This window comes from Bacteroides congonensis, assembly GCF_900130125.1.
Lineage (GTDB): Bacteria > Bacteroidota > Bacteroidia > Bacteroidales > Bacteroidaceae > Bacteroides > Bacteroides congonensis.
Map to the genome: position 1 here is coordinate 230686 of NZ_FQXY01000011.1, position 57671 is coordinate 288356.

Genomic DNA, 57671 nt, shown 5'->3' on the forward strand with positions numbered 1-57671 from the left:
CCCACCATACATGAGTAGACATTTTGTCTGCTCCCTTTAGATATTCCAATGCTTTCGGCATGTTATCTCCATTGTTTCTATATTCATCCTGTGGATAAGACAGACGACGTGCAAACTTCCCTTTGGTTATATCAGTCCCTAGGTTTTTGTCTACTTCCATTAACTTTGGATATCCTGTACGACGAAACTCAGCCCATGATTCCATGCCTAACGGGAAATTGGCAATCCATTTTTGAGTAATAATACGTTCTAGATTTTCTTCATCAAATCCACCTATTTCTTTCCATTTTACTGTAATGTCTGAAATAGAACCGGTATAGCTGAACGTTCCGGCAGGATCTTTATATATCTGCGGTACTTTTTGTGAAGTGAGATAACTATCTGTAATATTAGCTCCCCATTGTTCAAAAGACAATGTGATGCCTTTCTGATAGTATGACTTAGCATCTCCGCCTTTCATGTCCCAACCTCTCAAAGCTCCTTCTGCTTCTAGAAATGCAACTTCGGCAGCATTCATCCACATTAGTTTAGAGTTCAGAGTTGTTAGCATATTAGAATACGAGTGACTCATTTCTGAATCAGTTAAGACACCAGTACCAATACGAATACCATGATAATCTTTATCAGCAAAAGTGGATTTAGTGAAATATTTCTCCATACGAGGATCTTGATAGCCTTTCATATAAGACATTATATCGGCAGCAACCCGATAATCACTGTATTCATAATTTGTTTTATAAAAAGGATTCTCGTTAGGAGTAAACATTGCATTGTCATCGTTTGAAGTCATGACCCCAATTTCATGTTTTACGGCTTCTTCAGCTATTGTTTGGGGCGTTTTTCCATCCATGTTATAATTGGTATATACCATACGCATTGCCAAACGTAATTTTAGAGAATTTGCAAACTTTACCCATTTCACCACATTACCGCCATATACTTTATCCGCATCAGGATTAAAAGTATTTGTTTGTTTGGCTGTAAGAATGTTAATAGCATTATCCAAATCTTTAATCATATTGGTGTAAACATCTTGCTGCGAATCAAACGGAGCAGCTAATTTACCATCAGCACCCAATTGAGAATAAGGAATGGGACCGTATGTATCAGTGATCCTATGCAAAGCTGCAACTTTTACAACCTGTGCTACCGCTAGAGGGACTTCATCTGTTGTATTGACTTCTATTTGACTCAGGCTAGGCAATACTTTGGGAACTATATCATTATAAAGCACTCCGATCCATGCTTGCGAAGGGTTGTATGTGGAAAAACGATTATTCCAGTCGTTTGCTTTCGATTCCCCCAAATAACCACCATATGTACCACCTAATAAACAGTCAGTATATTGAAGGGTGTTAGGCTCTGCCGGAACGACATAACCTTGCATATTTACTAAAGCCGACCGCCAAATATAGCCATCTGCATTCATTTGGTCCTTGGTCGCTTCGTATGGATTAGTATTATAATCTATATAATTATTTGTACATGCGGAAACACCTATTGCGCCGCCGACAAGAATTAGTTTTATGGTTGATTTCTTTATCATAGCTGCTACTATTAAAATTTAAGTCTAACATTGAATCCTAAGTTACGTGAACTTGGCATCATGAAATTATCAATACCTTGATAATAGTTACCGGTTGTAGCCACCGCTTCCGGATCAAATGGAGCCTTACAGTAGATCATCCATAAGTTACGTCCTACCAGTGAGACTGTAATATCTGCTACACCCCATAATTTGTTTTTAGGTATTGTATAACCGATGCTGGCTTCCTGTAAACGTAAGTTTGTTGCACTATAAGTATAATATTGGGGAATACCACTTTCCGAACCTATCACAGAATACCATTTTTGTGCATCGATTATATCACCGCCATTAACAGATACACCTCCACGGTCACGTGCAGCCGCACTGACTTCCGATACTCCATAAAGGTCAAGAGCTGCTTGTGTAGCAGAATAGACGATACCACCAATACGCGCAGATAACATAAAGCCGAAATTCAGATTCTTCCAACGAAAATCATTTCTCCAAGCCATATTGCATTTCGGGAATACACTGCCTAATTTAATATCTTCAGATTTGAAGTTGGCTTTTACATTTCCTTCTGCGTCAACATAAATATTACCTTGGTTGTCACGTAGTAAGTCTGCGGTAGAATACATATCTCCTAATGTTCCACCTTTCTTTAGTACAAATCTAGCTTGTGCAAGACCACCGACATCCAATCGTTCTTTTGTGATTAGCTCACCTGTTTCGGGGTGAATATAGTTCTCTAACAAATTAAGTATTTCATTCTTGTTGGCACTAAAAGTAAAGTTAGATGACCAACTGAACTTCTTGTTCCATTCATTCTGATATCCAAGTGATAACTCTATACCTTTATTCCGTACACTACCTGTTTGTACGTACATCGTTGAGTATTTTGAAGATACAGAAACCTGAGGATTGAATGTTTGATTATAAGTCTTTGTTGTATATAATCCTAAGTCAAAATTAAAATGATCCAAGAATTTTGCTGTGATACCAATTTCCCAAGAGTTAGTTTTTTCCGGCTTCAATTCATACAATGGATAATGAGTCTTGGTAATCCATTGTTTTGTTGCATTATCCCATTCATAAGTAGGACTTGCCAGGAAACGGGGAAAAGGTAAACCTACTGACGCAAATGAACCTCTTAGTTTCAAATATTGAATCTGCTTCGGCATCGGCAATAATTCTGAAAGAATGACAGAACCACCTATTGAGGGATAAAAGAATGCACTTTTTGCAGAATTAGGTCCTGCTAATTGAGAAGGCCAATCGCTACGTCCAGTTAAAGTTAAATAATATGTACTCTTATAGCCTAGTTCAACACTTGCAAAAAGAGATTTGGTTTGTTCTCTGTAACCACTTTGATTACGCTTTGTCTTAACATCATCCAGTTGAATGATATTGAACATATTAGCAATTCCATCACTACGGATCGGGCCTTCATTAGACATAACATCTTGTTTCATATCAGAGTAAGACGCACCAATGTTAGCTTGCAAAGAAATAATTTCTTTAAATGTCTTGTTGATGTTCACCATTACGTCTGCGTATGTCTGTTTGTCGATAGTTCTGGCTAAACCAAAGAAGCCGTTTTTCGAACCTTCTGTCAATACATTATGGCTGGTTGCATATAATTTCTTTGTATAATCTGTATTTGCATTATCTATACGCACACGACCAGAAACGCTTAACCAGTCAAGAATTTGATAACTCAGGTTGGTACTTAACATATAACGTTCTTTATCGTTCTCACGTAAATTACGATATGCAATCCAATACGGGTTTTGTCCTGTATAGCTGGAAAGCATTTCATTGGGCCAATATTGAGTATAAATTTTGCGATTCGTGTCGTAGCGTTCATACATTTTATATTCTTCCCAATCGTTTCCACGCGGAAATAAATAAGCAGTCACCAATGGGTTTGAATAAGTACCTTGGTTAACCATATTCTTATCATTTTGCTTGATATAACTGGCACTTACATCCAATATCATTTTGTCCTTCAAGAAAGAAGTCGTATTGCGGAATGTAAAATTATAGCGATTATAGTCATTGTTGGGAACCATACCTTTGGAATTCACAACGCTGGAAGAAAAATAAGTCTGATTTTTATCCGTACCAGCTGATAGTGCGACGCTTTCGGTAGTAACAACACCTGTTCTGAGGAAGTCACTTGCCGGATCATATCCCATGTAATTGCTGTTGTTTAACAGATGTCCCCAACTAAGGTCACCAGTTGTTGCACCTGTTGACAGATTGCCTGTACCATAACGATTTTGAAATTCCGGCATTCTGAACGGACGAATAAATTCTGTATTTTGTGTAACAGTCAAACTGACACGTCCTTCTTTACCTTTCTTTGTAGTAATAACAATTGCGCCATTAGCTGCCTGACTACCATACAAAGCTGCCGCTGCAGCACCAGTCAATACGGACATGGACTCAATATCTTCCGGATTTATATCAGCAATAGCTTCTGTGGATCCCTTTGAATCGAATACTTGTCCGCCTTCTCCGCTCAAATTGTACATTGGAATACCATCTATTACATAAAGTGCGTTACTGGATTGCTCTATACTTTTTGCACCACGCATCACCACTTTGCTGGCACCACCTACACCTGATGAACTGGAATTGATTGTAACTCCAGCAACCTTACCGGAAAGAGCGTTGATGAAGTTGGCATCCTTGTTAGTTAAAAGGTCATCACTTTTTACTTCCTGAACATTATAACTCAGAGCTTTTGTCGCTCGTTTGATACCCAAAGCAGTGACAACTACTTCATCAATAACTTGTGTATCATCCATTAATGTTATATTTACAGTGGATTGACCTTTTAGAGGGATTTCCTGTGTCTTATATCCAATGTATGAATACACAATAACCGGATTAGTGCTTTTGGTAACTATCTTATAGTTACCATCTAAATCGGTTATAGCTCCATCAGTTGTTCCTTTTACTAGAATACTGACTCCGATTAGTGGTTCACCTTTGGAATCTATAACTTGTCCTGTTACAGTTTGTTCTTTACCAACTTGCTGTTGGTTACCACTTGATACTTCTTTCTCTGATAGATAGATGATATTATCTTCTATCTTGTAGGAAATATCTTTGTTCTTAAGAAGCGTATTCAGTACTTGTTCCAATGGAGCATCTTTTACATTTAAAGGATCAACAGTTATTGTTGATAGCTTGTCGTTATAAAAGAATTGATACTTTGATTGGGACTGAATTTGCTTAATTACACTTCCTAAAGTTGTACGGTGAGTTGATAATGTCAACTGGGCTGTAGCCCACTGCAATGGAACTACCATGAACAAAAGAATCAGTAAAGCTCGAAATAGATTCGACTTTCGAAGCGAATGTTTGCTTTCCATACTTTTAATTTAACGGTTATACTTTTATTAAACTCTAAAAAGGAGAGTGTCGACTTTCTTCTCCCTTTTGCTAATAAAACAACGCTAATATAATAAACACTTAGTCCAATTTCTCTTTTTTTCTGAGAAAAATGAAAATAATATAATACCCTCTTGATTACCTTACAATTAGGATATACCAAGTACTTGGAGAACTTACGTCAATATAAAGCAGAACCGGAACACAAAAAAGTGTATGCATGGTTTGATAATAGCGAAAAGAATCTGTTCAGTCGTGCGCAACATCTTACTGATTTACCCGATAGTCTCGACGCTGTGGTATTAATACACCCGGAAAATCTAGTAGAACGTGAGTTGCAGGAGATTGAGAGTATAAGGAGCAATAAGAATACAAAGGTTATTTACTCCATTAGTTTTGATGAAATCAAAGCGGCTTATAATCAATCTATGGAAAGCGAAGCGGAAGCAGAACCAATAGCGCAGGATTTTCTCTCTTATATGGTAGATACATTGCAACATGCTCTTTCAATAGCAGATAAATATGACTATGATGGAATCTCTATCGGATATGTAGGGAAAAGCATATTGCATATGACAGAAGCAGAGAAGGATGAATATAAACAGAATGAAAAAGCATTTATTGGAATAATGAATGACTGGTTTCAAAGACATCAAGATCATGTGATTGTTTTTGAAGGCAATCCGCAGAATCTGATAAATAAGGAGCTGTTAACTAATTGTTCCGTGATATTTGTGTCGTGTCTTGATGTAAATAGTGTAGAGAAACTTACATTTAATTTGCAACTGGCAGCTGTGGAAAATGTTCCGTTGGATAAGTTGGCTATTGTAATTCCAACAGCGTCACCTGATGAAAGCGATAAAGAAACGGGATATTTTGCTGATGGGACAAAAATATTGGCCGGAGTAGCAGAATGGGCGCTTGGTGTCGGAAATATAGATGTTGCCGGGCTTGGAATTTATAATATATCCAATGACTATTATAATCCTTCGATGATATTTAAAGATACGAGAAATGCAATCAATACACTAAATCCATCAATTAAAAACTGATAGTCATGAAAAAGTATAAACTATTTTCAATTATGATATCGTTGGCTGCCGTATGCATTATTTCAGGTTGCCAAGATGATATGGAAACTTTTAATAACAAAGTATACGTTGACGGTAATTCAAAAGTTGGGACTATCTTGTTGAAGAAAAACGTAGAAAGTCTGGAAAGAATGATTCAAGTCTCGGTTTCCAAACCTGCTGAGACAGACTTTGTAATCACATATAAAGCTGATCCATTATTAGTAGGTATGTATAATGCAGCTTATTATGATAATGCAATCATGTTGCCTGAAGAGAATTATGAAATACCGGAAACACAGGCGACAATATTCAAAGGAAGTACAAAGTCGACAGAGGTTACTGTTCGTTTCAAGAACTTGACCAGTCTTGACCGTGAATTAATATATGTGCTTCCTGTTACAATAGCTGATGCCAATGTTCCTATTCTTGAAAGTGCACGAACGAACTATTATATTTTTAAAGGAGCAGCCTTAATCAATACGGTGGCTAACATTAACGAAAACAATGTGTATGTTTCCTGGAAGAACCCAAGTGTAGTAAGCCGTCTGTACAGACTGACAGCAGAGGCACTTGTGCGTGCAGACAAGTTGGATAATAAAATTAGCACATTGATGGGAATTGAAGGAAAGTTTCTCATTCGTATCGGAGATTCCGAGCCTTCCAATCAAATTCAGATAGCTACGGAAGCAGATAATGCGACATCTGCGGATTGGACTCTTCCTGTTAAAACATGGGTTCATGTTGCTGTTACTTATAATTATCTTACCGGACTTGTTGAAGTATATATTGATGGAAAGAGAAAAACTGCACAAACTCTTGAATTCAGGAGTGCTATAAACTGGGGAGTTGCACATTCAGATGAGTCGAATGGTAAGCCTCGTTGTTTCTGGATTGGTTATTCTTACAATAAGGAACGGTATTTCAATGGTGATATTTGCGAATGTCGTATCTGGAACCGGGTACTTAGCGAAGAAGAAATAAATGTAAAGGATCATTTCTATTATGTGGATCCTGATTCTGAAGGACTGGTCGCTTATTGGAAATTTGATGATGAAAGCGGCAATACGATCAAGGATCATACCGTTAATGGCAATGATGCGACAGCATCTAATACCTTACTGTGGAAGCCGGTAGAGTTACCTCAAAAAAAATAAATAGTTCTTGTCTAAATTATAAAAAGTATATAACTATGAAATATAATAGATTTATAAATATACCCATATTCACAGTGATATTATTTCTTGTGAGTTGCTTTACGGCTTGTGAAGAAGAAGTTGAAATATCACCGATAAACGAAGATGATTATATCGTGAGCAACGGCTTATTAGGATATGTGACAAATCAGGAAGGTAAACGTGTTGTTGGTCATGTTGAGTTCCGTAATGAAGGAAGTACGTTTTTTTATCTCAATGTATCTAAGAAAACGTCACAAGACTGTACTGCTGCTCTGATGTATGACGAAACTGCATTAGAAGCGTACAATATTAAAAATCAGACAAGTTATAGACCTTTTCCTGAAAATCTTGTAACTATAGAGAACAATGGTAATTTGACAGTAAATGCAGGTAACAAGAAGTCGGAAGGAATAAGAATTTCATATCGTAGTGATAATACACTCGATTCGGAGGACACATATGTAATACCTCTTTCTGTTCGTGCAAAGTCAGGTGATATGACAATTTCCCGGGAGGAACAGACCTTTCTGGTTTTTGTTAAAGATTTGTCATCCATTATCGACTGTCATAAGACAAATGGAGTGAAAATCATAAGCTGTATGGAAGTAAATGATACGAATCCGTTGAATAATCTCTGCTTCACACTGAAGAACAACAATAAATTGTTGATCGATATGGTTATTCTGTTTTCTGCCAATATAAAATACGATATAGAACGGCAGAAAGTGTACATTTACAACAATCCTAATGTACAACATATACTTTCCAATCGTGAAAAATATCTCAAACCTCTGCAAGATAGAGGAATGAAGGTGCTTTTAGGAATTTTGGGAGATCATGATCGTGCTGCGGTTGGAAACCTTGCCGATGAAACTGCCAGAGCATTTGCACAGGAAGTCAAGGCGATGTGTGATGCTTATCAACTGGATGGCGTTTTTATGGATGATGAACATTCGGATGTTATGTATCCGGCACCTCCCGGATTCGTTAATAGTTCATCTGCTGCGGCAGGAAGGCTTTGCTATGAAATCAAACAAGCGATGCCCGACCGTATAATGGCAGTTTATGTATACACGACGACATATAATCTGCCGACCATAGACGGACATCGTTCCGGTGAGTATGTAGACTATGGTATTCATGATTATGGAAGAAATTCGGATCTTAGCTATAATTATCCGGGAATGCCTAAAGCAAATATGGCATTATGGTCACAGGAATTAAATGAAAGAAGAGGCACGGAAGTTACAGAAGACCAGCTGAGAACCGCACGTAACAATGGGTATTTGTCACATATGATTTTCGCGATGGATCCAACAAGATACGGTTTCCAACAGACTCAACTTCAAGATCTGGAAAAAATAGCCGGAGGATATTTTGATGATGAATTGCTGTATGATGAAAAACCATATAAAAAGGATTGGTAATTGCATATACATAAGTTTAATTAATCTGTAAAATATAGACGCATGAAAACTATCTATAAATTAATATTCTCATCCTGCATATTGGCGTTAATGCTGAATAGTTGTAGTAATGATGATGACGAGAAAAATGATATTCTGGTTGTAAAAGAAACTCCAGAACTTAATATTGGTGAGGAATCTATAAGTGTGATTGTTAATAAAGAAACGAATGTTGAAATAACTCAGGGAGGGAGTGAATATAATACATTCTCGTTGAATCCGGAGATTGTTACAGCTAAGGTTGAGGATAGTCAGATTGTAATATCAGGAAAATCCGGAGGAAATACATTTATAATTGTTTCGGATCAGAGTGGACAGTATAAAAAATTTCCGGTTATTGCTTATTATGATAAGTTGACTTTAGATCAGGAGCATGTTGATATTGAAATTCCTAATGGTGCGCCGGGGGAAGCTACTGTTCGGGTGATTTTAGGAAATGGTGGATATTCTGCAACATCTGATAATAATGAAATTTTGTCCGCAAGTATATCTGGTGATTATATTATAATTACTGCAACAAAAGAGGGTGATGCAACAGTTACGGTTAAAGATGGAATGGGAATGGAGGGCAGCTTTACAGTACATACTACAATCTCAACAAGTCCTTATACTAAGCAGGAGCTTGAGAGTATAAAAAATAATTCTCAAGTAAGATATGAGTTTGAAGGGTATAAGCCCTATCTGTCTCGTGCTACGCTTTATAATACGATGGAGAATGGAATGCATAAGTATGGATGGAGTACTTATAGTGAACATTTGTTGATTTGGTTCTCAGGAGATAAATCTGTAGGAAAAAAAGAAAAAGCTTTCTTGAGCCAATACACTTATGAAGACTATACGACAGAATATACTAATGAACCTATTATTTTTGAGATAATAAAGAATGATGGAAAGAAAATATGGGCTGTATATACTGTGCAAAGTAACGGGAAATCCTATGGCTATTTCTGTGCTGAGATATAAGTATTCTGTTTTCTGGATTATAAGTTATTGTTATTTTGTTTGGAAATGGATTGAGATATAACCTCTCAGCGTACACCACTAGGGAATTGAAAAGTGAAAATTTGCTGTCATCTGTCACATATTTATATTTAAATGCTTGATTGTGAGTGAGTAATGGTGTGACAGCAGCGTGTGATAGCATGGTGACAGCAGAAATGCTGTCACCTCTTCTTTTTTATAGAAGCAAGTGTCAGCTTAGTTTCCTCAACGCGGTTTATATAACACACTACTGCCTTGACTAACGTTTGTGCCAACGGCTTGGCACAACTGTGCCACCAAGGTGTCATTACTGTGCCAAGCCGTTGGCACAGTCGTTTCATCCCTATGTGACACTTGTGTCGATAGGATGTGACAATCGTTTCCTTCGGATGTAACGGTTATGTCGTCCGGATGTGACGGTTATGTCAATCAGGAGATACTGTTACCAGTCGTAGTCTTCGACATATGCATCAAACTGTTGCGGGGTGGAGACGCCGCAGTTCTTGAGGATATTCAATACGTGTTGTTGTTCGGAAAGGGAGAGAAGGCGTTCGCCTTTGCGTGAGCGGTAATAGGTTCTACGGCCGAAGTAGCTCATTAGATGTAGGATGACGGTTTGCATCTGTTTGTAGGGAAGATTCTCCAGCATTCCGATGAATCCTTTGGCATATTGTATTTTTTTGTTGGAACGATAGTAAGGGCAATTCCCTTCTATGCTTGCCAAATGTTTGGGACTGACGATAATCCAATGTTTGATATTTTCCGGTACGCTTTGTTCGGTGATTTGTCTCAGACAGGTGCTTGCTTTGAGGCATTGTCGGTTGAGACACATCGGATACTGGTAAGGGACTTTTTCGAAGTCTATTTTTTCTTCCATGATTATAGGTTGTTTAATCAAATATGTTAATCTTCCGCCAGCCACTTCTCAATATTTCTTGTTTTGCTGGAGAAGTTTACTCCTATCCGAAGTAACTTTCGAGAATCAGTTTCGAATGGGAGGGCATAATGTTTTTCTTTAATTTGTTGCAGAGCCTCTTCCGCAGTGCCGTTCAGCTTGAATTCCATAATGTAGATATATTGGTCTGTTTGCAATACGAGGTCGATACGTCCTTCGTTCGTATGATATTCCACTTTTGTGTAGAATCCCATCAGTTTGAAGACGATGAAAAGTACATTCTGATAGTGCAGTTCTAGTTCACGTTCTTTATTCTTGGTGTGACCGGTAATTGTTTCATAAGGAGTATCGGCAAAGAAACTTTGCAAACGGCGGAAGAAACAGTTGTAGTCTCCCTGCTCTATTTCTTTCACGAACTTTCCTATTTCGAATGCGGACTTGCTTGTGCTTACATTCGCGTAGAATGGGAGAAGGAACCTGACGAACCCTTCCTCTACTTCACGGTTAGGAAAACCAAGGCGGTAAGTCCCGAAACGGGCATCGTAACCCTTTATGGTCAGATAACCGCTTTGATAAATTACTGGGATGGGATCGGTATCCGCACTGTCTATTCCGTCCAATACATCGACCGATGTTTCTTCGTGAGTGATATGGGTAAGGTCGTAGTTGTGATTTTGCAGCAGGGTGACGAGATACGTGGGCGTACCCGTAGCAAACCAGTAGCTGCCGAACTCTTTCCGCTTGAATGTATGGAGCAGGCTGAAAGGGTTGTACATGCCGATGGAGTTGTGCGTGAAGTGATAACCGTCATAATATTGTTTTACTTTCTCGCGGGTAGCTTCGTAGGTCATTCCGTTTGCATCCGCCAGTTCGTGCAGGTCATCCTTGAAGTTTATCTCCAGTTCCCGATCACTGATGCCGCAGATTTCGATATATTCGTTCCACATTGATATGTCGTCCAGATTGTTCAGGTCACTGAATACGCTGACCTTGCTGAATTTGGTCACTCCCGTCAATATCCCGAAACGGATGCAGCCGTCTTTGCTTTTCAGTGCTCCGTAGAACCCTTTCAGCGTATTGCGGTAAGCCGTTTGCAACGCCTCGTCGCCGATAGCCTGAAGCATGGGCTTGTCATATTCGTCAACGAGGATAACTACACGTTGGCCCGTTTTTTCGTATGCCCGTTGAATGATTCCTTCAAATCGTGACGCTAATGATTTTTCGGCGGGGTCGCTTCCATAGAGCTGTTCCCAAGCGGATAGGGCACGTTCTAACTTCAGTTCCAGGTTTTGGGGGATACTGTAGTTTTCGGTGTTTAAATCTAAGTGCAGGATGGGATAGGTAATCCAGTCTTTTTCCAGTTTTTCCATTGCCAGTCCGGTAAAGAGTTCCTTTTTCCCTTGAAAGTAAGCTTCGAGGGTGGAAATTAACAAGCTTTTGCCAAAACGACGGGGACGGCTGAGGAAGTAATAACGTCCGGTTTTTGCTAGATTGTAGATTATCTCCGTTTTGTCTACATAGTAGTAGCCATCTTTTCGGAGGCTTTCAAAGTTTTGGATACCGATAGGATAAAGTTTGCTCATAATCTCTGCTTTTATAATAGAAACTAAAACAAAGATACGAAGAATATTCTGTCACAGAAGATAATTGAGGAATTTTTATGTAGATGATGTCCGCAATAAACAGGAGGTAGACTGAAATTGCCGGAAACCACCTCAGCGAGAAATGAGATGGATTCCGGCAATGTTTTAGCTATGTATTTATGGAGAAAGGATTATTGCTCTTTGGAAAAAGAATAAGGCATATCCTCTTCTTTCGTTCCTCTGTCCTTATTCGGTCGGTTACCCATATCTACCTTGATAGTGCCACCTTTGAATAAGTCTTCGTGGCGAAGATAATTCTTGGTGTAATCAGTTCCGTTGACATTCAACGAGTTGACATAGAAGTTCTTTTTGCTGTTGTTCGGAGCATCAATCACTAAACTGTTGCCGTTCTCAAAATGAAGAGTTGCTTTCTTGAATAATGGGGCGCCTACTATATATTCGTCTGTTCCCGGGCAGACAGGGTAGAAGCCTAATGCCGAGAATACATACCAGGCGGAAGTCTGCCCGTTGTCTTCGTCACCGCAATAACCGTCCGGGCCCGGAGTGTACATTCTGTCCATAACTTGACGCAGCCAGTATTGGGCTTTCCAAGGTTGACCGGCATAGTCATACAGGTAAATCATGTGTTGGATAGGCTGGTTGCCATGTGCATAGTTACCCATGTTCATGACAGTCATTTCACGGATTTCGTGAATCACCTGTCCGTAGTAGCTGTCGTCAAAAACTGGTGGTACGGCAAATACGGAGTCCATCATTGTGATAAACATGTCTTTCCCACCCATCAGGTCGATAAGTCCCTGAGGGTCGTGGAATACAGACCAGGTGTAGTGCCAGCTGTTTCCTTCGGTGAAAGCATCCCCCCATTTCAGAGGAGAGAATGGTGACTGGAAAGTACCGTCCTCGTTGCGGCCGCGCATCAGTTTGGATTCTTTGTCGAAAAGGTTCTTGTAGTTCATGGCACGTTTGGCAAAGAGGTTGATTTCCTTTTTCGGACGTTTCAGTTCTTTGGCGAGTTTGTAGATACACCAGTCGTTGTATGCATATTCCAATGTACGGGCGGCGTTCTCGTTGATTTTTACATCATAGGGGACATAGCCCAGTTTGTTGTAATATTCATGTCCCAAGCGTCCTGTTGAAGAGACTTCGGGGTGTACATTCTCCGTGCCGTGAATCAATCCTTCATACAAAGTCTTTACATCGTCCACTTTCACGCCTTTCATATAAGCGTCTACCAGGATAGAAGCGGAGTTATTGCCGACCATGCAACCTCTGTGTCCCGGACTTGCCCATTCAGGGAAGAATCCGCTTTCTTTATATGTATTGATAAGTCCTTCCTGCATTTCCTTGTTGACCGACGGGTACATCAGGTTCAACAACGGAAACAGACAACGGAAAGTATCCCAGAAACCTGTATCGGTGTACATATATCCCGGCAGAACCTGACCGTTGTACGGGCTGTAATGAACCGGTTGCCCGGCAGCGTCCAGTTCGTAGAACTTGCGCGGGAAAAGCAACGAACGATACAGACAGGAATAGAATGTACGGTATTGGTCGAGATTGCCACCTTCTACTTCTATCTTTCCTAATACCTGATTCCAGGCTTCTTTCCCCTTCTTAGCCAGTTGCTCGATATTGTCTTTACCCAGTTCTTTCATATTGACAGCCGCTTGTTCAAAGCTGATGAAAGAAGAAGCGATTCGGGCATGTACCTGTTCGCCTTTGCGTGTCTGGAAACCGATAATGGCTCCGGCATGGTCGGTAGTCTGTTCGGCAACGTTCTCTTGCAGGTTGCCGTTGGCTACCGTAGCTTTGTAAGTGAAGGGCTTGTCAAATTCAATGATGAAGTAGTTCTTGAAGTTTTCGGGAACTCCGCCACTATTGCGGGTGGTATAACCGATAATCTTATTTTCTTCGGGAATCACTTTGACATATGAACCTTTGTCGAAAGCATCCACCACGACATAAGAATGAACGTTTTCGGGGAAAGTGAAACGGAAAAGGACGGCACGTTCCGTCGGAACCATTTCTGTCACTACATCATGCTCTGCAAGATATACTTTATAGTAGTAAGGAGTGGCAGTCTCGCCTTTATGAGCAAACCAACTGGCACGTTTTTCTTCATCAAACACAGGTGTGCCGACTATCGGCATGATAGAAAACTGTCCGTAATCATTAATCCACGGACTGGGTTGGTGAGTCTGCTTGAAACCACGAATCTTGTTGGCTGTATAAGTATATTGCCATCCGTCTCCCATTTTCCCTGTTTGGGGAGTCCAGAAGTTCATTCCCCAAGGGCGGGCGATGGCCGGATACGTATTACCTGTTGATAACTCGAAGGTAGACTGCGAGCCCATTAGCGGGTTGACATACTGTGTCCAGTCTTTGGCCTTGGCAAAGAGTGTGCAACCAAGCACACATGCTATTAATACTATTCTTTTCATGGTATATGTGTTTTGTAATTAGGTTTGTCGGTCATTCTGATTTCCATTGTTCCGCCGTTCGCCAGATCCTGATGGCTGAAGAATGGGGTATCCAAAGACTTCCCGTTCAGTGATATGCTTTCGATGTATTTATTCTTTTTAGAGTTATTCTTTACTACAATACTGAATGTTTTTCCGGCAGGCAGATTGATGACCGCTTTATCGAAAGCGGGACGTCCGATAGAATATACCGGTTTGCCCGGACATACCTGATAGAATCCCATAGAGTTGAGTATATACCATGCGGACATCTGGCCACAATCCTCGTTACCGGATAGCCCGCCCACACTGTTGGCATACTGGCTGCGGTAAACACTGTCCACCAGTTCCTGAGTTCTCCACGGGCGGTTTACGTAGTTGTACAGATGAATCACGTGATGGCTCGGCTCGTTGCCGTGCGCGTATTGACCGATAAGTCCGCTGATGTCCGATGAGGTCGTTTCACCTTCGAGCGATGAGTCGGCTGCAAACAAAGAATCGAGTTTCTGGACGAATGCATCTTCGCCACCCATCAGATTGACCAGTCCTTCTACATCGTGAGGTACAAACCAAGTCCATTGCCAAGCCGTTCCTTCACAGTAATCATCACTGCGGTGAGTCGATGCACGCGGATTGAACGGCGTACGCCATTCACCTTTCGAGTCAAGTCCACGCATGAAGCGGGTTGACTTGTCGAAGTAGAATTCATATGCTTTGGCAAAACGTTCATATTTGGCCTTGGATTCAAAATCGTTCATTGCTTCCGCGAAGATAGAGATGCACCAGTCGTCGTATGCATACTCAAGAGCTTTGGCGACCGATTCATTTTCACGGTCGCAAGGGATATAGCCGATGGCATTCTTGTAATATTTCGCTTTCGGCATGAGGTGGGGCAGTACCAAGTCCGGGCATTTGATGCCGGTAGTATCATATTCGGCTGCACGCAGACAGCCTTTGTAGGCTTCTTTAGCGTCGAAGTTGCGGTAGCCTTTCATATAAGCATCCACTATGACGGGGACGGCATGATAGCCGATCATAGTACCGGTATAGTTGGAAGCCAAATCCCACATCGGATATATTCCACCTTCCTGATGTTTCTTTATCAGTGAATTGATAAACTGATTGTTCAGTTCGGGATCGATAATCGTCATTAACGGATGCAATGCACGGAAGGTGTCCCACAATGAGAATACCGTATATACAGGATTGACAGTGTCTCCCTGATGCACTTCGAGATCCATCCCCAAATAACGTCCGTCCGCGTCGGTGAACAGGTTCGGACTGATTCCCGTGTGATAGAGAGCGGAGTAGAAGATGGTTTTATCTTCCTTGTCGGAAGTCGTAATATCTATTTTCGACAGATATTGGTTCCATGCAGTGCGTGCGTCTTTGCGTACCTTATCAAAATCCCATCCGGAGATTTCCGATTCGACATTCTTGCGTGCACCCGCTATGTCGACGGCGGAAACACCTACTTTGACCAATACTTGTTCATCTTTCTTCGTGTCGAAATGTAATAGCGCTTTGCAGACAGGAAGCCGTTTGCCATCGTCCATGGTGATGGAGTCCGTAATCAATGTATAAGAGAACGGCTTGGAGAATTTGGCGTAGAAATTGATATATTGGTCGAAAGCCCAATAAGTCGTTTTCTTATGTCCGCAGATTTCCGTGTCACTGATAACTTCGATTTCCATCTCCGAGTTGGTCTGTCGTTGCAGACTGTAATCCAAATCAATGATAAAGCCTGATTCGGTACTTTCGGGGAAAGTATAACGGTGGATAGCCCCACGTTTCGTAGCCGATATTTCAGCTTTTACCTGATAAGTGTCCAGAAAAACTGAATAATACCCCGGCTCTGCCGTCTCATTCTCGTGAGAGAAAGAAGAAGCATAAGCCAGTGTCTGACTTTGGGGGTCGGTCGTCAGATATAGCTGTTTGCCGACGGTGGGCATGAGCAGCACATCCCCGTAGTCGCAACAACCTGTGCCGCTGACGTGTGTATGGGAGAAACCGTTGATGGTGGAGTCTGCATAATAATAACCTGAACAGGCATCCCATCCGTCAATCCGTGTGTCGGGACTGGGCTGAATCATGCCGTGGGGCACTACTGCTCCGGGAAAAGTGTGCCCGTGTCCACCGGTTCCGATGAAAGGGTTGACATAAGCACTGTAGTCTTTTACATTAGTGGGGGCTGTGCAGGAGCTGAGTGTGAATAATCCTCCTAAACATCCTACTATCAGGAATGTTTTCAATTTCATGGTATCAATAGCTTTTAGTTTCATCGGATTGCCTTTTATTTCTTATTTGGGAGAAATAAAGATGTTGCTTCCGACAATTTTATAATCAATAGGTATGGAGTTCTGCAATGATTTCAACACGGATTCGATGTCCGACTTCCGTTTCAGTACGCCGGAGTAAGTCTTGTCCGGCCGGATGTCGGGAGACAGGATAATCTTCACGTCATAAAAACGTTCCAAAGCTTTGGTGATAGTGAATATATCTGCTTTTTGGAAAGGAATCAGGTTGTTATGCCATACGGCGTCCATCTTGGCATCCACTTGCTTCACGGTCAATCGTCCGTTGTTCTTGTTCAACTCCGCACGTTGTCCGGGAGCAAGGATGATTTGTCCTTCTTCCTTGTTGCCTTTCACTTCGATTTCGCCTTCAATCAATGTCGCTTCGGCTATCCGGCAGCGTTTGTCACATTTGAAGTTGAACGTCGTTCCCAATACGCGTACGCGCATGGCGTCACTTTGCACGGTGAACGGCTTGTGGCGGTTTTTCGTTACTTCAAAGTAAGCTTCTCCTTCCAGATGCACATTGCGTTCTTTTTCGGAAAACTCACGCGGATATTTTAAAGTTGCCGAATTGTTCAGCCAGACTTTGGTGCCGTCCGGAAGGACAACTTCTTTCACGATGCCTTCGTTGGCGACGGCAACCATCATCTCCTGCCCGGTTCCATTCTGATAGAACCAGTATCCGGCTCCGCCACCTATAGCCAATAGCACGACAACGGCAGCCGCGTACCTCATCCAGCGATGCATACGCCGTATCTTGTTCTGTTTTCCTTTCTCTTCGTCCAGCTTCCTGTAAAGCCGTTTTTCCGCACGGTTCATCCGTCGGCCGTCGGCATATTGGTCGAACTTACCCAAATGATAAATTTCTTCCATGCGGAATAACTGACGGGCATTTTCTTCCGATTCCTTCATCCAAGTATTGACTTCGATGAGTTCTTCTTCGGAACACTGTCCTGTCAGATATTTGTTGATTATATCTTCACTCAGATTACTCATTTTCTTCTCCTTCATATTAATAATACAATTCAGAATACAAAAACACTTATCAATCTCCCCATAAAAATAAGAAAAGAATTATCCAAAGCGGGTCGAGACGACTACGCAAGTACTTCAGGGCCTTGTACATATGAGCTTCTACCGTACGGAGTGAAACGCCGAGGGCATCGGCTATCTCCTTGTTTTTCATTTCGTGCAGATAGCTTAGCTTGAATACTTCTTTGCATTTGTCCGGCAATTCATTGATTGCGTCGTAGATTTCCTTGCGGAGCTCTCTGTCTTCAATCCGCCGGATAACCTCGTTGTTGTCCGGTTGGTAAAACTCTGCACGCCTTTGGTTGATTTCTTCCATGGCGGCACAGTAGCCGTCTTCCACGTTGCGATGTTTCAAGACATTGAGGGCGCGGGTGTAGACGGCACGATAGAGAAAGGCCTGAATCTGGTCGCCTATCTCTATATTGTCTTTCCGTCTCCATAGTTCCACAAATACATCCTGCACCACGTCTTCCGCTTCTTCTTCTCCTACCAGGCGGGTGGCATAGAAGATGAGGCTGGGGTAGTACTTGCGAAATAATGTTTTGTAAGTTACATCGAAGTTTTCATTCATTCTCTCGATAGATATTAGTTCAGGTACACTCAAGGTTTTTGCTCCTCAAATATGACTCCGATTGTTTTTGGGGTGTCGCCCATTTCAAATTCCACGGTGGCTCCACTCATGATTTGTTCATGGGTGATGTACGTTTTGTCGTATGGCTGACCGTTTACTTTGATTGATTGTATATAGATATTCTTCTTATTTACATCAGGCGCAAGTATGGTGAAAGTCTTGCCATTGGCAAGATGCAACTGCATTTCGGGGAATAGGGGAGTACCTATTTCGTACTCTCCGCTGACCGGATTGACCGGATAGAATCCCATCGCGCTGAATACGTACCATGCAGACATTTGTCCGCAGTCTTCGTTTCCGCAAAGGCCGGCAGGTTCGTTCCTGTAAAGTTCGTTCATTACTTTTGCCACGTAATATTGAGTCCGGTCATTGAATCCTATCGAGTTGTACAGGTAGATGACGTGATGGCTCGGTTCGTTGCCGTGCGCGTATTGACCGATCATTCCCGTACTGAAAAGCGGAAGTTCTGCGTCTGCTGCCGGATGATAAGTGAACATGCTGTCCAGCTTTTCGGCAAATCTGTTTTTACCCCCTGTAAGGTCTATCAGCCCGTCAACATCATGCTGCACCGACCAGAAATACTGCCATCCGTTGCTTTCACAAATATGCGGTGTATAGTCATCCGCCTTGAAATCTTTAATAAAGTTACCTTTGTCATCCCGTGGTTGCATGAAAGATGTTGCGGGGTTATAGACGTTCTTATAGTTTTGGGAACGTTTGTAGAATGCGTCTGCAATGTCTTGCTTACCCATCTTCTTGGCCATTTCGGCAATGCAGTAATCGTCAAAGGCATATTCCAGCGTTTTGGATAATGACCAGTTTTCAGCGTTGTAGTGGTCGGTCACGTTGTAGGGGATGTATCCCAGTTCCTTGTAGAGTCCGATGCCGCGGTAGTTGTCGAGGTTGGCGGTTGCTACACAGGCGTCCAATGCTTTTTCTGCGTCAAAGTCGCCGATGCCTTTCAGGTAGGCGTCTACGATGACAGGGACGGCGTGGTAACCGATCATCATATCCGTTTCACTTCCGTAGAAATTCCATACGGGCAGGCGTCCGTTCTGTTCGTAGAAGGCGATGAAGGATTTCACCATGTCGTTGACACGTTCCGGATCGGTGTAGGTGAAGAGCGGATGGGCGGCACGATACGTATCCCACAGGGAGAAAGTACTATAATTTACCCAACCGTCAGCCTGATGCACTTTCTTGTCGGGGCCGTAATAGGCTCCGTCTACGTCGCTGTAAATGGTAGGAGCAATCATGGAATGATAGAGAGCGGTATAGAACTTGACTTTGTCGTCCTCGTTGTCGCCTTTTATTTCAATCTTTCCGAGTTGCCGGTTCCAGTTTGCTTTCGTTTTGGCGAGGTATTTGTCGAAATCGTTTTCGGGCACTTCAGCTTGCAGGTTCTTGGCTGCGCCTTCCATGCTTGTGCCGGAAATAGCTGTGTTTACGAGAATCTGTTCGCCTTCCTTGGTGTTGAAGTCGAAGCGGGCGATGACGGCTGTGCCGATGCGTCTGTTGTCTTTGATGATGGCAGTAGTATCTAACTCCATTTTCTCAAAAGGACGGGAGAAGCGGGTGCGGAAGTAGATGTGCTGGTCGCGTGCCCACCCGTTGGAGAAGCGGTAGCCTTGGATGGTGACGGAGTCTACCACTTCGATATGTGAGTCGTTGGTGAAATCCCAGTTCATAGCTTTCTTCAAGTTTAGGAAGATGGCCGATTGGGCTTCGGGGAAGGTGTAACGCTGGATGCCACAGCGTTCGGTTGCGGTCAGTTCGACATTGATATTGTAGTCTTTCAAGCGCACTTGATAGTAGCCGGCGTAGGCACTCTCATCCTCATGGGAGAATTTGGAGTGGATGCCCAGCGGAGCTTCCGCTTCTTTATAAGGCAGGGTGACAGGCATAAAGGAGATGTCGTATAAATCTCCTGCTCCTGTGCCGGAGAGGTGCGTGTGGCTGAATCCGGCAATTGTGCTGTCCGGATAGAAATAGCCGGAGATACGATCCCAACCGGGAAGCCCGTTGTCAGGGCTGAGTTGTACCATGCCGAAAGGGGCTTGGGCACCCGGATAGGTGTTTCCGGTGAAGTCTGTTCCGATAAATGGATTTACATAAGACGTGTAATCTGTTTCGTGTTTTTCTTGTGTAGGGGTACAAGAAATTAGCATGCAGGTTAACAGCAGGCATAGATAAATAGATGTTCTCATCATTCTTCAGGTATTAGTGATTACTTATTTTAGTTATTTGAAGGATAAGAAAAATAATTAATCTGTTTGCAAAGGTAGAAAAAAATGTGACATACTGGCGGATTGGACATGAAAAAAGCGTGTCTTAAAGTAGTTTCTACCTTGAGACACGCTTTTTCTTTTAATTTATTAACTCTTAGATTCCTGCGAGTTCCAGTACCTTTTCGACTGCCGCATTCAATCCGTCGGCATTCTTACCGCCGGCAGTAGCGAAGTGAGGCTGACCGCCACCGCCACCTTGAATCAGTTTGGCAGCTTCTTTCACCAGATTACCTGCTTTTAGACCGGTTGCTACCAGGTTGTCACTCAGCATCACTGTCAGCATCGGCTTGCCGTTGTCTATGCTTCCGGCTACGAAGAACAGGTTTTCTGTAATCTCGCCACGAAGTTGGAAAGCGATGTTCTTCACTACTTCTGCCGGTAGCGGAGAACAGAACTTGATAACTTTGACACCGTGAACTTCCTGTATATTCTTCAATAGTCTTTCTTTCAGGGCAGCTTCCTTTTCTTTCATGAAGTCTTCCACCTGTTTCTTCAGTCCTGCGTTTTCGTCAATATATTTGCGGATAGCAATACCCAAGTCAGGAGCATTGTTGAAGAGAGCTTTCAAGTCACTAAGTGTATCTTGGATAGTGTCCAACAATTCCTCTACGCGTGCTCCGGTATATGCTTCGATACGGCGGACACCGGCAGCGACTGAACTTTCCGACATGATTTTCACCATACCGATATTTCCGGTTGCAGCCACGTGCGTACCACCGCAGAATTCGATAGAAGAACCGAACTGGATAACACGTACTTTGTCGCCATACTTTTCACCGAAAAGAGCGATAGCGCCCAGTTCCTTGGCTTCCTCGATAGGAATATTGCGATATTCTTTCAGAGGAATATTAGCGCGGATTCTTGCGTTAACGATATGTTCTACTTTGCGGAGCTCTTCGTCAGTCACTTTCTGGAAGTGGGAGAAGTCGAAACGTAATGAATCCGGTGTCACCAATGAACCTTTCTGCTCGATATGTTCACCCAGGACTTCACGCAGGGCAGCATCCAGCAAGTGGGTTGCCGAGTGGTTGGCTGCACAGGCAGCACGTTTGTCGGTGTCTACACAAGCCATCATCGGAGCTTCCGGATGTTCGGGCAACTTTTTGGTAATATGTATCGGAAGGTTGTTTTCTTTCTTGGTGTCCACTACTTCAATCGTCTCGAACTCGCTTACCAATACACCGGTATCACCTACCTGACCACCGCTTTCCGCATAGAACGGAGTATAGTCAAGTACAATCTGATACAATGTCTGGTTCTTCTGCTTGATTTGACGATAGCGAAGGATGGAAGCCTCGTATTCTGTATAGTCGTAACCGACGAATTCGGTTGTTCCTTCTTTCAGCGTAATCCAGTCACCTGTTTCGATGGCGGCAGCATTGCGGGCACGCTGTTTCTGCTGCTGCATTTCTTCGTTGAACTCCTCGATGTTGACAGTCATTCCGTTTTCGCGGAGAATCAATTCTGTCAGGTCGAGCGGGAAACCGAATGTATCATATAAGGTAAAGGCGTCTTTACCGCTGATTTCTGTCTTTCCTGCCGCTTTCGTATCTTCCATGGTCTTGTCGAGCAAGCGGATACCTGTCTCCAGTGTGCGCAGGAATGATTCTTCTTCTTCCTTGATTACTTTTTCAATCAGTGTCTTTTGTGCAATCAGTTCAGGATAAGCGTCTCCCATGTTGTCGATAAGCACGGGCAGCAGTTTGTACATGAACGCCTGTTTCTGTCCGAGGAACGTATATCCGTAACGAACGGCACGGCGAAGGATACGACGGATTACATAACCCGCTTTGGCGTTGGACGGCAACTGACCGTCTGTGATAGAGAAAGCAATCGTACGGATATGGTCGGCAATCACGCGCATGGCGATGTCCTGCTGCTTGTCTTTTCCGTATTCCGTGTTTGACATGGCTGCGATAGCTTTCAGCATCGGCTGGAACACGTCTGTATCGTAATTGGAAGTCTTGCCTTGCAATGCCATGCACAAGCGTTCGAATCCCATACCGGTGTCGATCACTTTGGCAGGAAGCGGTTCGAGAGAGCCGTCTGCCTTACGGTTGTATTGCATGAACACAAGGTTCCAGATTTCAATCACCTGCGGATGGTCATGGTTTACGAGGTCACGACCAGAGATTTTGGCACGTTCTTCTGCCGGACGAAGGTCGATGTGGATTTCGGAACAAGGTCCACAAGGGCCTGTATCACCCATCTCCCAAAAGTTGTCGTGTTTGTTACCATTGATGATATGGTCTTTCGGCAGGAATTGTTCCCAGTAAGAAGCGGCTTCGTCGTCACGGCTCAGTCCTTCTTCGGGGCTTCCTTCGAATACGGTGGCGTAAAGATGTTCCGGATTCAGTTTCAATACGTCTACCAGATATTCCCAAGCCCAGTTGATGGCTTCTTTCTTGAAGTAGTCACCGAATGACCAGTTGCCGAGCATCTCGAACATGGTGTGGTGGTATGTATCGTGTCCTACTTCTTCCAGGTCATTGTGCTTTCCGCTTACGCGCAAGCATTTCTGAGAGTCCGCGACTCTTTGGTATTTCGCCGGGTGGTTACCCAAAATAATATCTTTAAACTGGTTCATACCCGCGTTGGTAAACATCAGGGTAGGGTCGTCTTTTATCACCATGGGAGCCGACGGAACGATGTGGTGTCCTTTCGACTCGAAGAAATTCTTGAATGAATCTCTGATTTCTTTTGCAGTCAACATATCTTCTATATATCTATCGTTGAGGTTAATATTCTCAAAAAACTGTGCAAAGATAGCGTGTTTTTACGATATAGCAAAAGTTTGTTTCAATATATTGTGCAAGGGGTTACAATACGGACATACCTTCTAAAATATCTCATTAATAACCAAATGTAATAACCGATTTTAATAACGTTTGGTAATAACAAAGATGAGCGAACAGGTATTTTTAGATTTCAGTTTGAATTTCAATTTGCGGCAGACAAAGAAGAATATGCCAACCATTATTTATGCCCTGTTTACCTTTAGAGGGAGACAATACAAGGTCAATATTGGCGCCAAGGTTTATCCAACGCAATGGAATAAGCGGAAACAGATAGCCACCATTAGCAACGGGCAAACAAGATTGGATAATCGCAATAATGAGATAGTCAATAAAAAAATAAGGTCGCTTCTTGCTATCTTTGAAGCGAAGAAGAATTATCTTTGTGAGAACTTGGAAAGGATAGATTTTCTTTTTGAGGAAATTAGGCAAGCTATTAATCCTAAATTGAAATGTCGTAATTATATGGAGAAAGAAATACATTTATCAGCAACTCTGGTATTTAGAAAAATGGTGGATAAGTATGTGAAGGAAGATAGTAGTAAGAAAATATATCTAGGTTATATTAGTGCTTTTGAAGCTTTCTTGAAAGTTAAAAATATTCCTAACCGCTTATCCGTTATTAATGGAGATGTTTTAACTGATTATCAACAATATTTATTGGACTTGAATCCTCGTCGTATAGCAACGCATCTAAACAAAATAAAAGGTATCAGAACATTAATCAATCATGCTAATAGAGACAAAGAGATAAAAGCTAATATAAATATAAATTCTTTTGTTGCTATCAGAGATGAACGTTCTAAAGAACAGAAGAAAAGTAAACAAGTTCCATTAACAGAAAAGCAATTACTCGCTATATATAACTATACAAATTTAAAACCTAGGGAAGTAGAAGCCAGAGATTTGTTTATTTGTCAATGCTTGTTAGGACAGCGTATTTCAGATTTACCTAAAATATTTAAAGGAGAATATGCTATAACCAGATTGGACGATGAAAATGAAGTAATTTCATTTGCTGTTCAGAAGACTAGGGAAGAAGCTACATTGTATCTCTTTCCTGTAGTGAAAGAAATATTAGAGAGGTATAAGCAAACAGGTTTTAAGCATATAGATTTACTTATAGAAGATGAGAAGGTAGTCAGGAGAAATGAGGCTAAACTGAATAGAACTATAAAACAGGTCTGTAAAAAAGTTGGATTGGATAGTGATGTTATTTATGTTGAACAGATTGGGGAAGATGTAGTTGAAAAGAAAAAGAAACTATTTGAAATGATTCATACTCATATTGCAAGACATACTTTTATCACTTTGATGTGTCGTTTGGGTGTATCAAAAGAAGATGTTATAATAGCAACTGCGCATACAGATACCACAATGATAGACGATGTTTATTTGCACGAAACTGTAAATGACAAAGGGACAAGGCTCATTAATTCTTTAAAGAAAATCAAAGGTAGTACATTATTCAAGATTGAAGAGGCAAATAACATAGTAGATACTACTCTGAATAAAGAAGAAGCAGTTAAGAAACCAAATTCAACTGAAAGCGTAACTAATAATATCACCTTCGATACTCTGTTAGACACTCAATTTTTTGCGTCTAAAATCAATAAGGCTGTTGAACTACAATCACAGGTAGGTCATTTGAAAAATGGGAAACTGTGTAGCTATGACAATGAAATCAATTCCCTTATAAGTGAGATAGAAAAATTTTCCCAATCTTCCACTTCTGATTCTGATGTGGCAAAACAATATGTGAAACAGTTATCTGTTGGGAAGCAATCAGACTTGCATGACAGTTTTAGAGAAATGATTGTCAAATGCGTTAAGATTGGTATCAGTAAGGATGCAATTATGCAGTTTATCAATAAGGCTTTGGAAATAGGCTTGTTGGATAATGAAAGATTCACCAATATAAAAGAAATCACTACAGCCTTATTGGATAAAAGAAACAAGGGCTGACAAGTTTTCGAGGAAATCAAGGTTTCCGGTAAGTCTGAACATCATATTCTCCCCGAACAGCCACGGTTATGGGGAGAACTTTTGCTTCATCGCATCCTCAACTCAAATATTCCACAATTTCGACTTGTCGTTTGGTGATGCAGTCGGAACTTTATACCTTTGCAACGTGATTGAAGGTCAGAAATGACCGAGTTTCTCATCACCCAGATTCACTACTACAAACCTAAATCTACTCCAAATGAAAGAACTGACCTACGCTGACATTCGTAAAATGGCACTAGAGCACGGTATCAAGGACACAAGGCTTCACATTGGGCTTTGGGCTACTGACCGATACATCAAAATGCGCAAAATGGTTCAAGGTAAGACGTATACAGTTTACCTACCGCATCATAAACAGGAACAGGAATGATTTTCGAGTTACAAACCTGCCACCAAGCTAGCGGAAGAGGGCATATCTTCACTTCATAAAGCTCTCAACACTAAGTTTAAAGAATGTTTACGAAGCGTTTGGACACCTCACCGAAGTGCAGTATCTTTGCACTACCAACATGAGATAAGAGTGGTATCACTGAAACTACTGAATTACCCCACTTGAAGTATATCTGAAAACCACTATTTGAATTTACGCCACTCACCGCACACAGATTCATTCTTTATGTATATTTAATTTTATGAATTTATGGCAATGAACATGCTATTTGTAAGTTCAAGCTACTTCCTAAGAAACATTCCAGTAGCAATTTTAAACAAGAGAGAGATTATCAAACTCAAAATGCAGCGGTACAAGGACGTAAAGGTTTACCTCTACAGTTTTATACTACCAGACTACATGACAGATGAATATGTATCAGAGCAACTGGACGCACTTGCATCGCACTTGCTGTTCCCGCATTTCATACTATCCATTGCCAATACGACAATCTACAACCCAAGACTTGTCGCCAATAACGTGAATGGCATAGTGCATATCGTTTTATGCTTTGAGCATGATTGAATCAACAATTTTATGAATTTCCAATTATGAACAACCAAGAAGAATTTAGCTTTGAAGAACTACGTAGGCTTGCATTGGCTCACCAAGTAAAGGATAACAAAACCGTGATTGGAATATGGGCTAAGCTCAATGGATATTCCAAGAGACGCAAGCAAAGAGATAACAAGGTTTACACCGTTTACATCAAGATGAGCAATGATAAAATAAACTCAATTAATAACTATGACTGATTTAAAATTATGCAAGAAATTCAACGATGGGAAATACAATCATAAGGTTTTGGAACTAAATCAAAACTTGGTACTCCTCAATGATTTATTAAGAAGATTCGCAGAAGTTGGAGTTAATATTACAACTACATTCTACAAACAACTATTACATTCTCCTAATGAAGTGTTTAATGACTATTTAGGAGATGAAGCTTTAAGAAAGTACTGGTATGGCGGTTGTAAATTACCAAGAAGTAAAAATGGTAAAGAACGTTGTAAGATAAATCTTCTTAGGCTAAAATGCAATAATACTCCGGCACTAATAAAATTTTATCATATATGTCTGTATTTAAAAGATACATTTGAAACCTTATACATCATAAAGGAAGGAACAGCAGTTAAAACAGATGATGCAGAGTTACATATAATGCAACAATGTATGGAATTTACACCAACACATGAAGAAACTGATGATGAAAAAGTAATTAAGTTACTTAAAGAGGCTAAAGAGGAAATGTGCAACAATCCTTTACCTCATCTAAAGTCCTAATTCCTCATAAAATAATTAATGAAGACATCCCATAGATTATGTGAATGAATATAGTATTAACAACCTATAGGGAGAACTGTGTAAAACGGTTCTCCCTTTTCGTGTTCATGCATATCAGACTGGCATATATCCCCAAATGGATATGCAACCAAATCCAATTACCTACTACCATGTGAACCTGTAATGGGAATCAAAAACTTATTGGCATTTGAAGCTGTAATATTCCAACGTTCAAATGGGGGTATGGCTCATTTTTGTCATTTACTAATACAGGTACAAATCAGGTTATGGATTTACCTGTTATACTCCAACTCTCCCTGATATACATTCACTCCAACGCTGTCATCTCCTAAATCAATGGATGTGCCAGTCAGACACTAAATTTACAGACATAATGATATGCTTATGGCATAATTCTTATGGACGAGTTTTTCTTCAAATCGTCCTTATATAAGAAGAAAAAAATAACCTTACTTAAACTTAATCTAAAGTCAGATATTTCAAATACACAGATTGCAATTTTATAAATCAAACTTAATCAGAACACAATGAAACAAGAAATCATAAATGGTGGCAATGCCAGATATTTGGGCGAATTAGAAAGATTTAAAGACGGTATTCCTTTTGGCATCGTAAACAAGACAAAGACAGATGTAGGTGGCACTTATGTGGCTGCAAATTGCAGTAGCAACTATATTATCGTATGTCCGTTCAAGGACTTGGTGGATAGTATAGCAGCAGATAAGAATAACAGGTATGAAGTATTCAAATGTTATGCTGGTGTAAGAGAATACCAGTTCAGGAAATATATCAAAAACAATACCACATATAAGATAGCCGTGACCTATGACAGTCTGCCCAAATTAATTGGATGGTTGGGCAATACAGAAGGGTGGAAAGTCTTAGTAGATGAGTATCATTTAATTTTGGAAGACATGGATTTCAGATATGATGCAATTAACGGCTTGATGGAAGAGATACAGAAGTTCAGGCATTATTCTTTTCTGTCTGCCACTCCAATTGACCTTGACTTTGAGATAGATTTCCTGAAACGGCTTCCACATTACAAAGTCCAATGGAATGGAGTGACAAAAATAACTCCTATCAGATACAAGGTCACGCAATTAACCAAAGGACTGGCTAGATTCATACAGATATTTTTGGATGAAGGCATATCACTCCCAGACATAAACGGCAATGTCAGCAAAGTGGAAGAACTATATATTTTCATCAATTCAGTAACCAGTATCAAGCAGATAGCAGACACATTGAAGCTGAATCCAAATGATGTGAAGATATGTTGTGCTGACAGGATTAGAAATAACAAACTGTTGGGTGAATACCAGATTGAATCAGTCAGTAGTCCCAATAAGAAGATTAATTTCTTTACAAAGAAATGCTTTCAGGGATGCAACCTTTTTACCAATAACGGGCTGATAATAGTAGCCAGTGACGCATACAAAACGCAGACTTTGGTGGATATAAGTACTACTATGGAACAGATAGCAGGCAGAATCAGAATCAATGATGAATACCAGAATATCTTTAGGAATGTGATAGTCCATCTGTTCTCCACCAATAAGAATGTTATGAGCGATGAAGAGTTTGAAATGGTGATGCAGGATAAAGAGAATGAAGCTGACAAGTTGTTAAGCGGATGGAATAAACTGGATAAGGAAGAGAGACAGACCTATATTAAGAGGATGAACCTAGACACTGAACTAGTCTCCATCATTAATGGCAGGATGGTGTATAATAATCTGAAAAAACAATCCTTCATTTATAAGCAGGAACTAAGGAAGATATACAGAGATGGTATCAGTATCAGGGACAGTTTTATGCAATCAGAAAAATTTGAGCTTACCAACCAGAATGAATGGGAGGATTTCAATATAAAACTGGCAAAGGCAATGACTGTCAGTTATGAGCAATTACTGAAAGATTATCTGGATTCCCCTTCTGAATCTTACGAACAGGAATATCCTGAATTTCCACTAATCAAAAGGTATTTGAAGGAATCTGAAATGAATACTCTTAGATGGAACAGGGAGAAGATGCTAAAAGCTGTAGAGGACAAGAAACAGGTAAATAAAGCCCTCTTGGCTATATATCAGCCTGGCTTTATCAGCAATCAGGACTTGAAAGGCAAGTTGAAGGATGAGTTTGGCAGATTGGGAATCAAATTATCCCCCAAAGCTACCCTGATAGAGAATTGCACTCTTTACAATGTGGAGAAGGCAAGCAGGAAGATAGATGGAAAAACTGTTAGTGGGTATGAACTTGGCAAGATGGTATTTACCTTTGAATAAGAATCTACCAATATGACAGAACAGGACAAGAATAAAGCTCCAGACCATTAATAAGGTTTGGGGCTTTCATTTTTCTATATTTATAATTACCTTTGTTCTTTACATAATTGATTTATATTCAAATAAATAAAATCTTATGGAAATGAAATATGAAGAACTATTAAAGGAAAAAGAATGGGAAGTTAAACGCTATGAGATATTGGCTAGAGATAATTACACTTGTCAAGATTGTGGATGCATAGGTATTAACAATGATATATTTTTCCCTATTTCTAAGATTGGTGATTTAAACAAGCTACTTCCAGATATTTTATTAAATGGTGATAATTTAGAATCATTTTGTAATGGTATTAATTGGGATGGTAGGGCTATGAAAACTCCAGTCCATTTGCAAGTAAAAATTTTAAATAATAAATTATGTATTTATACAATCAATACACATTCTATATTTGAATCCCCATTTCTTTTTGCAGCAGATAATGAGGTCTCAAATATCCATTTTAAAGAGATAAATATAAATGATATCTGTCTATCATACAAAGATAGAAAAGTTGAAAAGGGAAGATTGTTTGCCTTTTTATTTAAAGAAGATATGGGGCAGACGAACTATGCAGCAATAAACTATTCTTGCAAAAATGAAAAACTTGAAATACTAGAACTAAATATATTTTTTGAGAATAAATATTTTCATTATTCTTTCTCTCATTTACATTATTGCAGTGAAGGGACAGTTTTCAATTTTATTCCATTAAATATTCATCACCAATATTATATACGTGATAAAAAGCCTTGGGAGTATGATAATAATGCTTTAGTAACCTTATGTTCACGTTGCCATCAAAAAAGACATCAACAAACAAGTACTCCATTGTACACATTAGATAGGCAATTGATTTATTCTGCCTTGCCTGTATGTGACCGTTGTCAAGGAACTGGCTATTTGCCTCAATACCGTTATTATATGGGAGGGATATGTTTTAAATGTCATGGTGAGGGTGTGTGCGAATATTAGATACGCCCTATTAATGTCTGAAATTGTTATCTAATATCTTATAAACCTACCTATTTTTATCATAGACTTTTATTGGATATAAATATATTTCCCAGGGATAATTGATATTTTCTTGAAAGTTAGGATTTAGTAAATAATATTCATAAGTTTTAAAAGGTAGCCATTCTCGTGATAAGAGGCATAATTTAGTACGATACATATTCCCTTCTTTATTTAATTTCACTCTTCTTTCAAATTTCCAGTTGGATTTCTTCCTGAAATAGCAATATATTAGAGCAGAACTATTTGTATCATCTCCTTTTAAGTTAATATCTATAACCCAATCATATGGAATAATACCAACTTTAATAGCTTTCATTTTGTTATTTTCTGTTAGTTCCTCATTTGAACATCTAATGTATTTTCCTTCTGTATCTTGTACCACATTAATTGTTTCTGTTATAATCTCTATTCCATTAAAAAATGCATCCTTTATTTCTCCTCTTATATGTGAATATCTTCCAAACTTATTATCATTGTTAGGATAATATTTCTCATAAACATCTGCATCTACCAAATAAACTCTACTACAGCGTTTTTTACTATATATTTCAGACTTCAATCTGGATATATATTCATTAATTATTTTTTGGTGAGCCAGTTTATCTCGCATAGACAATCGTTTAGAAAGAAAGAAAATATGATATGCAATAAAGGTTGATATAATGATACTAAATATTGACAAAGCAACTTCCATAGTTTATTCAATTAGTTATTTACCGCAAAGATAAAAAAATATATGGTAAGATTACAGTTTTATGTATTTTCATTGATAATCATTAATATACACCAACTCTGATGTACGGTATCTTAAAATCATCCCCCCCCTTTTTATTGAGGAAGTGTTTTTTATTTGGAGTTTATGCTTTGATAAAGTGAAATTATCAGTCAGACAGTGAGCATGAGGTATATATTATGCACTCTATAGCGGTGTAACTACTCTACACCCCCTTACCCATTATTGGAAAAATAAAAGGATAACATGAATTGCTATTCAGCCCACAAACCTTTTGAACTTCTGAAATATGCAGACTTATCAATGATTTGTATATGTCTACGTATATAGATGCACAAAAAGAAGTGGAATGAATAGTACTTCATATTAAGCCCTCATTTTGTCCTTAAATACACTATTTACTAATCTATTATTATGCGTATGGAGAGTTTAAAAGTATTATTAACGTTTGGGATAATTCTAATTGTGCCAGTAGTCTTAATGCCACAGTTCTTTATTGGATTATTAATTCTGATTGTGGCTTGCTTAGCTTTCAGACAGAGGAATTTCTAATATTAACTAAATAAATTACAGATTATGGAATCAACATTACAGATTATGCCAGTACAGAGAATTAGTAGAAACTTTGGTGAATTTGCAGAAGAAGCGGTAATAATTGAAGAACCAGTAAAGCCCAAAAAAGTAAACCACTTTATAGAAGCAAATTCTGTAGAAGTCACTTTAGACCATTTAAAGAATGAGAATGTGATACCAGTTTTCAGCAAGGATAATGAACTGACTATTTCGCATCCGCAATTCATTGAAACGGTCTGGGAAGCTGCCAACTCATTCTATAGTGGTGAACAAATCGAGCAGCCAGATATAAGGTGCAGCCATGTGATAAAAGGAAGAAAACCAGAAGCCATTAACAAGCCAAAGAACCTGTTAACGGAAGCTGACACTACCCAATATTACGAAAGATGCGCTTTTGCCATAGATATTCCATCTATCTATGAAGATGTATCTGGCAACAGGCTTAATCTTTCTATAGTTGGTGTTCGTGCCTTGAATAGAGAGAATCTGGCAACTAAGAAAAGCCCAGAGTTATTCAGACTGGCTGTTTCATTCAAGAATCAGGTTTGTTGTAATATGTGCGTTTTCACAGACGGATATAAGGACGACATAAAAGTAATGAGCACAAAGGAACTGTTTAGGGCTACATTGGAACTACTTAATAATTTCAATGCAGCCAAAAACATACATTTGTTGCAAACGCTTGGCGATTCCTACCTGAATGAGCACCAATTTGTGACCTTGCTTGGCAGAATGAGACTTTATCAATGTCTACCACAGGGGTATCAAAAAGCAATTCCACGTATGTTATTTACTGATACACAGGTTAACAATGTGGCTAGGGCTTATATCAATGACGAGAACTTTGGCAGCTTGGGAAATGACTTGTCTATGTGGAAACTTTACAATTTGCTCACAGGTGCAAATAAGAGTAGCTATATAGATTCATTTTTGGATAGAGCCTATAATGCTACAGAACTTGCAACAGGTATTTGTTCCGCTTTACATGGTGATGATAATTATCAGTGGTTTCTTAGTTAGTGGTATTTGAGAATACACAGGATTGTCAAATACAGAAAAAGGGCATCTATATAATAAAGTATAGGTGTCCTTTCTTTATTCTGTCACTTATTAATAATCAAAGATTTATGTTACAAACGTTAGTAGTCGTTACATTCTGGATTATAGTTTTCTTTATTGCATGTGCAGTTTCACCTATTGTATTCTTCTTCATGATTATTTGGACTATATATCAATATTTCAAATTATTATGTTGAGGGTAGTACATGAAGTACTAATAAGGGTATCTATATACTATATATAGGTACTCTTTATTAGCTATAGCCAGTAGTATAATATTCACTTTGTTAATTAGTGAATGTTTTGCTAATAATCAGTAAGTTAGATATTCCAACTGAAAAATAATATTCACTTATATTAGTTTCACTATAAAACAGAACGTTATGTCACTTAAATATTCAAGTACAACAGCAGATTATCTGCAATGGAGCGAAGCCATGAACTTAATAAGAAAGTTGGCAAGGGATAGTAACTATAAGATGTCACTTCTTATCGCTTTGGGATGTTTCACAGGTCTAAGAATTTCTGATATTCTTGCTTTAAGATGGAATCAGATATTAGATGCAGAAGAGTTTACCATTACAGAGATTAAAACAGGGAAACAAAGGACAATTAGGATTAATATGCAGCTACAGCAACATATCAGAGATTGTTACGAGCATATAAATCCAGTTGGCATAAATGCACCTGTATTGATAAGTCAGAAGGGGACAGTGTACACAGTTCAGAGAATCAATGTCATGTTGAAGGAGATTAAGAAAAAATACAGGCTACAAATAGACAATTTTTCGTGTCATTCTCTTAGGAAGACCTTTGGCAGACAGGTCTACAACATGAATAACGATAATTCAGAGCTTGCACTTATCAAGCTCATGGAACTATTCAATCATTCCAGTGTATCAATTACTAAAAGATACTTGGGATTAAGACAGGAAGAATTATTAAATACCTATGATTGTCTTAGTTTTTAACACACAGGTTTAGTTATAATACAAATGCTTTTCGTATATTTGTGCCGTTCCAGTAATGGAATAACATATTTATTTAACGAAAGGCGTTTTGCATTATCCTTGTTCCAGAATTTCGCCAAAATTTTACACTACGAGGATATGCACAACGCCCATGCTTGGCTATATACCTGCTATTTAGCAGAATATCATAGTCTAGGTGTGGGCAACTTGTGTGTATTTGTAGTGTGGGTGTTTGGCGATACCTTGGAACAGATATGCTGATAGTTCCCACACCTTTTTTGTATGTAGAATTGTATCTATTGGGAACTGGATACAACAAATGATAGACTATGGAACAGGCATATTTACAACTAGTCCCTACCTCTCAAACAGTATGTAGACTGTTAAAATCTTCACTAAATCCAGAGATTAGGCATTTTTATCTTAAAATCTTTGGGTAAATAAACTAAGTAATTATTATATTTGTGACAAAATAAAGTATTATAGCAACCAATTATATGCTATCAGTTCTCTAGTACTTTAAATACTATGATTAACAACTTCCTTGGGGAGAATTGGGGAGTATAAAGTAGAATAAAGAGATACTTGCGTCATTATTACTCCAACTGTAATAATTGCAACATATTTTTTAATACACACATTTTTTATTTTTGAAGGTATGAAATACTTAATTTTATTATTCACTTTTATCTTCTGCACAAGTTGTGGCGGAAGAAGAAGCGGTACAGATATTTATAAGGATGCAAAATCCCATATGTTACCCTCTGATGAATTGGTTTGTACCCAAGCAGGTGGTTCTATCATTGTGAAGAATGGTAATAAGAGATACAGAATATATGCTGATGGAGAACGTAGAGAAGTAGTAATACGCTATAAATAATAATATCAAATTGATAATTGAATATGTTGAAATGGATAAGTAAAATATTTCCTCGTTCTTCTACATCTGTAAGAGAAGAAAACAACATAGTACAAAGTATTGCAAAGGCAAAAACTCTACACAGAGAACTTATATCTAAAGCTCATCCAGATAAAAATCCTTCTAAAGAAGAATTAGCTAAAGTCTTAACAGAAGAGATTAATAACAATAGATATAATTATCGTGAATTATTAAAATTAAAACAAAGAATAGAAACTGAATTGTAACATATGAATGTTGTTGATTTTTTTAAGAATTTATTAAATTCTCTATTAGACGGTTCGTTTGAACGTATGAGAATAATAAATGCAATGAACCAAAGTTTTAAAGAAACTTACTACTCTGGAGAAATAGATAGATTATGTAAAGTATCTATAACTAGTGGAAATGACAATTATAGACATGAAATGAGTGCATTTTTTTTAAGAAGCGGTTTTAAAATATCAATAGAAAATGATAACACCTTAAAAGATTCTGAAATAAGAGATATTTCCCAATACATATTATCAAACAAGGCATTTGTAAGACAATTGATGTCATTGGGATTTGATACTTTAATTATAATAGGAAAGACTACAGGTAAGGCAATGCAATATTGTTTAAAAGATTATACAAGATTAAGTGGTTTTTCATTAGAGTAGTTTTTAATTATGGTATATAGTTCAACAATAAGCCGTTTAAATCAGTCTTTAAGGAGTAAAGACTTAATACAATGTATGATAGAGCAGAATTATGTTATAAAGAAAGATTACGTAAGTAAATGGTTTTCTGTTCAGGAAGTATCTAAGGAGGTTTTAGATAGTGAAATGAAGGTTACATTCAATAATGGGAACATTCTAAAATATGAAACTTTATCCTATATTATTACAGGGAATGGTAGTACCATAACCTCTCTTAAAACAATAGAGTTTAAAAGTAAGGAATGTATCATTATAAAAGAATATATTGATGGAAGAGAGACAGAATCTAAATATTTGACTCAAGAAGAGTATTGGGGAAAGCCTAAAATTGGCGTAATAACTTTTAAGAGTTATGATGGGAAAACACATCATTCATATTACAGTCATGAAGGAATAATTCTTGAATCAAAGGTTTATGATAACAATGGAAAACTTGAAGAACGAAATACATATTATTATAATGATAAAAAATTACTTTATCAGATTATTTCAGAACGCCAAGGGAAACGATATATAAACAGATATGAATATGATGATAGAGGTAATCAAATTTATGCAGAATGGTATGATGATAATGGAGTTAGAAAGCAAGGTATAACTAGGTATAATCAATATAATGATATTGTGTTTGATGATAATTGGTGGGGAGGAAAGCGAATAAAAAAAGAATTTGAATATAGCTATGACGAATATGGCAATTGGTTAAAATGCCGAGAAATGAATAATGGTATTTATACTAGATTTTCGATTAGACAATTTAAATATTTAAATCGTTAAACTATTTTACTTATGAAGTTAAGATTACTATTAATCAGTGTCATTACTGTAATTAACATAGCAGCCTGCCAACATAAACAGCAAACACCTATTTCTGCTGTAGATAGTACATTACAAACTAATGCTACCTCTATTCTGGAAGAAAAATTATCAGTGATAAATGCCCAATCTGGGCAAGTTATAGTTATGGAAGTTCAGACAGGGCAAATTAAGGCTTTAGTTGGACTTACTAGGAAAGACAGTGCGAACTACCAATCATGCGAGAACTTCTCTGTATGGCAGTCTACTGGTCTGATGTACCCAATATCGTTATTGGCAGCTTTAGAAACTGGTAAGGTGAAGTTGAGTGATAAGGTTGATACTGGAAATGGTATCTACCAAGTTCAAGGCAGAGAACTTAAAGACCATAATTGGCATAGAGGTGGATATGGTGAGCTTACAATACAAGAAGGATTGGCAGCTAGTTCCAATATTGCCATTTATAAGACAATGGAGAAGGCTTTTGGCGATAATCCTCAAACCTTTTTTGATTTACTTGCTAATATGAGCTATGGTAAACCAGATAGCATCACAGGAATAGCCAGTCTGCAACCTTACAAGATTACAGAAAAAAATATCACTTGGAATTGTATAGGATATGGACTGTCTGTTTCTCCTATTCAAGTCCTTACATTCTACAATGCTATCGCCAATAACGGGAAAATGGTGCAGCCTCAACTATACAAGGGCAGTGTAGTGGTTATCAATCCCCAGATAGCAGATAAGGCTAGTATTGACAGCTTGAAACTGGCACTGGCATATAATGTAACAGACGGACTGGGGCAACCTGCCAAGTCAGATAAGACTACCGTAGCAGGAAAACAAGGCACTATCATAGTCTCTACAGATAATGGCAATACGATGTATGCGGTGGAGTTCTGTGGTTACTTCCCTACTGACAATCCCAAGTATAGTATTATTGTTTCCATTAACAAGACTGGTTTGCCTGCAAGTGGCGGACTGATGGCAGGTGATGTATTTAAGAAGATAGCTGATTATATTAATGACTGGGAAGTATGAGTGTAATAGTGTTTATTATTTGCCTTATTTCGTGTATAGCAAGTATAATAGGATATTTGAGAAGAAAGTATAAGTGGTCTAAATACAAGTCAGACCGTCATGATGTACATAAACTACACCATTATGATAAACGAAGTCCTTATGATATATATATATATAAATATAACTCTAGTGGTAGTATATATGAACCAACCCCTTATAATGTATATAAACTATTTGTTGGACAAAACAAGAATAGGGATTACCAACAAAGAAGGGAGCATGATTACTTTTGGTATAGCTATGATAGGTATGATAGGTATAAATTGACAAGTTCCAAGAAGTATATATTTACAAATATAGTCTTGTGTATAGCAATGGCAGTTATGATTATTCATTATACCTTTCTGGTTATGGACGGTGTTGCTATTTTAGAGGGAGGTTATCAATATATTCCACTACTAATATCTGGGGCTATTTGTACAAACAAATTAATCACTAAATACAAAGCATACAAGATAGCAAAGGTTATTTATAATATATATGATAATATGTTGCCTCAAATAATAGAAAGGAAGAAGGTAAATCTAAGTTTTAAATATTTAGGAGAGTATGTTACTCTTGAATTCAAATTTGTTCCGCATTCTCACCTTCGACAGATAGATGAAATAGATTATGAATGGGGGGTGATAGATGTATTTATTGCTATAAACAATAATGAAACACTGTTAGAATTTTCATATTATTGGAGAAAGCAACAATGAATATAAACATTTGTGCAAAATGTGATTCTAGGAAATAAACGGAAGAAGGAGTGAATGAATTATGATAAGAATGACAAGTAATGATTTTTATAATTTCTTGGAGAAGGTTTTAGAGAGATACGAAGCAGGAGAGCTATCAGAGGAGGAAGCAAGACAAATGATAAACGATGTTGATGTCAGAGACTACAAAGCAGACCCACGTCCAATAGCTGATATTCCTGCCGAATGGTCTACAATGATAGCAACGCCAATTATAGCTAATAAAACTAATGATTATGTTACTAAAGACACTAAACAAGTTAATAGAGGAGAATAACATAGACCCAGAAGAGTTTGCTAAAGACCCTTATGGTGTTATTGACAGACTGGAAGATGAAGAGTTGAAGTGGAAATTATTAATGGCAATGGAGATACAGGATTAATAACTATAAACCTTAAATGAATTAATATGACTGATAAACTAATGCCAAATAAACAACCGGAGTTTTTCACTCCCAATGCTCCAATTAAATACGCAATGGCAGGAGGAAGAGGAGTAATGATAGGTTGCGGAATTATGATAGTCTTATATGTCATAGGCGTAATTATAGGACTATGCTTGGGATATGGTTGGAGCAGCCTTCTTCTGCCTTTCCTTCCATTTATCGTAATTGGATTTATTGGCTACATTTGGGAGATGTTTAAGAAGTTCTATAATCTAGGATATGATGAGAAACGTAGGATATAAATCAAGAACAGGCAGCATTTGAAACAATTCACTTGTTGCCTTTTTAGTTCATTTCCTTCTCTTCTTAACTAATTTATGCTTATCCTTCTTGGATGAATTAGAGAAAAGCATTTCTAACATTTCCCTTGTAATAGGTAAATATGTGACCTCTGTTAATCTAGTTTCTCTAATCTCTTGTGGTAAATAATGAATTGTGTTATTCTTCTTTGGTGTTACTTGCATATTTGTATGAAAATAAATAGGTTGGTAATTGATTTATCTATGGCAAAGGTACTGATAAGAATCAGGTAAATCTAATACAAGATATACATTCTGGATTATTGGAATATATGTGCGTATATCTTCAAAAAGATTTGATTTGAAGTAGCAAGGAAAAACAATTCTTGTAACTGATTCATGCCAGATATTTATGATTTTATTTTTTCTACCTGTGAGATATGATGAAACTAAGTCATTGATAAGGTGGTAAGTGAAATTTCATTTACTGCCTTATTTTTTATAATACAGTGAACTGGAATATTGGATAAATTTGTTTCTTTGCAGTCATTGATTTTAAAAGATAATACCATGAATGAATATGTAGATTTTTATATGCAGAGATGCTTGCAGGTAGCCACAAGCATAGATGACAAAAGCAAACATATTATATTGAACAATATCAAGGCTATAAATTATGAGGAAGCTGTAAAACTCGCTGAAACCATAATCATAGATGATAACAAACGAAAATTATTGCTAAGTGAAGAAGTCTTTGTTAACGATAGTACTCTAGCTCAATATTTAGAAAGAGAGGAACTGGATGCGTTAAAATTATGGAGATTATCCGTATTGCTGTACGCTATGATAATGGGATGTAATGTTGCTGAACTATCCATATCTGTAGCAGACCAATATTTAGACTTGTTCAACCACCTAAACGATGGAATGAAGGTTGCAACTATTGAAGTAGTGGGTAGGTTGCCAACAGAAACGAAGAAAGGTAAATCGCCCACTAAAACCAAAAAGTTTACTATCTCTAGTGAACTACTGATTAATAAAATAAAACAAGCTTATTTAGAACTGCAAGATGATATTGTAACAGTAGATAACTTGAAGCACTATACAATTGAGAGGATTACCACTATGAATGAAATAGCAAACAAAAGAATCTTGAACTATTATTTTGCACAAGAATTGAAAGCCTTCTTGAGCAAATACAAAGGTGGAAAAATGTCCTCAAACAGAAAGAAGCTTGTTTTATACATCCTATACTTGTTTGGTCGTTTCAAGAACAATATTCCAGTAAATACAGATAATTATAGAGCATTAACGCGCGACTATAATAAATCCCCAATAAAACTTTCTCTATTCACAGTAAACGGGCAGTCGTTCCCCTTAATCTTACTGCCTAATCCAGAAATTGAAAAAATAAGGTCTAAATATAGAAAGTTCATAGAGGAAATGTGAAATTTCGAGATAATCTGATTTTTCACGAAAAGTAATTTATGGCTCCTTACCTTTGCAGCATAAATAATAACTAATTGCTGTAGGAGGCAGCGTAATAAAGAGAAATGAAAAATGAGAAAAATTTATTAAAAGAAGAATTTTTATTAAAAGTTATTGCCTTATCAACATTGTTAGATAAAGGCTTTAAGATAGCTAGGCTATCAGGTAATCGTAACTTTGACGAAAAGGTGGTTAAAGCCAAAATGAAGTCCATGAAGGCAAATGGAATGTTAGTTCCCGCTATCATAGTGGATGCAACGAAGGTTATAGAAGCCGGATTGGAAATTGTAGATTTTGAAACGGGAGAAATCATTAGTGAAGCTGATGCAGCCCGGTACGTTGTGTTAGTGGATGCAAACCACCGTTACAAAGCTCATCTAAATCTTCTGGAAGCTAACAAGGACTTAAAAGATGAAGAAAAGTACAAAGGTGAGTTCTATCTTATCTATGCTTTGAATGAAGAAATTACAGTCTCGAGAATGTTCTCAGAAATTAACATTTGTACAAATCCTTGGAAGGGGGGCGACTTTCCTAAGGGGGCTAAAATGGCGTGCAAAGAGGAACTTCCGCTACTTGATTTTATCGTGGAGCTTACTGAACAAGGTTATCCATTACCCACTGCTTCCAAATGGGGAACGTTTAAAGCGGGTATTACTAAAGAGGTAATGGCAGATGCAATGGCGGGTAAGATAAGTGATAAATTGCGGAAAACTAATGGATTGGAAAGAGGTGAGAGATTATTAAAAGCGGCATCCAAACACCTCTCTAAAGAGGTCCTTAAAAGTCGAACCCTCATTGATTGGGCTATCAATGAATACGAAGAAGCAGATGATGAACAAAAAGTTAGTGTGATTAACAGTCTGGTTGGCTTCTTTTCAAGTTTGAACAAAGAGAAGGCAGAACAGATAGAGAAAGCCAAAGGACAACGAGGTGGTGATACCAAAGAGACCATTATAAATCGTCTTCTTAACAATTTCTACGAGCAATACACACAATCTCAAAGTGCTTCTACTGATGAGTAAAATTAAAAGCCAGTTATCGAGATGATAGCTGGCTTTTTTATCTCTATTACAAGTGATGCCAAGAAATTATATCGTGAACCAACTAGTCACTGTTGTGTTGGAAGAATGTCGTATAGAATATTCTGATAGGATAAATGTTTTATTTTAATTGCTTTCTTTTCTTAAATAATTGGTTGTTATGGCTAGAAGATGTATTTTTGTAGTGGTTGAAATGAGATGTTGTCACAGAATTTAATAACCGATTACGTAATTGCTTGATAATCAATATAGGTAATAAAGATAGCGTGTTTTTATTACTTTTGCCGTATTAACAAGCGAAATATTTCCAAAAAGATGCGCAAAGTATACTACATCTATAATCCACAGACCCAGACTTATGACCGGATTTACCCTACCGTGCGGCAGCGTGCACTGAGTTATTTGCGCCGGCTTTTCTATGGTATGGGGTTGGGAGCGGGGTGTTTCATCATACTGCTCCTTATCTTCGGCTCTCCGTCGGAGAAGGAATTAAGAATCGAGAACAGCCGCCTGCTGGCACAGTATAATGTGCTTTCACGTCGTCTGGATGACGCTATGGGAGTGCTTCAGGATATTCAGCAACGTGATGACAACCTCTATCGGGTTATCCTTCAGGCAGACCCGGTTTCTCCGGCTATCCGCCAGGCGGGTTACGGTGGCACGAACCGTTACGAGGAATTGATGGATTTGGCGAACTCGAAACTGGTTGTGAATACCACTCAGAAGTTGGACGTACTTTCCAAGCGTTTGTATATCCAGTCCAAATCTTTCGACGATGTGATAGATATGTGCAAAAATCACGATGAAATGTTGAAATGTATGCCTGCTATACAGCCTATTTCAAACAAAGACCTTCGTCAGACAGCATCCGGTTATGGTACACGTATCGACCCGATTTACGGTACGACGAAGTTCCATGCGGGGATGGACTTCTCCGCTCATCCGGGGACGGACGTTTATGCTACCGGAAACGGGACAGTGGTCAAAGTAGGATGGGAAACCGGATATGGCAACACGATTGAAATCGACCATGGTTTCGGTTATATGACACGTTATGCGCACTTGCAGGGATTCAATACAAAGGTCGGAAAGAAAGTGGTGCGTGGTGAGATTATCGGAAAGGTAGGCAGTACGGGAAAGAGTACGGGGCCGCATCTCCATTATGAAGTGCACGTGAAAGGTAAGGTCGTGAATCCGGTAAATTACTATTTCATGGATTTGAGTGCGGATGATTACGAGAAGATGATTCAGTTGGCAGCCAATCATGGTAAGGTATTCGATTAATCTTTTTAGAAAAGGAGTTTGGTTATGCTAAATACGGATAAAGAACTGAAACTATATTATTCGATAGGAGAGGTGGCCGATATGTTTGGGGTCAATCCATCCTTACTTCGTTTTTGGGAAAAGGAGTTTCCGCAAATTTCTCCCAGGACGATAGGGAGAGGGATACGTCAGTATCGCAAGGAAGATGTGGAGACAATCGGGCTTATTTATCACTTGGTGAAAGAAAAAGGAATGACACTGCCCGGTGCCCGACAACGTCTGAAAGATAATAAGGAGGCTACGATTCGTAACTATGAGATTGTGAATAAACTGAAAGCGATAAAAGACGAGCTTTTGGCTATCAAACGGGAATTGGACGGACGTGAGTAGGATTATATGAATTTTTTAGGCACGGATTACACGGAATACACGGTTTCAGTTAGCCAAGTTCTTAAAACCGTGAAATCCGTGTAATCCGTGCCTACTATTTTATTCTTCCACGCGACTCACCTGCTTGATATTCTGAATCTTCTTCAGATTATTGCAGATTGTTTTCACGTCTTCCACATCGTGCACCCATAACTGTATTTTTCCTTCAAAGATACCATCCTCGGTTTCGATGGTCAACTTGCGGATATTTACATTGAGTTGCCTTGAAATGACTTGGGTCACTTCGTTCAGAAGTCCCATGCTGTCTATACCTTTTATATATATATATACGAGGAAAGAAAGCTCTTTGTGTGTATCCCATTCCGTAGCCAATATACGGTTTCCGTAACTGCTCTTCAGTTTGGCAGCGACGGGACATTGGCGTTTGTGAATAATAATCCGGTCGTTCTCATCCACGTAACCTAGCACGTCATCACCCGGAATCGGATGGCAGCATTCTGCCATGATATATTTCTTTTGCAGGCTTTCTTCCGTCAACTTGAGTACTTGCTTCGGGTTGATTTTTTCTTTTTCCTGTGGCTCTTTCTCTTCCTGTTGTTTCTCTTTGCTGTTGCCGAAAGAGAACGTAAGGTATTTCTTCCAGTTACTGGTTTGTTTTTCTTTCAGTTCATTCTTGTCCGCTTCTCCCAAGATGATAGCTTTACTGCCGATAGCAGCCAGCAATTCTTCTTCGTTCTTGGCGTTGTGCAGCTTGCGTAGCTTTTCAATAACGGAATCATCCGGACGGATTTCCTCCTTCTTCAGGAACTCACTAAGTATCTCTTCTCCGATTTTCTGATTAGCCTTCCGTTCTTTGCGGAGAATCGCCGCTATCTTGGCACGGGCACGGGCAGTGGTAGCGAATACTTCCCATTGTGGTTGTACGCGTTGCGATTTCGAGGTTAATATTTCTACTTGGTCGCCACTTTGCAACTTATGGCTTAGCGGCACTAATTTATGATTCACCTTGGCACCAATACAATGGCTGCCGATATCCGTGTGCAGGGAAAAAGCAAAGTCGAGTGCCGTAGAGTTCTGCGGCATAGTCTTCAATTCCCCTTTCGGTGTGAATACAAATATTTCAGATGCAAATAAGTTCAGCTTGATGGTATCCAGGAAGTCGATGGCATCCGGTTGCGGGTCATCCAATATTTCCTTGATTGTTTTCAGCCATTTTTCCAGTTCGCCTTCGTCTTCGCTACCACCGCCTTCTTTGTATTTCCAGTGGGCGGCAAAACCTTGTTCGGCAACATCGTTCATCCGTTCGCTACGGATTTGAACTTCAATCCATTGTCCGTTATTACCCATCAGAGTGACGTGCAACGCCTGATAACCATTTGCTTTCGGGTGACTCACCCAGTCGCGCAGACGGTCGGGATGTGGCTTGTATATCTTGGAGATAGAAACGTAGATATCGAAACAATCGTTGAGCTCTTCTTCCTCGTTACGTGGTTCGAAGATGATTCGGACAGCCAGCAAGTCAAAGATTTCTTCGAAAGGAACATGCTTGGTCTGCATCTTGTTCCAAATGGAATAGATTGATTTTACGCGGGCAAGTATCCGGTATTTCAATCCCATTTTATCGAGCTGTGTACGGATAGGAGCTGTGAAGTCATTGAAAACCTTGTCGCGCTCGGCAGCTGTGGCATTCAGTTTCTCTTCTATTTCCGCATATTCTTCGGGGTGTTCATATTTGAAACTCAGGTTCTCGAGTTCAGTCTTGATCTTGTAGAGACCCAGGCGGTTGGCCAATGGAGCATAGATATAAAGCGTTTCTCCTGCAATCTTGTATTGCTTGTTGGGCAACATGGAACCAAGGGTGCGCATGTTGTGCAAACGGTCGGCTATCTTGATGAGGATTACACGGATGTCGTTGGACATCGTGAGCAGTAACTTCTTGAAGTTCTCTGCCTGTGCCGAGGCACGGTCGCCGAAGATACCACCGGATATTTTAGTCAGTCCGTCTACAATTTGGGCAATCTTCGGGCCAAAGATATTCTCGATGTCTTCTACCGTATAATCAGTATCTTCCACTACATCATGCAGTAAAGCCGCACAAATAGAGGTCGAACCAAGACCGATTTCATTGCATACGATACTTGCGACAGCAATCGGGTGCATAATATAAGGTTCGCCGGAACGGCGTTTGATACCTTTATGCGCTTGATTGGCGAAGTTGAAAGCCTTCGTTATGATTTCGACTTTCTTGCGATGTTTTGTGCTGAGATAATCATTCAGTAGTTCGTGGAACGCCTGATTGATCATCTCTTCGTCAGCTATTTCTTTTGGGGGCAGATTATCCATAATTGTTATCCTTTCACTTGCTTGGTTTTGCAAAAATAAGCAAATTTCCGAACCGTGCAAGCGGGAAACCGTTTATTTGTATATTTTCAATCGTTTTCCTGCGGCAATCTTTGTACTGGACAGTCCGTTCCACCGCTGTATATCCTTAACTTTAACACCATATCTTCCTGCAATAGACGACAAAGTGTCACCACTTTTTATCGTGTGATAGGTCGGTTTGCCTTTACCGGCAACGGCTGTTGTCGCTTTGCGTGTTGCAGGCGTAATGTCTTTCACAGCCACAGTCTTACGGTTACGGAACAACTCGTCGGCACGATGCGCATAAATCGTATCCTGTCTGTCGATGAAAGTGCTGATGGCTTCGATAGGCAAGCGGAGTGTGTAAGGCTTGCTGTCACCCGGAATCATTGACTTCTTATATTGCGGATTCAAGCTCTTGACTTGATCCAACGGAACATTGCAAAGGTCGGCAATCTGTTCGAAGTGCAGGTTCTTGTTGACTTGCACTGTATCCGTACTTGCCGGAATGTTTGTTTCCATCGGGCAGATGTTATGGTCGCAGTAGTAAGTCATTACGTAGTTGGCTGCGATAAAGGCAGGTACATATCCACGTGTCTCTTTAGGCAGATAATTGTAGATTTTCCAATAATCTGTTTCACCATTGGCACGGCGGATGGCTTTGTTGATAGTACCGGGGCCGCAGTTGTAAGCGGCAATCACAAGATTCCAGTCACCGTAAATGGCATACATCTCTTTGAGGTAACGGGCAGCAGCCCAAGTCGCTTTAATCGGGTCGCGGCGGTCGTCTACCAGGCTGTTGGATTCCAGACCGTAGATTTTTCCTGTATTTATCATAAACTGCCATAAACCGGAAGCTCCGGCACGGGATACGGCCGAAGGATTCAGTGCAGACTCGATAATCGGAAGGTATCTCAGTTCCAACGGAAGCCCATATGCATCCAGCGCTTCTTCAAAAATAGGCATATAGAAGTTGCAGGCACTCAACATGAACGAAACCTGATTGCGTAAACGTCCTGCGTACATATCGATGAATTTGCGTACAATATCATTGTAAGGCATCTCCATGACGGCCGGGATGCGTGACAAACGGTCGATGTACACAGAGTCGCTGAACAGAGGATTGATATCCGCCGTGCTGCAATCTTTGCCTAAATCAATATAGTTTTTAGCTTTCCAGTCATTCAACAGACTGTCGAGAGGGTATGTCATACTTATAGGCAAGTCGATGCTTTCCTTGCGTTCAGTTCCATTTTCACGAATCACTACATCTACACTTTGCGCCTTTACTTGAGACGTTGCTACCAGTAAAAGGAAAATAATCGAACAATAGTTTACTAATTTCTTCATGCTTCAATAATAAGATCAATCTAAATTGTGTTTTTTAAAATCGTAATACGCATTGCAAGCCAACCGACTTGTTCTTCAGGCTACTCGAGCGGAACTGATTGTTATTGTCGATAACAGCCGGTTCTACTTTCATACTCAGGTCGGGAGTTATATCGAAGTTGGACAACTCTGCATCCACATACGCGTCGATGATGGAGATAAGATAAACTCCGATAAATGCAAATATACTAAGATCCCGGTAACGCCGGAACATATCTTTTCTTCGCTTTAATGTATTTTTCAACTGCTCCTCGTTGTAAGTAGCGTTGGGTGGCAGCAAATCCTCGTAACTTTTAGTGTTCGGATTGCTGTCCATGATGTCCAGATAGGCTTGTGAGTAGTCCTTGTACATCTTGCCGTTCCAACTCAATGCATACGCACAACCGGCAAATCCGCCATATATAATAGGTAGCTTCCAGTATTTACGGTTGTAAATCTGTCCGCCGCCGGGGAATACGACTGCCAGCCAGGTCGCTTTGGTCGGATTCGGGACAAATATCTTCTTGTTAATATCCTGTGTGGGCGGAACTGTGTCTGTCTTGACAACGATAGATGCGGGTTGCTCTATCTTTTTCAACTCCTTCTTGTTCACTGCGTCCAGGCTGTCCGCTATCTGTATCCTGGCAGCCGACAGGCTATCGATGGAAGGAAGTTCCTTGGACGGTATAATCCGGATGGAATCTTTCTTCAGCGAGTCCTGCGCCGCCGGTTCACGATGCCTTCGTGCACGGGCTTTCGGCGCTTCCCGCTGTATGATAGTTGTGTCTTTCTGCACCGGAGTGACAGTGGATTGTGCATACACATCAATCCCTGCCACCTGTAGAAAACAGAGAAGCAGGGCGATGACGGGTAACTGATATTTCTTACTTATTCTAGTCATTTACTTCTTTAACGTATCGAAGATTTCCATGATACGCTCCAGTTCCTCTTCGTTGCCGAACGGAATACTGATCTTTCCTTTCCCCTTTTCAGAGCAAGTGAGTTGTACCTTGGTGTTGAAAAAGCCCGAGAGTTGTTGTTTCAATAAGTTGAACTCTTCCGGAAGTTTGGCACGTTTCGGAGTTATTTTCCGCGTACCGCTTTTCACAGCTTCTCCTTCGCTTAATGATTTAACAATTTCTTCTACTTTACGGACAGAATATCCGTGCTCTTGTATCTCTTCGAATATTTTAACTTGTAGTTTGGGGTCGCCCAGTGAAATGAGCGCACGTGCATGCCCCATGTCCAACTGTTTGTTTTGCAATGCCATCTGTATGGGAGCCGGCAGTTTCAGCAGGCGCAGGTAGTTGGCGATTGTCGTACGGTTTTTGCCGATACGTTCGCTCAAGCGTTCCTGTGTCAGTTCATACTGGTCGAGCAGATGCTGGTAGGCAAGTGCGATTTCTACGGCATTCAGGTCTTCACGCTGTATGTTTTCAATCAGCGCCATTTCCATCATGTTCTCGTCGTCGGCGGTGCGGATGTAAGCAGGGATTGTTTTCAGTCCCGCTTTTTGCGAAGCACGGTAACGGCGTTCTCCGGCGATAATCTGATATTCATCGTCCGAGACTTTACGCAAAGTAATAGGTTGGATAATGCCGATTTCGGCAATCGAGTCAGCCAGTTCCTGCAAAGCCGTTTCGTCAAACTCACGGCGCGGCTGGTTGGGATTGACGGCAATCTTTGCCAACTCTATTTCATTAATGGAAGAAGAACCTTCGGTTTTCACGTCATCCATCGAGAGCAAGGCGTCGAGTCCGCGTCCTAATGCATTTCTTTTTGGTGTTGCCATATCTTCTTCTTTTATTTATTCCGGTTGATAATCTCTTTAGCAAGAGCTAGGTGGTTCTTGGCGCCGGTAGAGTCCGCATCGTAAAGGATGGTCGGGATACCGTAGCTGGGAGCCTCGCTCAGTTTGACATTCCGTTGGACAACGGTGTTGAACACCAGTTCCTGGAAGTGGCGTTTCACTTCATCGTATATCTGGTTCGCCTGGCGCAGACGTGAGTCGTACATCGTGAGCAGGAAACCTTCGATTTCAAGAGCCGGATTCAGTTTCGATTTGATGATTTTGATGGTGTTCAGCAGTTTGCTGATACCCTCGAGAGCGAAATATTCGGCTTGCACGGGGATAATCACCGAGTCCGCCGCTGTCAGGGCATTAATCGTAATAAGTCCTAATGAAGGCGAACAGTCTATCAGGATATAGTCATATTCTTTCTTCAAGGGTGTGAGCACTTCTTTCAGAATCTTTTCGCGGTTTGGGAGGTTCAGCATTTCAATCTCTGCTCCTACAAGATTGATGTGCGAAGAGATTACTTTTAAAGAATCAATTTCTGTGTCGAGGATAGCGTCCTGTACGTTGGCTCTGTCAATAATGCATTCATAGATAGTGCATTCCGACTGCTTGATGTCTACTCCCAGTCCGGAAGAGGCATTCGCTTGCGGGTCGGCATCTATCACGAGTACCTTCTTTTCGAGTGTAGCAAGTGAGGCTGCGAGGTTAATCGTAGTCGTAGTCTTTCCTACACCGCCTTTTTGATTGGCCAAAGCAATAATTTTTCCCATATTCTCTAAATTTATTGGCAGCGAAATAAGTGATAAATCCTTAGAGCGCCTACGAAAAAAGAGAAACTTTGCAATTTCTGTTGATAAGTCACCTGTTTTGTTAATAACTGTCGGACGAAACAGCCACAAAACCAAGACAGGTTACTCATCTACTTTTCTCTTTGTGAGCCTGCAAATATACATATTTATATTGGATATTTATTTCTTTTTTTGCTCGCTTGCAGAAGATTAAGATTTGTAAACGGGTAAGAGTGGGGGTGGGAAGATACTTTTCATCTGATGAGTAGAGGGTTTGGCAGTACGGCTTCTTTTTGCTACTTTTGTGCGGATATTAAAAAGGAAAGGATTGAATATATGGAAAATGAAAAGCCGTTGATACTCGTATCGAATGACGATGGCGTGATGGCTAAAGGTATTAATGAACTGGTGAAGTTTCTTCGCCCTTTGGGGGAAATTGTAGTAATGGCACCTGATTCCCCACGTTCGGGCAGCGGTTGTGCGCTGACGGTGACGCAGCCTGTTCATTATCAACTGGTCAAGAAAGAAGTAGGATTGACGGTCTATAAATGCACGGGTACACCGACCGATTGTATCAAACTGGCACGAAACACAGTACTCGACCGAATGCCGGATCTGGTAGTCGGTGGTATCAACCACGGAGATAATTCGGCCTCAAATGTGCATTATTCCGGTACAATGGGAGTGGTGATTGAGGGTTGCCTGAATGGGATTCCTTCCATAGGCTTCTCTTTGTGCAACCATGAGCAGGATGCCGATTTTGATGCTGCCGGCCCTTACATCCGCAGCATTGCCGCGATGGTACTGGAAAAAGGACTTCCCGCTCTGACTTGTCTTAATGTGAACTTTCCGGATACAACTGATATAAAAGGAATAAAGGTCTGTGAACAAGCAAAAGGGCATTGGAGCAACGAATGGACTGCTTGTCCCCGTCTGACCGACCCGAATTATTTCTGGCTGGCGGGTGAATTTACCGACCATGAACCCGAAAACGAGAAGAACGACCACTGGGCACTGGCAAATGGCTATGTGGCTATCACTCCGACTACCGTTGATGTGACGGCATATGACTTTATCGACGAATTGAACAAATGGATAACGGACAAGTGATAATGGAGAATGAATGACATTCTTTTCCTCATTCTTTATTCTTCATTATCTGTAATCTATTAAATATGAAGTATTATCTGATTGTCGGCGAAGCATCCGGCGACTTGCACGCATCTCATCTGATGTCTGCCCTGAAAGCGGAAGACCCGCAGGCTGATTTCCGTTTTTTCGGGGGCGACCTGATGGCTGCTGTCGGCGGAACAATGGTAAAGCATTATAAGGAATTGGCTTATATGGGTTTTATTCCCGTATTGCTTCATCTGCGCACCATTTTTGCGAACATGAAACGTTGCAAGGAAGATATCGTTTCCTGGAATCCTGATGTAGTAATCTTGGTGGACTATCCGGGGTTCAACCTCGATATTGCCAAATTCGTGCATGCCAGGACGCAGATTCCGGTTTACTATTATATTTCTCCGAAGATATGGGCATGGAAAGAGTACCGTATCAAGAATATAAAGCGTGATGTGGACGAGCTTTTCTCTATCCTTCCTTTCGAAGTGGAATTTTTCGAAGGAAAACACCAGTACCCCATTCATTATGTAGGCAATCCTACGGTAGATGAAGTTACTGCGTATCAGGAAGCACATCCGAAAGACTTTGAAGCATTTATAGCGGAGAACCAATTGGAGAATAAGCCGATAATTGCCCTTTTGGCGGGAAGCCGGAAACAGGAGATTAAGGATAATCTGCCGGATATGTTGAAGGCGGCATCCGCTTTTTCTGATTATCAACTTGTTTTGGCAGGAGCTCCTGCCATTGCTCCCGAATACTACAAGCAATACATGGGCGATGCGAAAGTGAAAATAATCTTCGATCAGACATATCGGCTTTTGCAGCATGCGAACGCGGCTTTGGTCACTTCGGGTACAGCTACTCTTGAGACGGCTTTGTTCCGCGTTCCCCAGGTCGTTTGTTATCATACTCCTATCGGGAAAGTCATTTCATTCTTGCGGCGTCATATTCTGACGGTGAGATTTATTTCATTGGTCAATCTGATTGCCGACCGTGAAGTGGTGAAAGAGTTGGTGGCGGACACAATGACCATAAAGAATATACAGCAGGAATTGAAGAATATACTTGGAAATGAAAAGTATAGAAAACAGATGTTTAAAGAATATGAGTATATGGCAGAACGGTTAGGCCCTGCCGGTGCTCCCCGTCATGCAGCGCGTGAAATGCTAGCCCTGTTGAAAAAATAACTTTCTTTTTCTGAATAAACGTAAAGCCGATGCAATATTTGCACGGCTTTTTTATTTATAGTACAGAAGGTTAAAAAAGAAAGGAAAAACAATATGAGAAAAATTAAGTGGCTTTTAGGTATTTTATTGCTGGCATTAGTGCCGATGTTACAGTCATGTGATGATGACGGTTATTCGATAGGAGATTTTAGTTGGGACTGGGCGACAGTTCATGCAACCGGTGGCGGTGGATATTATTTGGAAGGTGACCGTTGGGGAATGATTGATCCGGTCAGTACTTCTATTCCCTGGTACAAGCCGGTAGATGGTGAACGTGTAGTTGCCTTCTTCAATCCTCTGTATGATGTGGAAGGGGGAGTTCAGGTGAAGATGGAAGGGATTCAGGATGTGTTGACTAAAGAAGTGGAAGAGATGAAAACTGAAGAAGAGTCCGAAGAATTCGGGAATGACCCTATCTTGATTTATCAAGGCGATATGTGGTTGGGTGGAAAGTTTCTGAATGTTATCTTCCGCCAGGATATTCCCCGCTCTGAAAAACATCGTATCAGCCTTGTACAAAACCTGATTGGTGCGGAAGAACCGACACCTCTAAAAGTGGCGGATGACGGTTATGTACACTTGGAACTGCGCTATAATACGTATGATGACAAGACCGGTTATTGGGGATGGGGACGAGTTTCTTATAATTTGGAGAAATTCTATCCGACACCAAAAGATTCCTGGGTGGCACCAAAAGGTTTTAAGGTTACAATAAACTCAAAAGATAATGGAGAAGGCAGAGTGATTGTGCTTGACTTGGATCATCCGGTAGGTGTACCGGAAAAAGCGAAGGATGTACATTCTACTTCTTCAATCCGATAACCTCTAACTATGATTTGCTGTGTGTGAAAAAGGTCGGGACATTTTCCAAAGAAGTCCTGACCTTTATTATTTTATTGCAATTTTATTCTTTTGAAAGAAGTCCGGATTAAAACCACGTCAATGCGTATATATAAGCAACTGCCGCTGGAATAGCCATCAAAGCACTGTCAAACCGATCGAGCATTCCGCCATGTCCCGGAAGAATTGTTCCCGAATCCTTAACGTGCAACTGTCGTTTGAGCAATGATTCCGTCAGGTCACCCCATGTACCGAATATGACAACCACCAATGCCAGTCCTGCCCATTCCCACATGGACATGAACGGGAAATAGTGAGCCAGTACAAAAGAAACTCCGATAGCTACCACTCCGCCGCCGATAGAGCCTTCCCAGGATTTCTTTGGTGAAATACGTTCAAACAGTCTGTGTTTGCCGATAAGCGAGCCGATGCAATATGCACCTGTGTCATTCAACCAAAGGAAAATGAAGATGGATAACGGTAAAATCGGATTGTAAGAAACACTGCTGTATGTCGGGTCATAATTGAATGCTAATATATTCAACATGGCAAAAGGCAGACCGATATACAATTGGCTGAACATGGAATAAGCCCAGTTGAGTATCGGATTCTCTTTCTTCAGATACAATTCACTAATCATCATATAGAGGAGTAGAAGTACATACGGAATGAAAATCTTCGAACCTTCCTGTCCTTCATTTGTGCAGAATCCCATTATTGCAAGGAATAAATAGGCTCCGCCCAACATCGTAATCATCTTGTTAATATTGACTCCTTCAGCCCGCATATTAACCAACTGGCCAAATTCATATATAGTCAGCGCACTGATGATAGTGAACAGGATGCCAAAACTTAATGGGTTGTAAAGGATGCACCCCACCAGGATGGCAACGAAGAGTACACCCGTAATAGCTCGTTTTATAAAATTGTTAATCAAAATCAGCGTGTTTAATTAGTTGGATTTGGACAGCTTATTTTTCCTCATTCGTTTCTGCTCCCGTAGACGTATTTCTCTCTACAGTCACTTTCGTTCCTTGCGCGGTTACTTTCGTTCCCGTAGCGGCAGCTTTTTCCTCTGCGGTATTTTCAGCTTCCTCTTCTTTGATTTCTTTTTCTTCTCCTTTCAGCTTTTCAGCTAGTTCCCTTTCAGCTTTCGCAGCATCCTGGCTTTCTTTCGCAGCCATGATTTCTTCCGAACGGGACGCCCATGGACGTTTTCCGAAGATACGTTCAACGTCTTCCGCAAAGATAACTTCTTTGTCAATCAGTAACTGTGTCAGTTTGTTGTGTCCTTCTTTATGTTCGGACAGAATTTGCTTGGCACGTTCATACTGCTCGTTCACCATTTTCTTGACTTCTTCGTCAATGAGTTCGGCGGTCTTTTCGCTATATGGACGGTTGAAAGAATATTCTTCATTATTATAATAACACAGGTTCGGCAACTTGTCGCTCATACCTAGATAAGCAATCATGCCATATGCCTGTTTTGTCACTCTCTCCAAGTCGTTCATGGCCCCTGTTGAGATACGACCCATGAATAAATCTTCAGCCGCGCGTCCGCCAAGAGTTGCACACATTTCGTCAAGCATCTGTTCCTTAGTCGTAATCTGACGCTCTTCCGGCAAATACCAGGCAGCGCCCAACGCGCGTCCGCGAGGAACAATCGTTACCTTAATCAGCGGGTTGGCATATTCCAACAACCAGGAGATAGAAGCGTGACCCGCTTCATGCAGGGCAATAGAACGTCTTTCGGCTTCCGTTGTAATTTTGGTTTTCTTTTCCAGACCACCGATGATACGGTCGACAGCATCCAAGAAATCCTGTTTGCCTACGAACTTTTTGCCGTGACGGGCTGCAATCAATGCCGCTTCATTGCAGACATTGGCAATATCCGCACCGGAGAATCCCGGAGTCTGGCGTGCCAGCAAATCTACGTCCACTGTATCATCTATCTTAATCGGGCGCAAATGTACGCCGAATACTTCCTTACGTTCGTTCAGGTCGGGCAGGTCTACATGTATCTGGCGGTCAAAACGTCCGGCACGGAGCAGCGCTTTATCCAACACGTCTACACGGTTGGTAGCAGCCAGAATGATAACACCGCTGTTGGAACCGAAGCCATCCATCTCTGTCAACAACTGGTTCAACGTGTTCTCGCGTTCATCATTTCCACCCATTGCAGGGTTCTTGCCACGTGCACGTCCCACAGCATCAATCTCATCAATAAAGACGATACAGGGAGCCTTTTCCTTTGCCTGCTTGAACAAGTCGCGGACACGGGATGCACCTACACCCACGAACATTTCCACGAAGTCAGAACCCGCCAAAGAGAAGAAAGGCACATTCGCTTCACCGGCAACAGCCTTTGCAAGCAACGTCTTACCGGTTCCCGGAGGGCCTACCAACAATGCGCCTTTAGGAATTTTACCACCCAGGTCTGTATATTTCTGCGGTTCTTTCAGGAACTCCACAATTTCTTCCACTTCCTGCTTGGCTTCTGCCAAACCTGCCACATCCTTGAATGTGATTTTGATAGAACCACCTTTTTCAAAAAGTTGTGCTTTTGATTTTCCTACATTGAACACACCGCCGGGGCCACCGCTGCCACCACCGCTCATGCGGCGCATGAAGAATATCCATAGGGCAACCAGCAATACAAGAGGAAGTATCTGAATCAGGATAGCAGGGAATATATCCGACTTGGGCGGATAATCCGATGTACCGTCAAAGTGCCCGGCTTCTTTTTCAGCCTGCAAGAATTCCTCCAACTTATCGGTAGACGGCGCTCTACTCGTAATGATAGGGTTGCGTCCTACCTTTGTAGAGTCTGCACCGAACACGGCACCTACGGCAGTCGGTTTCAGATACGCTTCGATAGACTTATCTTCATAGCCCAACACCTTGCTGATATATCCATTTTTAACGTAATCCTGTAACTCGCTATAAGTAACAGCTTTGCTTCCAGCACCCTTTGAATCACTGCCCCACCAGAGGCCGAGAAGCATCAGGGCAATAATCATATACATCCAGTTCAGATTGAACTTCGGCAAATTAACCTTATTGTTAGGTTTATTGCCATTGTTATTATTGCTATTATTATTGTCCATAATCGTAAATTAGTCTAAATCGGGGATTTGAGTAAGTTTGGCATCCGCCCAAAGATGTTCGAGATTGTAGAAACCTCTGACTTCCGGCAAAAAGACATGTACCAATACATCAGAATAGTCCATGGCAACCCATTCGGCATTCCGAAGTCCGTCAATCGCAAAAGGCTTGGTATCAGCGCCTTTGCGTGTAAATTCTCTGATTGAATCTACGATGGCACTCACTTGGCTGGGAGAGTTTCCCTGACAGATAACGAAATATTTACAGATGGTATCTTCTATACTGGTTAAATCGGCAATAGTTATGTTTTTACCTTTTTTCTCTTGGATTCCTTCTTTTATTTTTTCAATTAATACTTTAGTATCGTTCATTCTTGCAATTGAAATTAATAATTCATGTTCTTTTAGTTTATAACAAAAAAAGACTGTCCTTTGTTTCTGATTATAAACGTGATATTTTTGACAAATATACGCTGATTTATTGGATACAAGAAAGTTATACCCCAATTTTTGTGTTTTTTAGTGGAGATACTTGCTAATGAAAAGCTAATTTGAAGATTTTAGCAAAAAAAACAGCAGAAATGTTTTGAAATCCCAAATTATTTGTATCTTTGCACCCGCAAACGAAAATCATTGGGCTATGGTGTAATGGTAACACTACAGATTCTGGTCCTGTCATTCCTGGTTCGAATCCAGGTAGCCCAACTGGAAAAATGTCAATAAAGGAAATATAACCCTGTAAGGAGTCAATTCTTGCAGGGCTTTCCGTTTTTAGAAAGTTATATTCAAGAAAGATTGAATCATGCTGTAAACAACAGAAAAACAGGTCTTATCACTTTCATAGGTGATAAGACCTGTTTATTTATATCCTCTGAATCAAATAATTCTCAGAATCGACCGAAAGGTTATTCTTCCGCCTTTATAGATTCATCAATCACCTTGATTTTCTGCAATACCAATTCCAGGTCAGCTTTCAACTTGTCCACCTTGCGGTTCAATTCAGTCAGCAGGCTGCTGCCTTTCTTGGAAGTGGAAGTAAGGAAGCCCAGATTGTTTTCATACGTCTGAAGCTCATTCTTCATGTTCTCATAGGCGCGCATCAACTTTTCACGCTCTCTGTACAGGGATTGTGAGCCGCTGCCTTGTATATTGCTGATATTCGAACGGAAGTTGCTCAGCTTCTTGTTGGAAGCGTTGATATTAAAGCGGTCAAACAGTTGGTCGATGACCGTATGATACTGTTTGTACAGTCTGTCTTTTTCTTTGAAAGGTACATGGCCGATAGAATTCCACTCTTTCATTAAGTCGCGGACGAGCGTGTTGGCTTCTTCCGTATCCATGTTTTCGTCGATGGCAGATAACTTTTCAATCAATGCCTTCTTTTTCTCCATATTCTCTATTTCAACAGAACGTTGGGAAGAAGTGGCCTTGTTCTTCTGTTCAAAGAAGTAATCGCATGCAGAGATGAAACGTTTCCAGACAGCGTCCGAGTGTTTCTTGGATACCGGGCCAATCGTTTTCCATTCTCTTTGGAGCTTGGTCAACGCGTCGGCAGTCGTTTTCCAGTCAGTGCTGTCTTTCAGGGCTTCCGCTTGTTCGCAGAGCGCTTTCTTCTTCTCCAGGTTCTCGTTCATTCCCTCTTTCAGGCTCTTGAAGAATTCTCCTTTTTTCTTGAAGAAATCATCGCAGGCATGGCGGAAACGTTCGAAAATCTTCACATTCATCTTTTGCGGGGCAAAACCGATGGTCTTCCATTTGTTCTGCAAAGCAATCACTTCCTGCGTCTTGTTCTCCCATGCAGAGAATGTTTTCAGTTCGGCATACTCTATCGCTTCTACGATTTCGCAGATAACGGTCTTCTGATCCAAGTTATGCTGTTCCACTTCCTTCAGGGCTTCGAAGTGCTGTTGGTGACGGCGGTTGACAATCGTA

The 57671-nt window shown here is 40.3% G+C and carries 46 protein-coding genes and 1 tRNA gene (2 of these 47 only partly in view); 27 read left to right on the forward strand and 20 right to left on the reverse strand.

What is annotated here, in order from left to right; translation table 11 throughout:
• Both BQ7997_RS18510 and BQ7997_RS18515 read right to left on the reverse strand, forming a co-directional pair.
• Nucleotides 1-1546 carry the 5' portion of a SusD/RagB family nutrient-binding outer membrane lipoprotein gene (locus BQ7997_RS18510; RefSeq protein WP_073347603.1) on the reverse strand. Its footprint begins 29 nt before the window's first position, so the window shows 1546 of its 1575 coding nt (coding positions 1-1546); the start codon lies at nt 1544-1546; its stop codon lies off the left edge, out of view.
• An 11-nt stretch (nt 1547-1557) separates the two neighbouring features.
• Nucleotides 1558-4911: a SusC/RagA family TonB-linked outer membrane protein gene (locus tag BQ7997_RS18515; protein ID WP_073347604.1), complete on the reverse strand. Its 3354-nt coding sequence runs from the start codon at nt 4909-4911 to the stop codon at nt 1558-1560.
• A gap of 153 nt (nt 4912-5064) precedes the next feature.
• On the opposite strand from BQ7997_RS18515, the gene BQ7997_RS18520 reads away from it, so the two are divergent.
• The 4 genes from BQ7997_RS18520 to BQ7997_RS18535 are packed head-to-tail and all read left to right on the forward strand — an operon-like array spanning nt 5065 to nt 9607.
• Nucleotides 5065-5982 (forward strand): glycoside hydrolase family 18, encoded by a 918-nt coding sequence (locus BQ7997_RS18520; RefSeq protein WP_073347605.1) that lies wholly within the window; start codon nt 5065-5067, stop codon nt 5980-5982.
• A 5-nt stretch (nt 5983-5987) separates the two neighbouring features.
• A complete protein-coding gene (locus tag BQ7997_RS18525) occupies nt 5988-7157 on the forward strand; it encodes a DUF1735 and LamG domain-containing protein (RefSeq protein ID WP_073347606.1) in 1170 nt (389 codons plus the stop codon).
• Nucleotides 7158-7192: 35 nt separating this feature from the next.
• Nucleotides 7193-8605, forward strand: coding sequence for a BT_3987 domain-containing protein (locus BQ7997_RS18530; RefSeq protein WP_073347607.1), 1413 nt, complete (start codon nt 7193-7195; stop codon nt 8603-8605).
• A gap of 42 nt (nt 8606-8647) precedes the next feature.
• The gene (locus BQ7997_RS18535; protein WP_073347608.1) at nt 8648-9607 is read left to right on the forward strand and encodes a pilus assembly protein N-terminal domain-containing protein; all 960 of its coding nucleotides are present in this window, start codon (nt 8648-8650) and stop codon (nt 9605-9607) included.
• Between the two features lie 460 nt (nt 9608-10067).
• Here the strand turns inward: BQ7997_RS18535 and BQ7997_RS18540 are convergent, their stop codons facing one another.
• From BQ7997_RS18540 to alaS, 8 genes are all read right to left on the reverse strand, one after another.
• The gene (locus tag BQ7997_RS18540) at nt 10068-10502 is read right to left on the reverse strand and encodes a DUF6078 family protein (RefSeq protein ID WP_073347609.1); all 435 of its coding nucleotides are present in this window, start codon (nt 10500-10502) and stop codon (nt 10068-10070) included.
• A 26-nt stretch (nt 10503-10528) separates the two neighbouring features.
• Nucleotides 10529-12106 carry an ATP-binding protein gene (locus tag BQ7997_RS18545; protein ID WP_073347610.1) on the reverse strand — a complete coding sequence of 526 codons (1578 nt, stop codon included), beginning with the start codon at nt 12104-12106 and terminating at the stop codon, nt 10529-10531.
• Between the two features lie 188 nt (nt 12107-12294).
• Complete coding sequence (locus BQ7997_RS18550) at nt 12295-14565, reverse strand: GH92 family glycosyl hydrolase (RefSeq protein ID WP_073347611.1); 2271 nt, start codon at nt 14563-14565, stop codon at nt 12295-12297.
• Nucleotides 14562-16841, reverse strand: a complete 2280-nt coding sequence (locus BQ7997_RS18555) for a GH92 family glycosyl hydrolase (protein ID WP_073348449.1) — start codon at nt 16839-16841, stop codon at nt 14562-14564. The genes BQ7997_RS18550 and BQ7997_RS18555 overlap by 4 nt, the downstream gene beginning before the upstream one ends.
• A 42-nt stretch (nt 16842-16883) precedes the next feature.
• Nucleotides 16884-17891, reverse strand: a complete 1008-nt coding sequence (locus BQ7997_RS18560; RefSeq protein WP_044653319.1) for a FecR family protein — start codon at nt 17889-17891, stop codon at nt 16884-16886.
• 34 nt (nt 17892-17925) lie between these two features.
• Nucleotides 17926-18483 (reverse strand): RNA polymerase sigma-70 factor, encoded by a 558-nt coding sequence (locus BQ7997_RS18565; RefSeq protein WP_073348450.1) that lies wholly within the window; start codon nt 18481-18483, stop codon nt 17926-17928.
• A gap of 29 nt (nt 18484-18512) precedes the next feature.
• Nucleotides 18513-20750 carry a GH92 family glycosyl hydrolase gene (locus BQ7997_RS18570; RefSeq protein ID WP_073347612.1) on the reverse strand — a complete coding sequence of 746 codons (2238 nt, stop codon included), beginning with the start codon at nt 20748-20750 and terminating at the stop codon, nt 18513-18515.
• A 175-nt stretch (nt 20751-20925) separates the two neighbouring features.
• Nucleotides 20926-23544 (reverse strand): alanine--tRNA ligase, encoded by a 2619-nt coding sequence (gene alaS / locus BQ7997_RS18575; protein WP_073347613.1) that lies wholly within the window; start codon nt 23542-23544, stop codon nt 20926-20928.
• A 190-nt stretch (nt 23545-23734) separates the two neighbouring features.
• On the opposite strand from alaS, the gene BQ7997_RS18580 reads away from it, so the two are divergent.
• The 4 genes from BQ7997_RS18580 (at nt 23735) to BQ7997_RS18605 (ending at nt 30668) form a co-directional block, all read left to right on the forward strand.
• Nucleotides 23735-25591 carry a tyrosine-type recombinase/integrase gene (locus BQ7997_RS18580; RefSeq protein ID WP_073347614.1) on the forward strand — a complete coding sequence of 619 codons (1857 nt, stop codon included), beginning with the start codon at nt 23735-23737 and terminating at the stop codon, nt 25589-25591.
• A 1219-nt stretch (nt 25592-26810) separates the two neighbouring features.
• Nucleotides 26811-27347, forward strand: coding sequence for a hypothetical protein (locus BQ7997_RS18595; protein ID WP_073347615.1), 537 nt, complete (start codon nt 26811-26813; stop codon nt 27345-27347).
• 548 nt (nt 27348-27895) lie between these two features.
• Nucleotides 27896-29656, forward strand: coding sequence for a DEAD/DEAH box helicase family protein (locus tag BQ7997_RS18600; protein WP_073347616.1), 1761 nt, complete (start codon nt 27896-27898; stop codon nt 29654-29656).
• A 136-nt stretch (nt 29657-29792) separates the two neighbouring features.
• Entirely contained in the window at nt 29793-30668 is an 876-nt protein-coding gene (locus tag BQ7997_RS18605) for an HNH endonuclease (RefSeq protein ID WP_073347617.1), read from the forward strand.
• Between the two features lie 46 nt (nt 30669-30714).
• Here the strand turns inward: BQ7997_RS18605 and BQ7997_RS18610 are convergent, their stop codons facing one another.
• Nucleotides 30715-31404 carry a hypothetical protein gene (locus tag BQ7997_RS18610; protein WP_073347618.1) on the reverse strand — a complete coding sequence of 230 codons (690 nt, stop codon included), beginning with the start codon at nt 31402-31404 and terminating at the stop codon, nt 30715-30717.
• A 615-nt stretch (nt 31405-32019) separates the two neighbouring features.
• Here BQ7997_RS18610 and BQ7997_RS18615 point away from each other — a divergent pair.
• The 15 genes from BQ7997_RS18615 (at nt 32020) to BQ7997_RS18675 (ending at nt 43129) form a co-directional block, all read left to right on the forward strand.
• Nucleotides 32020-33036 carry a DUF3871 family protein gene (locus BQ7997_RS18615; protein WP_073347619.1) on the forward strand — a complete coding sequence of 339 codons (1017 nt, stop codon included), beginning with the start codon at nt 32020-32022 and terminating at the stop codon, nt 33034-33036.
• A gap of 422 nt (nt 33037-33458) precedes the next feature.
• A complete protein-coding gene (locus tag BQ7997_RS18620; RefSeq protein ID WP_073347620.1) occupies nt 33459-34046 on the forward strand; it encodes a tyrosine-type recombinase/integrase in 588 nt (195 codons plus the stop codon).
• Between the two features lie 658 nt (nt 34047-34704).
• The gene (locus BQ7997_RS25410) at nt 34705-34926 is read left to right on the forward strand and encodes a cupin domain-containing protein (protein WP_139260932.1); all 222 of its coding nucleotides are present in this window, start codon (nt 34705-34707) and stop codon (nt 34924-34926) included.
• A 23-nt stretch (nt 34927-34949) separates the two neighbouring features.
• Nucleotides 34950-35192 carry a hypothetical protein gene (locus BQ7997_RS18625; protein WP_073347621.1) on the forward strand — a complete coding sequence of 81 codons (243 nt, stop codon included), beginning with the start codon at nt 34950-34952 and terminating at the stop codon, nt 35190-35192.
• A 3-nt stretch (nt 35193-35195) separates the two neighbouring features.
• Nucleotides 35196-35606 carry a hypothetical protein gene (locus BQ7997_RS18630; protein WP_073347622.1) on the forward strand — a complete coding sequence of 137 codons (411 nt, stop codon included), beginning with the start codon at nt 35196-35198 and terminating at the stop codon, nt 35604-35606.
• Between the two features lie 75 nt (nt 35607-35681).
• A complete protein-coding gene (locus BQ7997_RS18635) occupies nt 35682-36422 on the forward strand; it encodes a hypothetical protein (protein ID WP_073347623.1) in 741 nt (246 codons plus the stop codon).
• A gap of 12 nt (nt 36423-36434) precedes the next feature.
• The gene (locus BQ7997_RS18640; protein ID WP_073347624.1) at nt 36435-37481 is read left to right on the forward strand and encodes a penicillin-binding transpeptidase domain-containing protein; all 1047 of its coding nucleotides are present in this window, start codon (nt 36435-36437) and stop codon (nt 37479-37481) included.
• Nucleotides 37478-38224 (forward strand): hypothetical protein, encoded by a 747-nt coding sequence (locus BQ7997_RS18645; protein ID WP_073347625.1) that lies wholly within the window; start codon nt 37478-37480, stop codon nt 38222-38224. The genes BQ7997_RS18640 and BQ7997_RS18645 overlap by 4 nt, the downstream gene beginning before the upstream one ends.
• 61 nt (nt 38225-38285) lie before the next feature.
• Nucleotides 38286-38540 carry a hypothetical protein gene (locus tag BQ7997_RS18650; protein WP_073347626.1) on the forward strand — a complete coding sequence of 85 codons (255 nt, stop codon included), beginning with the start codon at nt 38286-38288 and terminating at the stop codon, nt 38538-38540.
• Nucleotides 38500-38646 carry a hypothetical protein gene (locus BQ7997_RS25630; protein WP_162494036.1) on the forward strand — a complete coding sequence of 49 codons (147 nt, stop codon included), beginning with the start codon at nt 38500-38502 and terminating at the stop codon, nt 38644-38646. The genes BQ7997_RS18650 and BQ7997_RS25630 overlap by 41 nt, the downstream gene beginning before the upstream one ends.
• Nucleotides 38647-38672: 26 nt before the next feature.
• Nucleotides 38673-38951, forward strand: coding sequence for a hypothetical protein (locus tag BQ7997_RS18655; RefSeq protein ID WP_073347627.1), 279 nt, complete (start codon nt 38673-38675; stop codon nt 38949-38951).
• Between the two features lie 567 nt (nt 38952-39518).
• Nucleotides 39519-40397, forward strand: a complete 879-nt coding sequence (locus tag BQ7997_RS18660; RefSeq protein WP_073347628.1) for a hypothetical protein — start codon at nt 39519-39521, stop codon at nt 40395-40397.
• A 104-nt stretch (nt 40398-40501) separates the two neighbouring features.
• The gene (locus BQ7997_RS18665) at nt 40502-41458 is read left to right on the forward strand and encodes a hypothetical protein (RefSeq protein ID WP_097677836.1); all 957 of its coding nucleotides are present in this window, start codon (nt 40502-40504) and stop codon (nt 41456-41458) included.
• Nucleotides 41459-41791: 333 nt separating this feature from the next.
• On the forward strand, nt 41792-42760 hold the full coding sequence (locus BQ7997_RS18670) for a M23 family metallopeptidase (RefSeq protein WP_073347629.1): 969 nt from the start codon (nt 41792-41794) through the stop codon (nt 42758-42760).
• Nucleotides 42761-42784: 24 nt separating this feature from the next.
• Nucleotides 42785-43129 (forward strand): MerR family transcriptional regulator, encoded by a 345-nt coding sequence (locus BQ7997_RS18675; RefSeq protein WP_044657075.1) that lies wholly within the window; start codon nt 42785-42787, stop codon nt 43127-43129.
• Nucleotides 43130-43228: 99 nt separating this feature from the next.
• Here BQ7997_RS18675 and BQ7997_RS18680 read toward each other — a convergent pair whose 3' ends face one another.
• The 5 genes from BQ7997_RS18680 to BQ7997_RS18700 all read right to left on the reverse strand — a co-directional run bounded on the left by BQ7997_RS18680 (nt 43229) and on the right by BQ7997_RS18700 (nt 49426).
• Nucleotides 43229-45472, reverse strand: a complete 2244-nt coding sequence (locus BQ7997_RS18680) for a RelA/SpoT family protein (protein ID WP_022138063.1) — start codon at nt 45470-45472, stop codon at nt 43229-43231.
• Nucleotides 45473-45544: 72 nt separating this feature from the next.
• Complete coding sequence (locus BQ7997_RS18685) at nt 45545-46840, reverse strand: lytic transglycosylase domain-containing protein (RefSeq protein WP_044654556.1); 1296 nt, start codon at nt 46838-46840, stop codon at nt 45545-45547.
• 34 nt (nt 46841-46874) lie between these two features.
• Nucleotides 46875-47759 carry a DUF5683 domain-containing protein gene (locus BQ7997_RS18690; RefSeq protein WP_073347630.1) on the reverse strand — a complete coding sequence of 295 codons (885 nt, stop codon included), beginning with the start codon at nt 47757-47759 and terminating at the stop codon, nt 46875-46877.
• A complete protein-coding gene (locus BQ7997_RS18695; protein ID WP_022138066.1) occupies nt 47760-48650 on the reverse strand; it encodes a ParB/RepB/Spo0J family partition protein in 891 nt (296 codons plus the stop codon).
• An 11-nt stretch (nt 48651-48661) separates the two neighbouring features.
• Nucleotides 48662-49426, reverse strand: coding sequence for a ParA family protein (locus tag BQ7997_RS18700; RefSeq protein WP_022138067.1), 765 nt, complete (start codon nt 49424-49426; stop codon nt 48662-48664).
• A 354-nt stretch (nt 49427-49780) separates the two neighbouring features.
• Here BQ7997_RS18700 and surE point away from each other — a divergent pair, with 354 nt between their 5' ends.
• The 3 genes from surE (at nt 49781) to BQ7997_RS18715 (ending at nt 52617) form a co-directional block, all read left to right on the forward strand.
• Nucleotides 49781-50554: a 5'/3'-nucleotidase SurE gene (gene surE, locus BQ7997_RS18705; RefSeq protein WP_044654554.1), complete on the forward strand. Its 774-nt coding sequence runs from the start codon at nt 49781-49783 to the stop codon at nt 50552-50554.
• A 65-nt stretch (nt 50555-50619) separates the two neighbouring features.
• Complete coding sequence (lpxB, locus tag BQ7997_RS18710; protein WP_073347631.1) at nt 50620-51756, forward strand: lipid-A-disaccharide synthase; 1137 nt, start codon at nt 50620-50622, stop codon at nt 51754-51756.
• A 93-nt stretch (nt 51757-51849) separates the two neighbouring features.
• The gene (locus tag BQ7997_RS18715; RefSeq protein WP_073347632.1) at nt 51850-52617 is read left to right on the forward strand and encodes a NigD1/NigD2 family lipoprotein; all 768 of its coding nucleotides are present in this window, start codon (nt 51850-51852) and stop codon (nt 52615-52617) included.
• A 106-nt stretch (nt 52618-52723) separates the two neighbouring features.
• On the opposite strand, the gene BQ7997_RS18720 is transcribed toward BQ7997_RS18715, so the two are convergent.
• The 3 genes from BQ7997_RS18720 to rsfS are packed head-to-tail and all read right to left on the reverse strand — an operon-like array spanning nt 52724 to nt 56111.
• Nucleotides 52724-53572, reverse strand: coding sequence for a phosphatidate cytidylyltransferase (locus BQ7997_RS18720; protein ID WP_022136712.1), 849 nt, complete (start codon nt 53570-53572; stop codon nt 52724-52726).
• Nucleotides 53573-53606: 34 nt separating this feature from the next.
• The gene (gene ftsH, locus BQ7997_RS18725; RefSeq protein WP_073347633.1) at nt 53607-55742 is read right to left on the reverse strand and encodes an ATP-dependent zinc metalloprotease FtsH; all 2136 of its coding nucleotides are present in this window, start codon (nt 55740-55742) and stop codon (nt 53607-53609) included.
• Between the two features lie 9 nt (nt 55743-55751).
• Complete coding sequence (gene rsfS / locus BQ7997_RS18730) at nt 55752-56111, reverse strand: ribosome silencing factor (RefSeq protein WP_073347634.1); 360 nt, start codon at nt 56109-56111, stop codon at nt 55752-55754.
• Nucleotides 56112-56373: 262 nt separating this feature from the next.
• Between rsfS and BQ7997_RS18735 the strand changes: the two genes are divergently transcribed.
• Nucleotides 56374-56444: transfer RNA gene (locus tag BQ7997_RS18735), tRNA-Gln, on the forward strand.
• 200 nt (nt 56445-56644) lie between these two features.
• Here the strand turns inward: BQ7997_RS18735 and BQ7997_RS18740 are convergent.
• Nucleotides 56645-57671, reverse strand: partial view of a DUF349 domain-containing protein gene (locus BQ7997_RS18740; protein WP_073347635.1) — the 3' portion only. It continues 827 nt past the right edge of the window; the window shows 1027 of its 1854 coding nt (coding positions 828-1854); the start codon falls outside the window, past its right edge — the gene reads right to left on this strand; it ends in the stop codon at nt 56645-56647.

Coding starts and splice junctions, on each gene's coding strand:
- BQ7997_RS18515 (WP_073347604.1), bottom strand. CDS start 4,911: ATGGAAAGCAAACATTCGCTTCGAAAGTCGAATCTATTTCGAGCTTTA.
- BQ7997_RS18525 (WP_073347606.1), top strand. CDS start 5,988: ATGAAAAAGTATAAACTATTTTCAATTATGATATCGTTGGCTGCCGTA.
- BQ7997_RS18530 (WP_073347607.1), top strand. CDS start 7,193: ATGAAATATAATAGATTTATAAATATACCCATATTCACAGTGATATTA.
- BQ7997_RS18535 (WP_073347608.1), top strand. CDS start 8,648: ATGAAAACTATCTATAAATTAATATTCTCATCCTGCATATTGGCGTTA.
- BQ7997_RS18540 (WP_073347609.1), bottom strand. CDS start 10,502: ATGGAAGAAAAAATAGACTTCGAAAAAGTCCCTTACCAGTATCCGATG.
- BQ7997_RS18550 (WP_073347611.1), bottom strand. CDS start 14,565: ATGAAAAGAATAGTATTAATAGCATGTGTGCTTGGTTGCACACTCTTT.
- BQ7997_RS18555 (WP_073348449.1), bottom strand. CDS start 16,841: ATGAAATTGAAAACATTCCTGATAGTAGGATGTTTAGGAGGATTATTC.
- BQ7997_RS18560 (WP_044653319.1), bottom strand. CDS start 17,891: ATGAAGGAGAAGAAAATGAGTAATCTGAGTGAAGATATAATCAACAAA.
- BQ7997_RS18565 (WP_073348450.1), bottom strand. CDS start 18,483: ATGAATGAAAACTTCGATGTAACTTACAAAACATTATTTCGCAAGTAC.
- BQ7997_RS18570 (WP_073347612.1), bottom strand. CDS start 20,750: ATGAGAACATCTATTTATCTATGCCTGCTGTTAACCTGCATGCTAATT.
- alaS (WP_073347613.1), bottom strand. CDS start 23,544: ATGTTGACTGCAAAAGAAATCAGAGATTCATTCAAGAATTTCTTCGAG.
- BQ7997_RS18580 (WP_073347614.1), top strand. CDS start 23,735: ATGAGCGAACAGGTATTTTTAGATTTCAGTTTGAATTTCAATTTGCGG.
- BQ7997_RS18595 (WP_073347615.1), top strand. CDS start 26,811: ATGACTGATTTAAAATTATGCAAGAAATTCAACGATGGGAAATACAAT.
- BQ7997_RS18600 (WP_073347616.1), top strand. CDS start 27,896: ATGAAACAAGAAATCATAAATGGTGGCAATGCCAGATATTTGGGCGAA.
- BQ7997_RS18605 (WP_073347617.1), top strand. CDS start 29,793: ATGGAAATGAAATATGAAGAACTATTAAAGGAAAAAGAATGGGAAGTT.
- BQ7997_RS18610 (WP_073347618.1), bottom strand. CDS start 31,404: ATGGAAGTTGCTTTGTCAATATTTAGTATCATTATATCAACCTTTATT.
- BQ7997_RS18615 (WP_073347619.1), top strand. CDS start 32,020: ATGGAATCAACATTACAGATTATGCCAGTACAGAGAATTAGTAGAAAC.
- BQ7997_RS18620 (WP_073347620.1), top strand. CDS start 33,459: ATGTCACTTAAATATTCAAGTACAACAGCAGATTATCTGCAATGGAGC.
- BQ7997_RS25410 (WP_139260932.1), top strand. CDS start 34,705: ATGAAATACTTAATTTTATTATTCACTTTTATCTTCTGCACAAGTTGT.
- BQ7997_RS18625 (WP_073347621.1), top strand. CDS start 34,950: ATGTTGAAATGGATAAGTAAAATATTTCCTCGTTCTTCTACATCTGTA.
- BQ7997_RS18630 (WP_073347622.1), top strand. CDS start 35,196: ATGAATGTTGTTGATTTTTTTAAGAATTTATTAAATTCTCTATTAGAC.
- BQ7997_RS18635 (WP_073347623.1), top strand. CDS start 35,682: ATGATAGAGCAGAATTATGTTATAAAGAAAGATTACGTAAGTAAATGG.
- BQ7997_RS18640 (WP_073347624.1), top strand. CDS start 36,435: ATGAAGTTAAGATTACTATTAATCAGTGTCATTACTGTAATTAACATA.
- BQ7997_RS18645 (WP_073347625.1), top strand. CDS start 37,478: ATGAGTGTAATAGTGTTTATTATTTGCCTTATTTCGTGTATAGCAAGT.
- BQ7997_RS18650 (WP_073347626.1), top strand. CDS start 38,286: ATGATAAGAATGACAAGTAATGATTTTTATAATTTCTTGGAGAAGGTT.
- BQ7997_RS25630 (WP_162494036.1), top strand. CDS start 38,500: ATGTTACTAAAGACACTAAACAAGTTAATAGAGGAGAATAACATAGAC.
- BQ7997_RS18655 (WP_073347627.1), top strand. CDS start 38,673: ATGACTGATAAACTAATGCCAAATAAACAACCGGAGTTTTTCACTCCC.
- BQ7997_RS18660 (WP_073347628.1), top strand. CDS start 39,519: ATGAATGAATATGTAGATTTTTATATGCAGAGATGCTTGCAGGTAGCC.
- BQ7997_RS18665 (WP_097677836.1), top strand. CDS start 40,502: ATGAAAAATGAGAAAAATTTATTAAAAGAAGAATTTTTATTAAAAGTT.
- BQ7997_RS18670 (WP_073347629.1), top strand. CDS start 41,792: ATGCGCAAAGTATACTACATCTATAATCCACAGACCCAGACTTATGAC.
- BQ7997_RS18675 (WP_044657075.1), top strand. CDS start 42,785: ATGCTAAATACGGATAAAGAACTGAAACTATATTATTCGATAGGAGAG.
- BQ7997_RS18680 (WP_022138063.1), bottom strand. CDS start 45,472: ATGGATAATCTGCCCCCAAAAGAAATAGCTGACGAAGAGATGATCAAT.
- BQ7997_RS18685 (WP_044654556.1), bottom strand. CDS start 46,840: ATGAAGAAATTAGTAAACTATTGTTCGATTATTTTCCTTTTACTGGTA.
- BQ7997_RS18690 (WP_073347630.1), bottom strand. CDS start 47,759: ATGACTAGAATAAGTAAGAAATATCAGTTACCCGTCATCGCCCTGCTT.
- BQ7997_RS18695 (WP_022138066.1), bottom strand. CDS start 48,650: ATGGCAACACCAAAAAGAAATGCATTAGGACGCGGACTCGACGCCTTG.
- BQ7997_RS18700 (WP_022138067.1), bottom strand. CDS start 49,426: ATGGGAAAAATTATTGCTTTGGCCAATCAAAAAGGCGGTGTAGGAAAG.
- surE (WP_044654554.1), top strand. CDS start 49,781: ATGGAAAATGAAAAGCCGTTGATACTCGTATCGAATGACGATGGCGTG.
- lpxB (WP_073347631.1), top strand. CDS start 50,620: ATGAAGTATTATCTGATTGTCGGCGAAGCATCCGGCGACTTGCACGCA.
- BQ7997_RS18715 (WP_073347632.1), top strand. CDS start 51,850: ATGAGAAAAATTAAGTGGCTTTTAGGTATTTTATTGCTGGCATTAGTG.
- ftsH (WP_073347633.1), bottom strand. CDS start 55,742: ATGGACAATAATAATAGCAATAATAACAATGGCAATAAACCTAACAAT.
- rsfS (WP_073347634.1), bottom strand. CDS start 56,111: ATGAACGATACTAAAGTATTAATTGAAAAAATAAAAGAAGGAATCCAA.